Source organism: Abyssibacter sp., from assembly GCF_964229365.1.
Classification (GTDB): Bacteria; Pseudomonadota; Gammaproteobacteria; order Nevskiales; family OUC007; genus Abyssibacter.
The window spans coordinates 1-57,671 of the sequence record NZ_CAXRDQ010000005.1 but is presented as its reverse complement, the minus strand read 5'-3'; the positions used below and the strand labels follow the sequence as shown (position 1 = coordinate 57,671).

Sequence of the window (57,671 nt, the reverse complement as noted above, 5' to 3'; positions counted from 1 at the left end):
TTTGGGCGTTCGGAAACGGCGCTTCGGTGTTCTCGCCAGTCTAGTTCGCGTCGGGTCGCCGACCAATACGGTAGAAAACGTGGCGGGCCCGCTGTCCGAGAATGGCTGTCGGGATCTACCCTGGTTCCGCGGACGGTTTGAATAGGTTTGAGCACTGCCGATCATGCCTTGCTGCTCGGCCAGCATTTCCATACCTGCCCCCGTCAGGCGACTACACGTCGCGTTAACGAGTCTATTTTTTCTGATGTAGTCAAGCCATTCTAATTTCCGAACGCTGCGCCAGGATTCCCGCGCCACGATCTCTGGCACAGAACTTCTGGCGCGAGAGCGGACACCCGTCAGCCGTCCTCGGCAAGGTCATGTTCAAGTGCAGGCATGCTCCAACTTCGGCTGATAGCTATCGGCTAGCCTGTAGTCGCGGGAATATCCGGCGTAGACCACATCCGATGACTTCCAGAGGACACCCCCCTTGGCAGCACCTGCGCAGTGGTGTGCCATACGCGCACACATGCATTCGCAGCGCTGTTCCGGAACGCCAGCATTCCGGAATGACCGGGGTGACCGATGGCACGACCTCAAACACACGACGATGAGTCCATCGTCCAACGCATTCAGGAAATGTATCTGCGCGACGGCTCGGTACCGACGGTTGATGCTGTCTGTGCCGAACTCGGGGGGAGCCGGTCGCGCAACGGCGTGCAGCTTCGCAGGTTCAAGCGCCAGCTATGCACATTCGAGGAGGCCAAGACCCGAGCGCCGGAGGGTCTCTTTCGAATGGCCGAGTACTTTGCGCTCGGCTTCTACTTGGATTGGGAGCAACAGCACGCGGCCACGGCTGAGGCTTTGGAGGAAAGCGAGCGTCTGAGGCAGGCCGAGCACGGGTTGCAGATTAGCCAACTGGAAGAGGCCGTGGCGCAGGCTCGACTGGATGCCACGGCGTTGACGCAGCAGCTTGAGACAGCCCGCAATGAGCTGGCGGCTGCGGTCCAGGAGCGGCATCGGGCAGAGGCACAGGCTGACGAACTACGACGTCTGCTTGATGGCCGGCTTGGTGGGCCCCGTGCCGCGTGATACGCCCGCCAATCAAGCGTCCAGAACGAGCCGGGCCCGCAACAGAGATGTGGTCAATATTGCTGGCCGGCGATCACCACCAAATCCAGCATGGTCCCAATATGGTCGCAATCTGGTCTCAACCCGGATTTGGGCTCGTTGCGACCGGGTTAGGGCAGTGGTCACCGCTGAACTCCGAGGCGGTCAGCGGCGGCGACTCGGACAACGGCGTTGGCGCCGCTAAGTTATTGATTTGGCGCGCCCGGCAGGATTCGAACCTGCGACCCCTGCCTTCGGAGGGCAGTACTCTATCCATCTGAGCTACGGGCGCGTAGCGTGATTCTGACGTTTTCTCTCTTGCGGCTCCAGAGCGATGACCTCTTCCTTCGGAGGGCAGTACTCTATCCAGCTGAGCTACAGGCGCGTGTCTTCAATCTAGCGACCGCTCCGCGCGCCTGGTCGCGGGACGAGGCGCTGAATGCGATCTCTGCCACGACCCGCTGAATCTGATCAGCGCGCGGAGTGCGAATTGTATCGCAACCGCCTTCGTGAATGTGGACAGATGACGGAGGCTTCACGCCAAGCCTTGCTAGGCTTGCCCCATGTGCAATCCATGGATGTTCATGATGAGACAGCTGATTTTGACGGGCGTCGCGGCGCTCCTCGTTTCCTGCGCCCAGCAGGAGCCCCCTGTGTCTGAACAGGCTAAGGCCTCTTCGGAGGCGCCTACCGCCACGCAAGCGGGTCAACGAGCGTATATCGATCCTGAAACGGGCGAACTGACGGTGCCCCCGGCACAGGAGAGGAAGGCCACGGGTAGTGACCAAGACTCCTCGTCACCGAACTATTCGTTTGAGACTCGGCCCGATGGCGTCGGTGTCATGCGTCCCAAAGACCCGACCCGTCGCAAACTCGAGGCGACAAAGGCTGAGGATGGATCGGTCGACTACGAGGAGGCGACGGATGACGACTAGACTGCTTGCCGCGATTGCACTCGCTACGGCTGGAAGTGCTGTTCAAGCGGCCAACATCACGATTGTGCCGACCGATCCCGTCGGCGAGGGCTTCAATGATCCGACGGCCTTCACGCCGGTCGGCGGAAACAATGCGACGACGCTGGGGGAGGCGCGGCTCAACGTGTTTCGCGCGGCAGCGGAGCAGTGGGGCTCGATACTCGAAAGCGATGTCGAGATCATCGTCGAGGCGAATTTTGCGCCGTTCCCGGATGAAGACTGCGAGTCGAACTCCGGCACCCTGGGCGCGGCCGGGCCAAACGGTTTTTTCCGAGATTTTGCCAACGCGCCGGCGGCCGACACGTTCTATCCGGTTGCGCTCGCCAACGCGCTGGCGGGTAACGATCTTGATCCGGGTCTGGCCGATATATCCGCGCAGTTCAACGGTGCGGTTGATACCGATCCGAACTGCCTGAGTGGTACTCAGTTCTACTACGGCTTCGATCACAACACCGGTGGTCTGATCGATTTCTACAACGTCGTGATGCATGAGTTCGGCCACGGCCTCGGCTTCTTTTCCGGTATTGATGATGGCGGTACGAATCTCGCCGATCCCCGGTTTCTGGCGTTCGACCGATTGGTCTTCGATAACTCGCAGAACCGTTATTGGGATGAAATGACTGAGGCCCAGCGCGGCAATTCGATCATTAACGATCGCAATGTCGGCTTTGACGGCCTGCAGTCGATTTCCGGCGCAACCGCGCAGGGTCTGGCCACCGGGAACGGCGCCGACGGCGCAGGCCGGCCACTGCTGTTCACGCCGGACCCGTTTGATGTCGGCTCCAGCGGCAGTCATTGGGACACCCAGGCAAGCCCGAGCTTGTTGATGGAGCCCTTCGCGACCTCCGGCGTCGCCAGCAATTCCGGCGTTGACATGACATCGTGTCTGTTCGACGACATCGGCTGGACGCTATCTGCGGGTATCGGATGCCCCGATAACCACGCGGTGGATACGCCGCCCGAAATCGGCATGATCTCCGATCAGGTCGTCCAGGCGGGGCAATCCACCGGGCCGGTCAATTTTTCGGTGACGGATAACAACCGCGCCACGCCCGACAGCATGCTTGTTCTGTCGGCCGCTTCGGACAACCCTGCGCTGGTGCCTGACCAGAACGTCGTTTTTGGTGGCAGTGCCGGCTCCCGGACGGTCAACGTTACGCCGCAGGGCGCGGACGCCGGGCGGGCCAATGTGACGGTCGTTGTCTCTGACGGCATTTTCACCGCGCGCACCGTCTTTGAGGTGGAGGTGGTTGCCGCGGGTGGCAACCGTCCCCCCGTGGCGCAGCCTGACGGCTTCGGTGTGCTGTCTACGGCGACACTCAATGAGAATGTGCTCGCTGACAACGGTTCCGGTGCGGACTCCGATGCCGATGGCGATCCGTTGTCGGTGATCGCGCTGGATGGCGAGGCGGGCGATGTCGGCATGGCATTGACGACGCCCGGCGGGGCTACGCTGCAAGTCGATGCCAACGGCGCGCTGAGCTATACGCCGGGGGGTGAAATCGCCAACCTAGGACCATCCCAGCAACAGACCGAATCGTTTCAGTACACGCTGGGCGACGGTCAGGGTGGGACGGATGTCACTGCGATCACCATCATCGTCACTGGGGATCCGGGCACCGATCTCCACGGCAACCGACGTCAGACGGCCACCGGTATCACCCTGACCAGTGCGGCGTCGACGACACCGGGGACGATCAACACCTCGGGTGACCTCGACTATTTCGAATTTTTCCTTTCGGAGCGGTCTGATATCCGGCTCGAAACCACCGGCGATACGGATACCTACGGCACGCTGCTCGACAGCTCCGGCGTGTTGATCACCGAAAACGATGACATCCAACTGGGGGTTCAACGCAACTTCCGCATCGAGACGACCCTGAACCGCGGCACTTACTTTCTGGAGATCCGTGGGTTCGATCAGTCGGTCACCGGGGATTACGTTTTGCAGGTTCAGGCCACACCCAATGCCACGGGTGGCGGAGGCGGGAATGACTCTGGTGGTGGCGGTGGCTCAGGCGCCTGGACGTTGGCATTGCTCCCGCTTATCTTCGGGGTGCGGCGACGACGCAGATGATGCACGACGGGCCGCGACTGGAGACCGTGCGTAGACGGAGGATGGACGCAGCCCATGGCAATCAGCCGATGGTTGGCCGACCGTATTGTCGGTGCCGAAATACACGACACCATTGATCGATTGCCGAAGGTGCTGGGTTCCTTCGGATTCGACCCCTGGGGTTACAACCGGTCGACAGCCAAGCTCTCGCTCGCGGGTGCGGGCTGGCTGTTCGACCATTACTTTCGCGTGCGGGTGGAGGGGCTGGAGCACATTCCACCGACCGGGCGCGTGATGATGGTGCCGAATCACAGCGGGCAGTTGCCGCTGGATGGCGTCATGCTGGGTGTGGCCATGGCCCGCAACCCCGCCGGGCCGCGCGCGCCGCGCGCGATGATCGAGCGGTTCTTCCCGACGGTTCCGTTTCTCGGAAACTTCATGAACGGGCTTGGCGCCGTGGTCGGTGATCCAGTGAACTGCGGTGCGATGCTGGAGCACGAGGAGGCCATCATCGTGTTCCCGGAAGGCATCCGCGGATCGGGCAAGGTTTGGCACAAGCGCTACCAGCTGCAACGCTTTGGCACCGGTTTCATGCACTTGGCGATGCGGCATCGCACGCCGATCGTGCCGGTCGGTATCGTCGGTTGCGAGGAGACGATGCCTTCGTTCTCCGATCTCAAGCCGTTGGCCCGTCCGCTGGGGCTGCCTTATATACCGCTCGGGCCGCTGCTGCCCTTGCCGGCCCGCGTCAGCCTGCACATCGGCGAGCCGCTGCGCTTCGATAACGACTGTGAGCATGAGCACGACATCGCGCCGCGCATCGAGCAGGTCAAGTCGGAGATTCGCAAGCTCATCCGACGTGGCCTGGAACAACGACAGTCGATTTACAGATGAGTGCGTCGCGCATCAAACCGAAGACAATCCTTGTCACCGGCGCCGGTGGCTCACTGGCACGACGCGTCATGGCGCGACTCATGGATCGGCATCAGGTGATCGCCGTCGACTTCCGACGCAAGGTGCAGACGGATGCACAAATCCCGAGCTACCAGGTCGACCTGAGCAAGCGTCGTTTCGAGGATATTTTTCGCGATCACCCGATCGACGGCGTCATTCATCTCGGGCGCATTCTCACCAACGAGTACAGCCGCTTTCGCCGCTATAACGACAACGTGCTGGGCACACGGCGATTGTTCGACCTTGCGGAGAAATACAACGTCGGCAAGGTCGTCGTGCACTCCACGCATTTCGTGTACGGCGCCGATGCCTACAATCCCGCGCCGCTGTATGAAACGGCGCCGCTGAAGGCCAGCGAACTGACCATGGATCTGGTCGATGCGGTCGAGTTGGAGAACCTCGCGCAGATCTATCTGTGGCGAAACCCCAAGCTGCACATCACGATTCTGCGCCCCTGCAATATCGTCGGCCCCGGGGTGCGCAATTCCATGTCGCGCCTGCTGTCACGCCGGCTTGCGCCAGCGCTGCTGGGGTTCTCGCCGATCATGCAGTTCCTGCATGTGGAGGATATGGCCGATGCCGTGGTCGCCGCGTTTGAGCGTCGCGGCAAGGGTATTTTTAACGTCGCGCCTAACGACTGGGTGGCATACCAGGACTTTCTGCGTGCCTGCGATTGCCGGGTTTTGCCCCTGCCCTCGTTGCCACCGGCCTTACCCCGGCGGATTGCCGAGCGAATGGGGTGGAGCTCCTTCCCCCCGTACCTGATCAATTTCTTCAAGTATCCGGTGGTGCTGGACGGCAACAGTTTCGCCAAGGCCTACCGGTGGACGCCCCAATACTCCTTGTCTGACATCAGCGCGTATTACCGCTCCAAGAAACACCGTACGGCGGACGCATAAGCGTGTTGTTGCGATCGAGTTCTGAAATCCGAATGCGAATGGTTGTCCTCGGGCTCACTGCCCTGGCCCTCACCGGCTGTGTCGAAGATTGGCTGGGGCATCCCGGGCGCGGTTCGCAAACGCCAGAGGCTGCACGATGGGCCTTGAGCGAATCCGCACAGCAGCTGCTTGAGGAGAGCTTCGCCGGGCTGCCCGAAACGGTTGTGGATCAAGGCGCCTATCTGACGCGGCCGGCCATCAGCAGCGGCTGGTGGGCCGGCTTGCGTCAAGCAATCTGGGCCGACGCCACCGGCGTCAACGGTCGCGGCGGCGACGCTTGGCGCGCGCCCTACCTGGCCCGCTTCCGAGCGTTAACCGATCTGCCCACACGGCCGATCGAGGTCGTGGTGTTGACGGAGCAGCCGGATGACAGCACCTGGCCTGCGCATTGGCGCGCGGTGGCGCAGGCGCCGGGCGGCGAGGACCGCTGGGTGTCCGGCCTGACCCTGGCCGGTGGCGAGCCACAACCCAGCCGCGTGTGGGTCGATCTCACGCCGCTGAATGATCCCGACCCAGCGTTACGGCTTGCAGCGTCGCATGCGGCTGCCGGCCGCCAGGTTTTCCTGCTGGGCTGCATGCGGTCTGATCTCGATCGGTGGCAAGCCTGCTTGCGGACACTTCGCGAGAGCGACCAAGACGAACGTCTCTACGTGCTGGTCGATGGGCTAGGGCGGCTGAAGACGGCCTCCGGCGTGCTCAACAGCGTCTTGCAGCAGGTCGATTTGTTCGGTCGCTACCGCTACGCCAGCGCCTACCCCTATGCTGCGATCAACACCAACATCTGGCTGGATGAACTGGTGTGGGCCGGCTTTATCGAGCGGGAGGACGTGGCGCCGCTGCGCGAGTTATACGCCTACAACCCGTGGTTGTTTGACCTGGCGCTCAAGCGTCAGCTGCGCCTGCCGGGTACCGACATCGCGTTGACTCCGGACGTGTTTGGCCCAGTCGCGCAGCCGTAACGGCTAGCCACAGCCCGGCCGCTTGCCGGCGCGCTTGGCCTGTTCGTAGAGCGGCATCGCGGTCTGCAGGCGCTTGGACAGGTCGCCGATGCGCGTCGTATGCGATGGATGGGTCGAGAGAAACTCGGGCGGCTTGCCGCCGCCGGCCTGGCTCATGTTCTCCCACAGCGGAATGCTCGCACGCGGATCGAAACCGGCTTTTGCCATCAGATCCAGCCCGAGCAGATCGGCCTCGGACTCCTGGGTGCGGGAAAACGGAAGTAACACGCCGACTTGAGCACCCAGCCCCAACAGCCCGAACAGCTGTTGTTTGGCGGCCGTGGGCTCCCCGGCAGCGACCTGTGCCAGTTGGAGTCCCGTGCTGGCAACATAGCTGGTGGAGACACGCTCATTGGCGTGACTGGCGAGCACATGCGCCACTTCGTGGCCGATCACCGTGGCGAGCTGGTCCTGGTTTTCTGCGATGTCCAGCAAGCCGGTGTGCACGCCGATCTTGCCGCCAGGCAACGCGAAGGCATTAGCCGAATCGTCCTTGAAGACCTGAACCTCCCAGGTGCGTTGTTCGGGTAGCTCCGCAATGATCGCCCGCGCAACGCAGCTGACATAACCATTGGTCTGGCTGGAGGTCTCCAGCGGCTGTTGCTGTTTCATGTCCTGAAACGCGGCAACGCCCATTTCGGCCATTTGCGACTCGGGAAACAGCTGCAATTGCGAACGACCGAGGGGCGAGGTGGCGCAGGCGACCAAGGCGGTGGTCGTGGCGATCAGGGTCAGGATAAGCAGGCGCTGCATCGGACATGACTCCAGAAGTTGAATCGGCATTATCGCTCAGACCACACCGGGAGGCCTCTGATCCCTTCGGCGCACTCATTGAGCGCCGCCGCACACGCTGTCACTCTGGTCGGCTCTTGAATCACCGAGAGATAACAATGCAGGTCAGTGTTGAAATTTGTCTCGTGCCGATCGGCGTCGGCGTATCGGTGTCGCCTTATGTGGCTACCTGTCAGCGCGTGCTGGAGCAGGCCGGGCTGACCGGGCAGTTGCATGCCTACGGCACTAATGTGGAAGGTGACTGGGATGTGGTCATGCGTGCGGTAAAGGCCTGTCATGAGGCCGTGCACGCGCAGGGCGCCCCTCGCATCTTTACGACGCTCAAGGTAGGGACGCGGACCGATCGCAAGCAGGCTCTCGCCGACAAGATCCGTAGTGTCGAAGATCGGCTTGCGTCCGCGCCTGACGCATAGGATCATACCGATCGGTATGTAGCGGGGTCCGGGATGCGTTCAATCATCGCAGTGGTCGTCATGGCAACGTCAGCATGGGGAGTGGCGGTTGCGGCTGACGGCGACGTTTACACCACGCTGGAACTGGAACACCGGGAGTTCCCGCAGGAATCCAAGGTGCCAGACCGGCCTGACCGGCAAAGCGCCGCAGCGCTCACGGTCGAGTTCTTTCGGGAGTGGAATCGCGGCGACCAATTGCTGTCGGGCGTGTTCTTCGGGCGCGTCGATTCCGATGACGATGAACGAACCCACGCTGATATCCGCGAGCTGAGTTTCGTCCACGCCGCCCGCGACTATGAAGTCAGGCTGGGGGTTCGCAAGGTGTTCTGGGGCGTCACCGAGTCACGCCATCTGGTGGACGTCATCAACCAGACCGACTTCGTCGAAGACATCGATAACGAGGACAAGCTGGGCCAGCCGATGATCAACCTGGCCTGGATTTCGGACTTCGGCACCTGGGACGCGTTCTGGCTCCCATACTTCCGGGAGCGCACTTTCCCGGGCGAAGACGGCCGGCCGGCGTTTCCATTCGAGATCACTGAAGACGCCGCCCGCTACGAATCGCACCAGGAGCAGTCGCACCAGGATTTCGCATTACGGTGGCGGCATACCGTGGGCGCGCTGGATGTCGGGGTGAGCTGGTTCAAGGGCACCGCGCGGGAGCCGCGATTACTGCCCTGCGTGCGTCAGGGCAGCGGCTTCGAAGGCACGGCCACCCAGGCGAACTGCGACCTGGATTCCGCGGTGACCGATCCGGCGCTCAGCGGGTTCGAACCGCTGGACCGGATTCTGATCGCGCTGGCCCAGCAGGCCGGACTCGCGCCGACCGATGCCGAAGTTCAGGCGGCTTTTTTTGATGCAGTTCAGATCATCCCGCATTACGACCAGATCGAGCAGTACTCGATCGACGCGCAGTGGATCATCGGCGCCACCGCGCTGAAGCTGGAAGCCCTGCGCCGGGAGCGCGGCGAGCGCTGGGCCAATGCGCTGGTCACGGGCTTTGAACACACCCTCTACGGGGTGTTCGACTCAGCGATCGACGTCGGCTTGCTGTCCGAGTTCATTTACGATCGGCGCGAAGCTGAAGGCCAGGACTTGTTTGATCGCGAGGTATTCGCGGGCACCCGACTCAGCTTCAATGATGTGGCCGGCACCGCGCTGCTGGCAGGCGGGGTGCGCAGCCTGGATGAGACGACGATCAGTTATCTGGTTGAGGCCGAGCGCCGGTTCGGCGCCTCGGTGAAGGTGTCGCTACAGGCCCGACTGGTCAGCAACGTGCCGGACGATGCGCCGGCGCAGGCAAGCAGTGCCTTGCTGGACTACGAGGATACGATCAGCGCAATCGTGCAGTTGTATTTCTAAGCCGGTGTGTTGAACGCCTGGGCGCGCTACGCCGACTTCATGCCATCCCGGTTCGGGGTGACCAGAATGCGCTGGGTGTCCTTGACCGACTTGGCCGAAGTGACCTTGCGATTGCGTTCCGCCAGCTGACGGAACCAGAGCCGGATGGTTTCATTCGGAATATCGACCGTGTCCGCGCCGCGGTCCGGGTCATTCCAGAGCAGGTCCCAGGGTCCGCCCTGTTCGCGGGTGACCAGCGACAAGTCGTAACCGGAGAGCTTGCCGTAGGCCTTCCACGTGATCGCGAGGACGCGGCGGGTGCCTTCGTCTGCCGCCTGCGGGTGTGGCGTCAACTCGATCATCTTGCCCGACTGCGGGTCGCTGCGGCGCACCACCAACGGTTCCAGTACGCGCTTGGTGCCGCTTAGATGGTCCTGCAAAGCGGCAATGCGCGGGCCGTTCACCGTGGCCACAATGCCGCCATCAAACAACGAGGTGCCGAGCATGGCCAGGTGCCAGCCCTGAGCGCAATACGTCAATTCATGCAGCTTTGGTGGGTTCAGGTCGCGCAATCGCTCGCTCGCCGCCTGGGCGATGAAGTGATTGGCAACCGCGACGGCCTCTAGCATTCCGCGCAACTCGGTTAGCGAGAACAATTGCGCAGTGAACGCGATGCCGCAGGCTTTTGCAAGAACATTGAACGTGTTCGGCCGGCGCGGCGCGGTGGGTATACTGCCAGCACTGGCGGCGCCTTAGGCCAAGGTCGATGCCTCCGCCCGAACCCAATCTGATGCGAGGAGCAGGATGCCCATGCTCGAGACTGCGACGACCCATCTGGCGGCGCGACACGCGCGGCCAGGCCGCGCTCTGACAGCCGTGATGATTACCCTGCTATGGGCGCTGGGCCTCGGCGCCTGTGCGACCCCCGCCACTGAAAGCGAATCGCCATCCCGGCTGACCGCGACGCCCTGGATGCTCGTATCCCTGGCCGGCACCACCGTCGATACGCTTGCCAAGCCGGCCACGCTGGTGCTGGAGCCCGCCACCGATCAACTCTATGGCCACGCCGGCTGCAATCGTCTGTCCGGCAGCTATGTGCTGGACGGCGACCAGCTAAGCTTCTCGCGCCTGATCACCACGAAGATGGCTTGCGCCCAGGGGATGGACCAGGAGCAAGCGTTTCTGGCGGCACTGGCGGCGACCACCACATTCCGGCTGGAGCAAGGCCGCCTGAGCTTGATCGGCGATGACGGGGCCGTGCTGGCCGTGCTGATGGCCGAGCCCAACGTCGGCTGACGACGCGCGCCCGGTCTTCAAGGCCTGGCGCGATTCAGCGAGCCCGGGTCAGACGGCGCATCGCATCTTCCAAACCCCGAATGGTCAGGGGGAACATGCGGTCGTCGAAAATAGTCCGGGTCATCGCCAACGATGGCGCGTATTCCCAGTGTGATTCGGGCTCCGGGTTAAGCCATGCGGCCTTGGGAAAATGATCGAGCAGCCGGCGCGCCCAGGTCTCACCAGACTCCTCGTTCCAGTGCTCCACGCTGCCGCCGGGATAGGCAATCTCATAGGGGCTCATCGTGGCATCGCCGACGAAGATGATCTTGTAGTCGGGTCCGTAGGTGCGGATGAGTTCACGGGTGGACGTCTTTTCCGAGCGCCGCCGCAGGTTGTCCTTCCACACCGATTCGTACAGGAAATTGTGGAAGTAGAAGTACTCCATGTGCTTGAACTCGGTGCGAGCTGCCGAGAACAACTCCTCGCACAGCGTTACGTGCGGATCCATCGAACCGCCCACATCGAAGAACAGCAGCACCTTCACCGCGTTATGACGTTCGGGCACCATGCGGATGTCCAGCATGCCGCCGTTTCTCGCCGTTGAACTGATGGTGTCGTTCAAATCCAGCTGATCGGCGGCCCCTTCGCGGGCAAAGCGACGGAGGCGGCGCAGCGCCATCTTGATGTTGCGGGTTCCGAGTTCGCGGCTATCGTCCAGGTTGGCGAATTCGCGCTTGTCCCAGACCTTGACCGCAGAACGGTTGCGGCTGCCGGCCTGACCGATACGAACGCCCTCCGGATTGAAGCCGTAGGCGCCGAACGGAGAGGTGCCGGCGGTACCGATCCACTTGTTGCCGCCCTGGTGGCGTTTTTCCTGTTCGTCGAGGCGCTTGCGTAACTCCTCCATGAGCTTCTCGAAGCCGCCCATGGCCTCGATCTTCGCCTTGTCCTCGTCGGATAGCTGCAGCTCCGCCTGCTTGCGCAGCCACTCTTCCGGAATGTCGGTGAACAGATCTTCGGTGACCGACTCGACCCCGTGCCAATACGCCGCAAAGATCTGATCGAACCGATCGTACTTGGTCTCGTCCTTGACCAGACTGGTGCGCGCCAACACGTAGAAATCATCGATGCTGTAAATCACCACGTGACGCTTGAGCGCGTCCAGCAGGGTTAGAAACTCGGTGACCGTCGGCTTGAGGCCGCCTTCGCGCAGCGCATAGAAGAACGAGAGCAACATCAGAGCGGACGGATCTCGAAGTCGTGGGTGATCTCGACACTGGCCTGCAGCATCAGCGAGGCGGAGCAATACTTTTCCGCGGAGAGCTGAACCGCCCGCGCCACATGGCGTTCGGCCAACTCCCGCCCTTCGATGATGAAATGCAGATGGATGGCCGTGAACACCTGCGGGATGGTTTCGGCGCGCGTGCCCTGGATCTCCACGCAACAATCGCTTACGTCCTGCCGCGCCTTGCGTAGAATGAGCATCACATCCATGGCGCTGCAGCTACCCACGCCGAGGAGTATCAGTTCCATGGGCCGCATCCCGAGGTTGCGGCCACCAATCTCGGGCGAGCCATCGATAACTATGGCGTGTCCGCTGCCGGACTCGCCGACCCAGGTCACACCCTCCGAAAGTTTGAGGCGTGCTGACATCGTGTTAACCGTCATGGCGGGTATGATACTAGTGACAAGAAAACGGGGAGCAGCGGAATGACCGCTGAACGCGAATGACCAGCTTGCATCAGCTGGACGAAGGGAGCGAGGCCGCCATTCAGGCGTTCCACATGGCGGCGCATCGTCGGCACTACCCGAAGAATCATACGATTCTTCACGAAGGGGACGCGCCGGATTCCTTGTACCTGATTCTGGAAGGCTCGGTCAGCATCATCTTCGAGGACGAAGATGGTCGCGAAATGGTGCTGGCGTATCTCAACCCGGGCGACTTTTTCGGCGAGATGAGCCTGTTCCCGGAAATGGAGTCGCGCAGCGCCATCGCGCGCACACGCAAACCCACGGTGGTGTCCGAACTCGGCTTTCAGCCGTTCCGCGAACTCGCACACAAATACCCTGACCTCATGTTCGTGCTCGGCCATCAGCTTGCCAAGCGCCTGCGTGACACCACCCGCCGTGCGGCCGATCTGGCCTTCGTCGACGTGGCCGGGCGCATCGCCCGAACGCTGCTGACGCTCACGGACGACCCCGGCCACGAAGTTGTGGAAGGTGGTCGAGTGGTCCGCATCAGCCGGCAGGAGCTGGCACGAATTGTCGGCTGCTCCCGCGAAATGGCGGGCCGCGTGCTCAAGTCGTTGGAAGAAGACGGCATCGTGCAGGTGAAGGGGCGTGCGATCCTGGTGCCGGAAGACACCCGGCAGTCGCTGGGTACCGAGGGCTAACCCGCCTGAATCGGCGCTCCGATCAGCTCGGCCAGCGCCACCCCAGGGTCGGTCGCGCGCATCAAGGATTCGCCGACCAGGAAGCCATGCACATCGGCCGCCTGCATCCTCTGGATGTCGTCACGGCTATGAATGCCGCTTTCGGTAATCAGCACGCGATCATCAGGCACCGCCGAACGCAGGTTCAGGGTGGTGTCTAGACTGACGTCGAAGCTACGCAAATTGCGATTGTTAATGCCTAGTAGCGGACACAGTTCCGCTGGCAGGCGCAGCGCGCGCTCCAGTTCCTCGGCGTCGTGAACCTCAACCAATGTATCCATGCCCAGCTCCACCGCGGCCTCGGCCAAGGTGCGCAAGCTGGCGTCATCCAGCGCGGCGACAATCAGCAGCACGCAGTCAGCGCCCCAGGCACGAGCTTCGAGCACCTGATACGGGTCGATCAGGAAGTCCTTGCGTATCACCGGTAGTCCGGCGCCGCGGGCCTGAACCAAGAAATCCGGCGCGCCCTGAAAATAGGTGACGTCCGTCAGCACCGACAGACAGGCGGCCCCGCCAGCGGCGTAGCGATGCGCCAGCCACGTCGGATCGAAATCCGGCCGGATCAGGCCCTTGCTGGGGGAGGCCTTTTTCAGTTCGGCGATCACCGCGGGCTGGCGCGTCTGCACCCGCGCCCGCAATGCGTCGGCAAAACCGCGTGGTGGTTCTGCCTGTGCAGAACGTTGGCGCAGGGTTTCGTGTGAGGTCCGTGACTGGGCCGCGGCCACTTCGTCCTGCTTGGTGGCGAGAATTCGGTTGAGGATGTCGCTCATGGATAATGGTCCGCGGCCGTCGCGCTCAGAGTTGCTGCGACAACGCGGCTAGACCGTTTAGCGTCTTCAGTGCCGTTCCGGAGGCCAGCACCTCCCGTGCCTGATTGACGCCATCGGCCAGCGTGCTGGTCAGACCCGCGACGTAGATGCCGGCGCCGGCGTTGAGCGCGATCATGTCGGCAACCGAGCCCGCACGACCGCCCAGCGCCTGCCGGATCATCGTGTAGCTTTCGTCGGCCGATGCCGCGCGTAACGGCTGCAGGCTGTGTGCGGTCACGCCGAAGGTTGCAGGCTCGATCGTGTAGTTGCGGACTTCACCCATCCGCAGTTCGGCCACATGGGTCGGCTCGACCGGACTGATCTCGTCCAGGCCGTCCTGGCCATGAACCACCATGACGTGTTCGCTACCCAGCCGCTGCATCACCTCGGCGATGGGCGCGCACCAGGCACTGGAGAACACCCCAATCACCTGGCAGGGCGCATTGGCCGGGTTGGTCAGGGGGCCGAGCAGATTGAACAGGGTGCGTACCCCCAACTCGCGGCGTGGTCCGATCGCATGCTTCATCGCCGAGTGATAGCCCGGCGCGAACATGAAACCGACGCCCAGCTCTTCCACACAGCGGGCGACGCCGGCCGGGCCTAGATCGACCTTGACGCCGGCCGCCTCCAGTACATCGGCGCTGCCAAACTGACTGGAAACCGAGCGGTTGCCGTGCTTGGCGACATGGCCGCCGGCAGCGGCCACCACCATCGCCGAGGCAGTGGAGACATTGAAGATGCCGCTGGCATCGCCGCCCGTGCCGCAGGTATCCACCAGGTGCTTGCGGGCGGACGCCGGGATTTCGACCGGCGTGGCCAACTCCCGCATGACCGCAGCCGCGGCGGCGATCTCGCCGACCGTCTCGCCTTTGCAGCGCAAGGCAATCAGGAACCCCGCCACCTGCGCCGGCGTGTACTCGCCTTGCATGATGCCGCGCATGGTTTGCGTCATGACCTCGGGCGCGAGATCACGGCCATCCAGCAATGGTTCCAGAACTGCTTTCATGGGCAGGGGCACGCGCATCCCGACGCCAGGCGCGGGATGCGCTGACAGCCTATCGACCGGTGATGTCGGAGTACGGACGTTCCGTTGCGCCGGTATAAATCTGGCGCGGACGACCGATGCGCAGACCCGGATCGGAAATCATCTCGAGGTAGTGCGCGACCCAGCCCACGGTGCGGCCGATGGCGAACATCGGCGTGAACATATTGGTGGGGATGCCGATGGCCTTGTAGATGATGCCGCTGTAGAAATCGACGTTCGGGTAGAGCTTGCGCTCGACGAAGTACTCATCCTTCAGTGCGATCTCTTCCAGCTTCATCGCCAGTTCGAGCATGCCGTCGGTGTCACCGCCGTAGGCCTTGAGGACCTTGTGGCAATGCTCGCGGATGACGGTCGCGCGTGGATCGAAGTTCTTGTACACGCGATGGCCGAAGCCCATCAGACGGAACGGGTCGTTCTTGTCCTTGGCCTTGGCAATGTACTTGTCGACATTGTCGGCGCTGCCGATCGCCGAAAGCTGCTTGAGCACCGCCTCGTTGGCGCCGCCGTGCGCAGGCCCCCAAAGAGCCGCGATACCGGAGGAGATGGCCGCGTAGGGGTTACAGCCGGTGGAACCCGCCAGGCGCACGGTGGAGGTGGATGCGTTCTGCTCGTGATCGGCATGCAGAATCAACAACACATCCAGCGCCTCGGCGGCGACGGGATCGACCTCGTAGTCCTCCGCCGGCACGGCAAACATCATGTGCAGGAAGTTGGAGCTGTAATCCAGGTCGTTCTTCGGATAAACCATCGGCTGGCCGATGGAATACTTGTACGCGGCCGCGGCGATGGTCGGGATCTTCGCAATCATGCGGCGCGCAAAGATCTTGCGATGCTCCGGATCCGCCGTGTTCGTGGTGTCGTGATAGAACGCCGACAGCCCACTGACGATGGACGACAGCATGGCCATCGGATGCGCGTCGTAGTGGAAGCCGGTGAAGAAGCGCTTCAGCGACTCGTTCAGCATGGTGTGCATGCGGATCGCGTCGTTGAACTCCTCGTATTCGCTCTGGGTGGGCAGCTCGCCATTGAGCAGCAGATAGCAGACTTCCATGTAGTTGGACTTCTGCGCCAGCTCGTCCGCGCGATAGCCGCGGTAAAGCAGCTGGCCCTTCTCGCCATCAATGAAGGTGATGCCTGACTCGCAGGAGCAGGTCGAGGTAAAGCCGGGGTCGAAGGTGAAACCGCCGGTGTTCGCATACAGCTTGCGGACATCGACCGCGGGCGGGCCCATCGTGCCTTGTACTTGCGGCAGATCGACGGAGCTTCCGTCGGGTCCGGTGACTGTATACGAATCGCTGCTCATGCTTTTGTTACTCCCGGTCGGTCGCGAAAGCCGTGCCCGTCATCCCCCAAGGATTCGTGGCGGTGACGATGTCATCTTCCCTGTCCAAGCAGACGATGAAGAAGTCGCTGGCGTCCCGTGACGTGAGTTGAATTGAAAAAATTCGGGCGGATGACGCTGGGTGCGTAGACGATCGATCGTTTAGCGGTTCGACGATCAATCGCGGCAACGAGCGGGACCGCGCCCGTGGGAAATCGTTAGCGCCCATTAGTTTCCCCGCTCGTGCTGGACCTTTGCAAGCGCAGTGCACAAATCGGCACCGGACGCGGGAAGCCTTTGAGCGGTTCGGCGTCCCGATCCTCGGCCACCCAGCGGCTGGTTTCCTGGGCTTCGTCCCGCGTTCGGGCATCGGCCAGAATCTCGCCATCACTGGCGCGACCGCATAGCCGGGAGGCCAGCACCACGGGGTTGCCGACAGCACCGTACTCCAAGCGGCCAGCCCCACGCAGGGCGCCCACCGTCACGTGGCCGGTAGCGATGCCGATGCCCAGGCCCACCGCCGGAGCATGGCCGTTCTGCGACAGCATCTGGCACACGGCCTGCTGCAGCGACAAGGCCAGTTCGATACCGCTCCGCGCGGGTTGCTGCACCTTGAATGGCGCGCCGACGATGATGACGACCCCGTCGCCCGCGTGGTCCTTGACCGTGCCGGCATGCGCTCGCGTCGCGTCGCCCACAGCCTTGTAAAAGGCTTCGAGCAAGCCGAAGGTTTCCTCCGAGGTGCGCAGCCGCGCGTAGGACGAGAACCCGCGCAGGTCGGCGACGACCACTGTTACCACGGTGCGTCGGCGTTCCAATAGGTGGTCGAGCCCATGTGCCCTCACTTCCTGCGCGACCTGCGGCGACAGGAACTGCCCCATGAAGGCGCCGCGCCGGCCGAGGATCGCCAGATAGCGCACCGACGACGCTGACAGAATCACCAGCCCGATCACAATGAAATACGGCTCCAGCCCGCGTGTGACCACCAGCGCGCCAATCAAGAATGGAGTTGCCATGTAAAGCATCCGCAGGCGCAGGGCATCGGTGGAATCGAGCCGCGTGGTCAACAGCAGGATGATCGCAATTGCCGCCAGCAGCATGGCTGTTCCCAGCACCGGAGCGAAGATCGCGAACTCCAGCCCGCGCAGCTTGACCAGCCCGCTGGCGTCGGACGTTGCCTGTTCTGGCGCGATCAATACGTAGCCAAGCGACAGCCCGAGCAGGACGATGATGAGTAGCTGCGCCACCCGGAAAAGCCAGTGTGCCGCCACGCCACGCCGGCCACGGGCGGAGCGGCCGATACGCCGTCCCCATTCCACGCCGGCGATGATCGCGGCCGACTCCAGCGTCTCGGTGACCGCAGTCCAGAACACCAGGCCGCTGCCGCTGGCGGGTTCCAGCGCCTGCTCCATGCCGATGAGCACCACGCAGAGGGCCAGCGACCGGTTGATGTGGTCGCGCGGATCGGTGAGCCAACCCGACAGGCCCATGCCGATCGCCATCATCGCGACGACCAGATGCGCCGCGTCTGCCAACGGCATGCGGGTATCGACCTAGCGTTTGGGGTAGTGCGCGGGGTAGCCGGTGCGTGCGGCGCCGGAGTCCACGGCGGCTGCCGCCACGGCAGGCGAGACGAAATCCGACAGCCGCGGGTCCAGCGGTGTGGGCAGGATGTAGTTGGGGCCGAAGCTGATGTCCTGCATGTCGTAGGCGTCCTTGACGACTTCCGGGACCGGCTGCCGGGCCAAGTCGGCAATGGCGTGAACCGCGGCTATCTGCATCTCGTGGTTGATCGAGCGCGAACGCACGTCCAGCGCACCCCGGAACAGGAACGGGAAGCACAGCACGTTGTTGACCTGATTCGGGTAATCGCTGCGGCCGGTTGCCATGATCACATCGTCGCGCACCGCATGGGCCTCCTCGGGAAGAATTTCCGGCGTCGGATTTGCCAGCGCAAACACGACCGGGTTCGGCGCCATCGAACGCACCATGTCCTGGCTGACAAGGCCGGGGCCGGACACGCCGATGAACACGTCGGCACCGGCCATGGCATCCGACAGCGTGCGCAAATCGGTGTCGATCGCGAACTCTTGCTTCTGCGGGTTGAGGTCGTTGCGGCCGGTGTGAACCACGCCCTTGCTATCGCACATGACGATGTTGTCCGGCGCCGCGCCTAGTGATTGCAGCAGCTTCATCGACGCGATGCCGGCCGCGCCGGCACCGACGCAGACGATGCGCACCGCGTCCAGAGCCTTGTTCTGGTACGCCAGGGCATTGAGCAGCCCGGCGCAGATGATGATGGCGGTGCCATGCTGGTCATCGTGAAACACCGGGATATCCAGTGTCTCGCTCAGCGTCTTCTCGATGTGAAAGCAGTCTGGCGCGGCGATATCTTCGAGGTTGATGCCACCGAAGGTCGGCGAGATTCGCTGCACGGTTTCGATGAAATCCTGTGCATCCGGCGCGTCGACCTCGATGTCGAACACATCGACATTGGCAAACTTCTTGAACAGCACGGCCTTGCCTTCCATCACCGGCTTGGATGCCAGCGGGCCGGTGCGGCCCAGCCCCAGCACAGCCGTGCCGTTGGTGATCACCGCGACCAGGTTGCCCTTGGACGTGTATTTGAATGCATCGTCCGGGTTCTTCTCGATCTCCAGCACCGGCTCGGCCACACCGGGCGAATACGCCAGCGACAGCTCGCTGGGCGTGGTGAACGGTTTGGTGATCGCGATTCCGAGTTTTCCCGGCCTTGGTTTGGCGTGGTAGTCCAACGCCGCTTGGCGCTTGTCAGCCTTATTCATAACCAGATCACTAGCCGGAAAAACGGGGTGGCGATTATGAGGTGCACGCCCGGCTGGCGCCAATATGGCGCCGCGCCGGGGATCTGCGCCCTGCCTCGATCAGCGCAGCTGCGACAGGTCGATCTTCTCGTGGTCGACAACCCGCTTGAGCGCCGCTTCCATCGTCGAGCGCGCATGCGCCGTGGCACCACGGAGCATGGCGTGCAGGGCCGCGTCTTCAGTGGAGCGGTCCTCGCAGAGCTGGGAGTAGCGCTCGAAGGCGCTGAGCGAGATCAGCAACTCGGCGAGATGCCGCGGACATTCGCAGCTCACGCTGGTCTGGACCAGCGCCAGCGAGACCAATTCCTTCTTGTTGAACAGCTGTGGCGGGATTGCCGCGGACAGGTAATCCCCTGGCTGCTCGTCCGGCGCCAGCCAGTATTTGCGCGTCAGCAGCACATGGCGAAGCATCTCCGCATCAATCGGCTCGCGCAGCACCAGCAGGCCAAGGTCGCGAATGGCGTTCAGGTCGGACTTGCGCGCGTAGCTATAGACGACGATCACGGCGGTCAGGCTGGCATCGTCACGCCAGGCAGCCAGGTCTTGCGCCAGCGACCGCGTGACCTGTTCGGTTTCCACGACGGCGATAGCATTCGAATGGGTCGGTAGCGACGCCTTGCGGGCATCTGCCGGTGTCGCGTAGCTGGCGTGAATCGTATAACCCGGCAGGTCGATGTCGCCGAGTCGCTCGGCTAGCGTCGGCCCGATCAGCAGCAGCGGCGCCAGGCCGGTGCGGCGGCGTCGTGCATTGCCCCGGTTGGGCATGGAGGCGAGCGATTCGATGCGTGCCGGCAACTGTCCCTTGTCCAGCGATGCGATGTAACCGATGGAATCACCGGCATCGATCAGCGTGCGCACGTGGCTCAGGTATTCGACATCTTGTTGTGAATACAGCCGCGTGCCAGTTTCATCTCTGGCTGGTTTGACGAGGCCGTAGCGACGCTCCCAGACACGGATGGTGTTGGCGGGGATCCCCGTGGCACGTTCGACCGCGCCAATCCGGAAAGCCTGACAATCTTCGACGACTTCAGCGGTGTCGTTCATGGTCCGAGCGCTCCTTGTGCGTCAGCATCCTGCAGCGATCCGAGCGCGTGTTGCGAACTCGGATCGACAGCGATGGTTAGACAATGCATGTACAAGGAGTTCGACAGTGCCCCCGCCGATGGATGCACAGCGTTTGCATTTTTTGCAGGAGCGTCTGGAACGGCGCTAGACCGCTGTCGGGTCAGTCGTTCTCGACATCCACCTGCAGCGTGTACCCGTCGTCGGCCTCTTCAAGGCGGACGACGATGGGCTGGCAGCAGACAAAGCAGTCTTCGACGTATTCCTGCGAGCCGCCGGTGTGGTCGACCAGCAGGGTGATGCGCTCGCCACAGTATGGGCAGTGCGTGCGATGTTCGGTGAGGGCTTCCATCGGTCAGAAGTCCGCCAGCACGGCATCCAGATGGCGTCGGCCCAGCTCGGTGGGGCGAATGGTCTGGCCAGCCTGTTCCAGCGTGCCGGTTGCCAGCGCCGAACTCAGCGCCGGATGCATTGCGTCAATGCCCAGGCCGGTGGCCGCTTCGAACTGCGGGATGGTGAAGCCGTCGTTGAGTCGCAGAGCGTTCATCAGAAACTCCAGCGTACGATCCTGAGGCTCAATGTAACGCGTTTGCGCCAGCGCGTCGGCCGTGCCCGCGGTGGCGATGAACGCGCCGGGGCGGCGCTGGCGTTCGCGTCGCTGCCAGCCGACCATGCCGTGGGCGCCGGCACCCACCCCGATGTATTCCGCGCAATGCCAGTAGGTCTGGTTGTGCCGGCATTGCCGGCCCGGCCGGGCGTAGGCCGATACCTCGTATTGCGCGAAGCCGGCTTCCGCGAGCCGGGTTTGGCCGGTTTCCCAGATGGCCACGGCGGTATCTTCGGTTGGCAGCGGCGGCGGCCGGCGGGCGAAAGCGGTGCCGGGCTCCAGCGTCAGCTGGTACCAGGACAGGTGCTCCGAACCCAGCGCGAGGCCTTGATCCAAATCGTCCATGGCTTGGTCGAAGGTCTGCTCGGGCAGTGCGAACATCAGATCGATATTCACGTTGTCGAAGCCGGCGGCTCGCGCCTGGCCGAAGGTGTCGATGGCCGTCTGCGCCGAGTGAATCCGCCCCAATCGGCGCAGCTGCGTGTCGTCGAAGCTCTGCACGCCGATCGACAGGCGATTGACTCCCGCCGCGCGATAGCCGGCGAAGCGCTCGGCGTCGCTGGCGCCGGGGTTGGCCTCTAGCGTGATCTCGACATTCGGATCAAAGCCGAACAATGCCTCTGCCGTTTCCAGCACGCGGGCGATGGCCGGGGGCGAAAACAGGCTGGGCGTCCCGCCGCCGAAAAACACGCTGGTGATTGGCCGTGCGGTGTCGATGTTCGCGCGTTCAAAGCTCAGGTCCCGGAGCAGGGCGTCGGTGTACCCGGCTTCGTCCACGCGGCGGCCGTTCAGGCCGTGGGAGTTGAAGTCGCAGTAAGGGCATTTCGCCACGCACCAGGGCAGGTGCACATAAAGGCCCAGCGGATGGTTGGTTCCCACGGTGTCAGCTGCTCTGCAACGGCTCGATCCGTAGTTGGGTCACCAGGGCCTGAACGGCCTGTCCGCGATGGCTGCGGCGGTTCTTCTCTTCCGGGCTCAGCTCCGCCGCAGAGCAGTTCAAGCCCGCCGGCTGGAACAACGGGTCATAGCCGAAGCCATCCAAGCCCTGCAGCTCGGTCATGATTCGTCCCGGCCAGACGCCTTGGGCGATCAGCGGGGCGGGATCGGCCGCATGACGCAGGCACACGCATACGCAGCGAAACCGGGCCTGTCGGCGCCGCTGACCCTCAAGCGCTTTCAGCAGCGCGGCATTGTTGGCGGCATCGTTGCCGTGTTCGCCGGAATACCGCGCCGATCGCACGCCTGGGGCGCCGCCCAGGGCCGCGACCTCCAGGCCGCTGTCATCGGCAATCGCCGGCAGCCCCGTCGCCGCGGCAGCCGCGCGCGCCTTGATGATCGCGTTTTCGATGAAGGTATCGCCGGTTTCAGGCGGTTGCTCAAACTCGAACTCCGACTGCGGGCGCACGCGGTAACCCAGCGGCGCAAGCAAGGCTTGCATCTCCTTGACCTTGCCGGGATTGCCGGTGGCGAGCACCACGGATACCGCGCTCATGTCGCGTTCTCGTCCCAATGCATGGCCTCGATCTTGTGGCCATCCAGATCCCGCACGAAGGCACCGTAGTAGCCGGCGCCGTACTCGGTTCGTGGTCCCGGTGGTCCCTCTGGCGCGGCCCCTTGGTCCAGGGCTGCGGCATACCAGGCGTCTACCTGGTCCGGGCTGTCGGCAAGAAACGCGACGTGGATGCCGTTCGCTGCGCTGGCCGGTTGTCCATTAATGGGGGTTTGAACCCAGAATTCCGGAAAATCGCGGCCGTAGGCAACCGCGCCAGGATGTTCCATCACGCGGCCGATGCCGAGCGCGCGCAGGGTGGCATCGTAGAACGCCACGGCACGCTCGAACGCATTCGTGCCGATCGAGACGTGGGAGAGGATGCTTGATCCCACGGACTCAGCTCGCCAGCGCGGCCTGCTGCGCGGCCACGAGTTGTTTGACACCAGCGCCAGCGAGGTCCAGCAACGCATCCAGTTCGCTGCGCTGGAAGGCATGGCCTTCGGCCGTACCCTGAACCTCAATAAAGCCGCCGGCGTCGTTCATCACGACATTCATGTCGGTTTCGGCGGTCGAATCTTCGGCGTAGTCGAGGTCCAGCACCGGCGTGCCGCCGCAAATGCCGACCGAAATCGCCGCCACGTGACCGTGAATCGGGTCGCGCTTGAGCAGCTTGCGGGCGAGCAGGCCGTTGACCGCATCAACCAGGGCGACATAGGCGCCCGTGATCGCGGCCGTGCGGGTGCCGCCATCGGCCTGAATGACATCGCAGTCCAGCGTGATCTGGCGCTGGCCCAACGCTTCGAGATCGACCACGGCGCGCAGGCTGCGGCCGATCAGCCGCTGGATTTCCTGGGTTCGGCCGGATTGCTTGCCACGGGCCGCCTCGCGGCCCATTCGGTCGTGCGTAGAGCGCGGCAGCATGCCGTATTCGGCCGTGACCCAGCCGCGATTCTCGTTGCGCAGCCAGGGCGGCACACGTTCATCAATCGAGGCCGTGCAGAGCACGCGGGTATCGCCAAAGCTAACCAGCACCGAGCCTTCGGCGTGTTTGGTGAAATGGCGGGTGAGGGTGACCTCACGCAGCTGGTCGGCTGCGCGGCCACTGGGGCGTTGAAAGGAGTCAGTCATGGGCGCGGAGTATACCGGGCTGCCCCGCCTGAATTTGCGATACTGCGCCGCATGATCAAGAGCATGACCGGATTCGCCCGCCATCAGGCTACGGGCACGTGGGGCCAACTCGTCTGGGAGTTGCGCACCGTCAATCACCGTTACCTGGATGTCAGTTTCCGCCTGCCCGAACCGATGCGGGCACTGGAATCGGAGTTTCGAACCCGCATCGGCCGCCGAGTTGCCCGCGGCAAGTGCGAGGCCTCGCTCAAGCTCGACCTTTCGGCCGGCGAGCAGGGCAGCCTGGACATCGACTCTGCCCGCCTGCAGTCGCTGGCCAGCGGCATCCGTCAGGTTTCGGAGGCGATGGATGTTCAGCCACCCGACCCGCTCCGTGTGCTTGCCTGGCCCGGTGTGGTCCAGCAAGCCGAGCTGGATCAGGAGGCCTTGAACACCGCGGCGCTGGAATCGCTGGATGCCGGCCTCGACGCGCTGGCCGAGGCCCGGCAGCGCGAAGGCGACAAGATCGACACCATGCTGTGCGAGCGCGCCGACGGCATCGAGTCCCTGGTCGTGCAGGTCACCGACCGCCTGCCGGCCTTGCGAACCGAATGGGAAGCCCGCCTGCGTGAGCGGCTGGCCGATTTCAAGACCGAGCTGGACGAAAGCCGGATCGAGCAGGAATTCCTGTTATTGCTCAACCGAACCGACGCGGCAGAAGAACTGGACCGACTCAACGCGCATACCCAGGAAATCCGCGCCATCCTCAAACGGCGTGAACCCGTCGGCCGGCGGCTGGATTTCCTGATCCAGGAACTCAACCGCGAAGCCAACACCCTGGGGTCCAAGTCACAGGACACCGAAGTCACCCGCGCCGCCGTCGACCTCAAGGTGCTGATCGAACAGATGCGCGAGCAGGTGCAGAACGTCGAGTAATGTCTCGCACCGTTTCACTGAGTACCGGACAAGCGCAGCGACAGAACTTCGAACAGGCAGAGTTCCAGAATCTCGTAATACGTCAGCAGGGTCCCACTTGCCGACGTTGTGAAGGCATCCGGCCTGTTCATTTGAAGGCAGGCACGTTGTTGTCCTCCCCGGTCAGCAACGCCAGTAGTCGGTGGTTGAGAAAAAGTACCTCGCGGCCAACTTTCTGTTCATGCAACACGCCGATCTCGACCAACTCCTTGAGATATCGAGACGCCGCCTGACGCCCTACGATGTCTGCGTCGACCAAGTTTCGGATCCGACTGTAAGGCTGAGCGAAGATCGCTTCCACCAGTTCATGGCTGTAGATCTTTGGCCGCTGCTCACGCACGTATTGCGCGGTCGCATCAAATAGCTGCCGCATGGCTTGGAGCTTTGCCAACGTCCATAGAGCGGTCTCTTCAATGCCTTTGAGCAGGTAGAGAATCCACTCCTCCCAGGCTCCATCTGCTGTGACGCCCAGCAACAGCCGGTAGTAGTCAGCTTTATGCTGGATGATGAACCGGCTGAGATACAGGATCGGACTTCGTAGCAGGCCGGTTTCGATCAGGAAAAGATTGTTGAGCACGCGACCGGTCCGGCCGTTACCGTCGGTGAATGGATGGATCGCTTCGAACTGGTAGTGACCGACCGCCAGGCGGATGAGCGGATCCAGATACTCCTCCTCATGAAGGAACCTCTCCCAGTTCGCAAGAAGATCGCGTAGTTGCTCTTCTCCCTCGGGCGGGGTGTAGATCGCCTCACCTGCGCCATTTTCTAGCCGGGTTCCGGGAACGCGGCGTACGCGCATGTCGACGCCTTTAATGCGCGTGCAGATCGCTTCGGCGGTCGCCGTGACCAGCGGGCGGCCTTTCAGGCTACTAAAGCCTTCAAGTAATGCATGCCGATAGCGCAGCGCCTCCTTGGTGGCAGGATCGTCGTGGTCGTCCGACTCCTGGTAGCGGAACAGCTCGTCGTTGGTGGTTACGATGTTCTCAATTTCGGTGCTGGCCCTAGCCTCGAGAACGGGTAGCGTGTTGATCAGGATCGCCGGATTTGGGATCAGATCCGTTGCCTGATCGAGCCGAGCCAGTGCGGCGCGCGCACGGATGCACCGAAGCAGCACAGGCTTACTATCGAGTTCCACGCCGGAAGGCGGCAGCTTTGGCAAATCGTTGTAGGGACGATCCGACAGCCACGACATGGCATCATTTTTCGCTTTTGTCGACATGTCTTCAGGATATGTTGCAACGAACGACACATCAATAGAACGTGTCGCTAATATCAATTTTAAGCGACATGTTGTCGCGGCGTGCCTATCTTGCCGCCACGTTTGGAAACACAGTGAATCAGGCGCTGCGATGTCTGCTGCAACGCATTGCACGGACTGCGGACTCATTTCATGCGGCGTTGTTCCGTGAAGGACTGACGTCAACCCGACACTACAGATCACCGATGTGGCGATGTTGCTCGGATACTCGGAGCACAGCGCGTTTACCCGGGCGTTTCGGAAGCAGAACGGAATGTCGCCACAGCAAATGCGCGACCAAGTGTCGCGTGAGGTGCCTCGGTCCTGATGGGTCTGTTGTTTCCCTAAGGATCTCCCACCATGCGGAGAATGGCGTCTGCAATCTCCGGCCCTTTGGCTTCTTCGATGAAGTGCCCGCACTCCGAAAAGACGTGAGTGGCTGATTTCATCAGCGGAAGAGCCTGATGCCATTGGGCGATGACTTCGTTCTTGCCGCATGGGTCCCATTGACCGAAAAAACCGCCGACAGGGATGTTGCGACCCGCTGGTCCCCAGTGTTTCGACAGATTCGTCTGGATGCTCTCGTAGAAATCATGATTGTCCTGCTCGCCGTGCCTGGGGTCGTGGTACCGGTATCCGTGCCCCCAGACCGGCGTTTGCAGAACGTTGCGCTTCGAGCTTTTGGCGTTCTGCCGGCTGCGCAGCGGTTCAGACCAGACATGCTCGGCGGTGCCGGGCGGAATCTGATGCAACGCGTGTTTCATGAGATACCGGCCTGTATTCGCGAGGAAGGCCGGCGTGCTCTGCGGTTCTGCGTGGGAGACGACATAGGCGGCCACGCCACCCCATAGCGCATCGGGTATGAGTTTCGGCGTGCTCGCCCAGGGGAACCAAGAGACCGGGTAGTTGGAATAGGTCATGCCGGCGGCCGGCATGGGGAACACCGTGGTGTTCAAGATCGTTAGTTTCGCGACGCGCCAATGCTCTTCGAGCAGCGCGCCGATTCCGATCGGGCCGCCCCAGTCATGGACGACGAGGCTGAGATCGGTGAGATCCAAGTGCCGCACCAGCTGGATCAGATTGGCGGCGTGGTGCATGTCGACCATTTCGTAGTCGGCCTGATCGGACAGGCCGAACCCGATGTGATCCAGGGCGATGATTCGCAGTGTGTGGTCGGATGACTGCAGACGATCCCGAATGTGTCGGTAGGTATATGAACATTCGGGGTTGCCATGGACCAGGAGGACGGTCTCGACCGGGTCGCCAGGGCCGGTCACATGGTCGTAGTAGAAAAGAGTTTTTCCCTTGTCGTAACCGTTCTTGACGGTGAACCACCGCACCGCTGCAGCCGGGCAGTAGTCCGGTGGCGGGTTACGAAGCGGGGAGTTCGATCTTATTTGCACGACGAGATTCCTCCCAGGGCGATTCGCCGCTTGGGGGTTGCGGCGAATCCTGACCGGTCAATCTGGCTGAGTGCCGTATGGTGACACTCAGCCATCCTGATTGCCGCCAGTCCGTCACAGGATTGCGGACTGGCGTGGTGATTTAGCGATCGTTCAAGGGATAGACGAAGGATGCTGACCGCGTTCCGAGGTCCGAGCGTGCCGGCGCCTCGGGCAAGGGTTCGCCACCGACGATCATCCGGCCGGATTCATCGAAATAGCGCAGCCAGGCCACGGTGCTCTGTTTGGCCTTGCCGGGCGCACGGTAATCGCAAACCCCATCGGGGAAGACGGCCTGAAGCTGCTCCCACTGCGCGTCGGTGAACGGGATCAGGCCATAGTCGTCATTGCGATCCATGGGCTTGAGCTGGCAATCGAAGTTGTCTGCGGTTTCTGTGTCACCGGCCACCGTGCGAGGCGTGCCGTAGGCATAGAGCGGCCGGAGCAGGTCGATGCAGACCTCGCCCAGAATCGGCTCCCCACCAATCAAGGAACATTGATCCTGCACATCGCCAGGCCGGTTGCGGGAAATCTTGTCGGCCAGCGGAAGATCGTCATCGTCTGCTTCGACGCGGGACAGCCAGTTGTCCATCGCATCCAGGCCCTTGTAGACATATTCCAGATCGCCGAGCAAGGGGATCGGGCCGCCCCACATCACGTGATTGCGGGCGCTGCCGTGTTCACGTTCGATGCGCCAGCGAATCCACCAGGCGTGGAGTGCGTCATGCGCGATGCCTGGATCTGGCCCCACAAAGGTCAGGATCGGCACGGTGTCCAGGTTGTTGGTCATGTTGATCATGCCGCTGCGGTAGGCATTGCCAACGGCGGGGTGATCGGCCTGGGTGCGTGCAGCCTGGGGCTGGATATCGACATCGAGCCCCCCGATCTTGACGTTCAGGTCCACGAACATCGCGGGTGTGATCAGGCCCGCACGCAGGGCGTTGAGGCCGTACTGGACGCCGGTGTTGCCTAGCGGAATGCCGGTGAACCCGTAACCGACCTGCTGCTCGACGGGGGACCAGACGTCCGGCGAGCGTTGCCCCAGGATGTGCGGGATCCACTCAATAATCCCGCAGCGTTGGCCGGTGGGATTGGTCTGCGGATCATACGTGTTGTCCCCGAAACAACTGCCGGTGGTCTGCGTGGCGCCCTTGAACAGGCCCTCGTCGGCAACCACCGCATTGATGTGTGTCAGGTGGCCTTCGACCGGTCCCCACAGGGCTGGATTCCAGATCACCCCGGGTGCCCAGCGGCTGGGGTCTTCGAAGTACTTGCGCATCAGGTGCAGGTCGGAGAACTGCAGTCCGGCGGACAGTGAATCCGGATATGCACACATCGTCAGCAGGCCTTGGTACAGGCCGGGATAGGCGTTGGCGATGGTCAGCTGGGCGATGGAACCCCCCGAGCAACCGGTGCCGATGGCGTAGCGCAACGGGCCGTACTGCTCCACGAAGCGCTCCTTGGCCATCATGATGGATTCGGCGGCCAGCGCGACATCGCAGTTGTGGCCCGTGTTGGCCAGCGCCGTCGAGAGCACCGCGTAGCCTTCGCCCAGGGCATAGATGTAACTGGGTTCGATCAGCGGAATGTCGCCGAAGGTGCCTGAATAGTCATCCAGCGGTGCACTGCCGGGCGTGTACCTGGCGCCGCAGTTGCCACCGTGGGTGATCAACATCTTGCCATTCCATTGCGGCTGCGGAGCCCAGGGTTCCCAGGGTTCATCGGGATTGAACAGGGTCAGAATCTTGTACTGGTCACGATCCTGATAACCCAGTTCCTGGCGCACGATGAAGGGCACCGTTTCGCCGGACTGCGTCGTCGTCATCGCCACATCGTCGGGCGGGTTCGCCGGGTCGTAGGGCAGCAGGTCGGTGCCCAGCGAGATCCCCGGCACCGGCTCCAGAATGTCGACTAGCGCCGTGGGTCGGTAAAGAAACCTGTACTCGGCCGGCTGGTTGCAGGCGAGGTCGGTGGCCCCGTCCTGGCATCGTGTCCGCTTAATCTCAGGCCTGGAGAAGATCGGGCCCTCGTTTGGATAATTACGGATGACCGCTCGGCTTTGCGCGTTGCCAAGCCCGACCTCAAGTGTGTTGTCGCCCAGCCGCAAGGTGTCGACGAGTCCCATCACACGACCGTTGGCACGCCGAGCAAAGGCCACGCTGGCGTCGTCGCCGTTCAGACGGATGCTGAGTGCATCCAAAGGCGTATCCGCATCGACGCCGATCTCTACCAGCACGTCGCCGCCGCTGATCATGTCGGCTCGGTTCGACAGGATAAGAATCGGAGGCGCGCTCCCGTCGGCGCCGCCATCCGCCGGCGGTGAACCGGGGCCGCAGCCTAGCAGCGCAAGAACCATCCCCAATAAAGCCGCACGCACGGCGGCCTGCCAGTTGATCTGCATCATTTGTCTCCTCCCAGAACGGCCGATTGAGATCGGCTCGAATTACGACACGGGCACGTTGCCCGGTGGCTGTCATAGAACTGTAGTGTACCGGTCCGCAGTGACGCTGCCTCACCGGAATATGTGCGCAGACTGGTGAAATGATGGGCGATGCGACCCACCGCGGCCGCTGCGGTGCTGGTGGCGGGCGGCGACGGTGTGATCTCGGGCGGGTCTAGCGCCTACCGGGTGGCCTGGCTGCGTGAGAGCTGGGTGTTCGGCATCGTCGCCTTGAAATCGCCCACGTGATAGCGGTGGCATGACGCGCAATCGGTACCGGCCTGATCAGGCTGGTGGCAGTCCAGACACACGGTTTTTTCGAGGGCGGCGAAGTTGCTGGTGAACTGCGATGGGTCGCGGCCATCGAAGCTGTCCGCATACGGCGCTTCGTTGTCGATCTGGTGGCAGGTTCCGCAACCGGCATCGCCCAGCAGGCTGAAGTGCGTGCTGTGGTCGAACTCGGTGAAGTGATGTTCCGTTGCCGGAATGCGCTTGGCCAACCATTGCACGCTGGTTACGCCAGACGCATCGGATTCCAGGCTGTGGCACTGGGTGCAGGCGCCGGGATTGTCGGGGGCCAGCCAGTCTTCGGCAGCGGGCTGCCGGGTGGCGAGCTCCGTCCAGGTGCGGACGACCGGGTCGGCATGGCCGGCAGGGCGGTAGCGCAGCGTGAACTCGTCCAGATACCAGCCGCCCAGGGCCATGCGCTCTTCGTGATTGATCGTCGCGACTTCGGGTTCTGGGCTGGCGTCCTCTTGCGGATCGGCGAAGGGATCACCCACGTCGCCGCCGCCGAACAGGTCACCACCAAACAGGTCTCCGGATTCGTCGCCCGTATCGTCGGCGAAGAGGTCGCCGAAGCCTTCGTCGCTGTCTTCCGAGAACAGCGCATCGAACTCGTCGTCGGCGACAGCAGCGTCGTTGTCGTCATCAGCTTCCGGCTCGTCGGCCATCGGCCTGACGGCCTCGGTGGCCGGCGCGTTGCCTGCACGATGATTGTTCAGTTCGTCAGTCAAGGACGGGAACCACTGCGCCTGCGCGGTATCCACCAGCGAGGCTGGCAGCAGGCCGGTGAGGCGTCGCTGTTCATCGGTTGTGAGCGGGTGTCCCAGGGCTGCTTCGAGCCGCTGCACCACTGCTTGGCTGCCTTTGGACTGGATGGCGTCGACCAGGGCCTTGAACTGCCAGGCCAGCGTCGTGGCCGCGCCGCGCTGCTCGGGCGTCGCAGAATCCAGATCCAGCAAATCCACATCGGCCAGGGTATCCCGGACCGAGGCGTACTCCGGGTCGCCCATCAACAGCAGTTCGGTCATCGGGGTCAGGTCGCCATCGGCGAACTCGGGCCATTGGCCAATGTTTTCGACCAGCGTCAGGTCCAGCCCCGGCACCGCGAGGCCGGCGACTCCCTTGGGGCCCGCCAAGGCATTGCCTGCGATGTCGCCAGCATGGCAGGCGCCGCAGCTGTCGTCGAAGCCGCGGACCTCCATGGTGCGCCCGTCGGTCGCGGTGACATGGCAACCCGAGCAGCTTTGCGGTGCCTGCTCCGGTTCATCCGCAAAGTGTTTTCCCAAATGGCTGGCGTGATCGAAGATGATTCGCGTTCTTCGGTCGTACGGATAGTCCGAGAACTCAGGATGGCCGCTGACAAAACTGCCGAATCGTTGGTCATGGCAGACCTGGCACTGGCTGTCAGGTACCGCGCGAAGATCCGCCGAGGCGCCTTCGTGTTCCTGGTGGCAGGTTCCGCAGGCGATGGGGGTTTCCGGGTCGGGAAACACCATGCGGTTCAACTCGACGGTCCACGGCCCGAGCGTGCTGCCCTGGGCGGGGCCGGCTGTTGGCAGCGTGGCGAGGCTATGCGGGGCCAGCGGCGCCTCGCCGACATCGTGGCACGTCAGGCAGGCATGCTGGGTGTCGACCGGAAGATTCGGGTGCTGACCAAAGGCGGCGGCCAGCCAGGCCGATGCGCTGCGGCCGGTCGTGGCGTGGCAGGACTCGCAGTCGTCGATGGTGGAATGGGCGGCGGCCAGATGGCCGGGCTCGACCATGCTGCCGGCCCAGGTCCCTGCCAAAGCCAGCACGATCAACCCCAGCGTCGCCGTCAGCGTGCTGCGCACCGCCAGCTTACGGCGGTATTTCCAGCTGCGCTTGGGGCGGCATGGCGGCGTCAGACAGGCGCAGATTCCGTCTGCCTGTGGCCCGTTGTTGCAGGGCCCGCCGTGCAGCGGGCCACGGGTGCAGCGCCAGCGGTCGCCATCCCGTACCGGTTTGCATTGCGGGCCTGCGCCGCAGTGCCCCTTGGGGTCTGGGCCGATGGTGCAGCAGTCGCCGCTGCCCAGGCGGCCGCAAACCCACTTCTGGTTCGGTCGGTGGTAGGGGCTGGACTGGTAGTCAAACCCTTGCAGTCGTTCGCTCACGTTCAGGCGCCCCCGAATGCGTGAGCGGCGACCAGGTGCAGCACCGCGAGCAGCAGCATCGCTGCCGTCAGTGGAACGTGGACGAACAACCATGCCTTGAGCAGGCCCTGCACGGTGAAATGCATGTCCAGGTCGGATTTCTGCCGGCAAAGGCCGGCGAGCTCCCGGGCGAACGGTTTTTCGTCGTCGGCCAGGTAGCGTTCCAACGCAATCAGTCGGTCGTGCTGTCGGGTCACGTAATGCGTCGGCCCGAGATGGCGCCAACGCCACTGCGGCGCCATAAACAGCTCGGCCAGATGCGTCCGGTAATGTTCGCCAAGCAGCGGAGAATCAGTTTGTGCTGCCGCGTCGACGACGAGTTGCTCGGCGCGTTGCCGCAGGCGCGCGGCGAACAGCGGAATGCGTTCGAAAATGAGCTCTTCGTCAGCATTGGCCAGCCGTGGTGGCAGCGTGCGCGACCAGTACAGACCAGCCAGGCCACTGCCGGCGGTTCCGACAAAGCTCAGCCACAGCAGCCACTCCAGTGGTGCATCGGGTAGCGACAGTCCGGTGTGTGCCACGAAGACGACGATGGCGAATGCACCGGTATAGGCATGGAGTTGCAGCCAGACGGCCGCGCGACCGATCGGCAACATCGACAGGCGTTTGCGCTGTGAGTAGAGACTGAGGAGCACCACGGCGGCCATCAGCAGCCAGCCGGTCCAGAAGGATGCTCGCGTCAGGCCTGCCGACACTGCGGCGAACAGCACGCCAGCGATGAGCACGACAATCGCCCAGGTCGTCAGATTGGCCTGCCGCCGCTTGGCGAACCGCATCATCGGTGCAGCCAGTCCAGCAGGTTGGGCAGATCACGCATGTCCACGCGTTCCAGCGCATCATGCGGGCAGGCACGCTGACAGGCTGGCCCGCCAGGCTGGTCGATGCACAGATCGCATTTGGTCGCCTTCATCACCGGGGCGCCCGTGGCACTGTTCTGGACGAAATCCCCGCGTTCGTTTCGGACCTCGACCATCCGAATGTTGTCGTAGGGACAACTATTGGCGCAGGTGGCGCAGCCGATGCAGGTGTCGTCGTTGATGACAACCTGGCCTTGCTCGGACGAGCGGTGAATGGCGCCGGTGGGGCAGCCAATCATGCAGACCGGATCGGCGCAATGCATGCAGGCATTGGCGATCATCAGCGAGTCGTGCCGGTGTCCATGGCGATTGAACCGCGGATTGTTCTGGTGGCCAACGGCGCAGGCGTCGGTGCAGGCATCGCAGCGCACGCAGCGATCGAGATTGATCAGCATCGCAGCCCGGCCGTTGATCAGGTGGCGGTCGACCAGCGTCTCGACCAGGGCGTCGTCGTCGCCGGTGGTCCGCACCTCTAGGGGTTCAACGGATGCCGCTTCGCCGCGAGGCTGATGGGTTGCCAGTGAATCCTTCAGCGTTTCGGCCTGCATCCGGCGGATATGCTTGAGTTGCGCGTCTGTGAGATTCGGCAGGACGTGGGTTTCGATCACGCTGGTCGGTACGCGCAGCACGTCGGCGTACCCGACCGCTCGTAGCGAGTGGCGATAGGTCGACTGGCCGGAGCCGTTCCAGCCGGCGAGCAGTTCATCAAGGCCGAACACCGCTCCTCGACCGATATAGTTAACGGTTTGCTGGCCCTTGTGCAGCGGGCGTGTCACGCGTGCAAAACCCGAGCGGACCAGCAGCAGTCCGTCCGGATAGTCGCCCGCCCGCACGATTTCCGGCTCGATCTTCAGGCGCTGCGCTTCGGGCTGGTCGGCGAGGCGCTGGTAGCTGGTGTGCCAGTCAAACTCGCCGAAACTCTCGAACAATGTCTGCTGGCCGATCTCGTCAATGACATCGTCGGAGAGATGGCTGAACAGCGGCGTCGCCCGCAAATGGGTGATCAGGCTGTTGGCCCGATAAAGGTCTTCGACGTGTTTGCGAAATGCATTGTCGCGTTTGCGCAGATCGCGCAGCCCCTGCCAGCGGATCTCCAGCAAAATGGAATCATCTTCGGCGAAGACGGTGGCGGTGCGTTGCGTGCGGCCCAGCGCGGCGATCTCGCCGAATACGGTGCCGGTTTGCAGGACCGCCGATTGCGTGTGGTCGAGTACCGCCGGGATGTCCTGCACGAAGGTGTGGCTGGTATCGGCACCGACATGCGTCAGGTTCTCGACGACGGTGTTGCTCCATTGTTCGTCGATGGTCTCCGGGTTGAGAATCCGGGTGCTCAGCATCGAGGTCTGGTCCAGATCACCCTCGCCGACGAACCGGATGCGACTGCGTCCGATCTTGATGTCATCGCCGCCACCCAGCACATGGCGTTCGACGCGGTCGCCGCCGACAAAGGTGCCGTTGGAGCTGCCGAGATCGACGATTTCCCAGCCCAGTTCCGTGGCGTGGATCCGGGCATGTGATGAGGATGCCGTCGAATCGTCCAGAATCAGGTCGTTGTCGGCGCCGCGTCCGATGCGAACCTCATCGTCTCCGCCGGCCGGTAGCAGATGCTCGTTGAGCGGACGCCCCTGCGCATCCTGCACGATGAGCCGCGCCGGTGAGGGCGCCTTGGTTTCCGGCTCGGAGACATACCGCGATGCATCACGTGCCTCCGGATGCGGCGGGTTCTTCCATAGCTGTGCGACGGCTTGCAGCCAGTTCTTCTGTTTGGGGCGTGCCCGCCCCAGTGATTCCTCCGGGAGGCCGGGAGGCAGGATCACGCGTACGCGCCCCTGCACGATTAGAAATGCCGAATTTCCGTAATCACCGGCGCGCACGATGATCTCGCCCCGGGCCACCCGCCGCAGACGCGTGTCGTTGCGCACAATGCCTTCCAGCGTGATCGGCGCCCGGAAACGCGCCGGATCCATGCTGACAAAGGGCTCCATCGTTAGCACCCGCTGCACATCCCGCTCGCCCATTCCCTCACCGAAGGGCTGGGACCAACGCTGGGGCGGGGGGATGGACGACACGGGTGCGGGCCCGCTGGCCCGCAGATCCTTGGTGAGAATCGACTCGGCCACGGTTACGGCGCGTAGACCGTGCCCTTGTAAGCATCCGCTGACGGCAATAGACCGTCGAGAGCGGCGAGCTCGCTGCCGTCGTAGTTGCTGGCGATGGCCTTCGCCTGGACAGCGACCTTGTCGGCAGCGGCGGTGAGTGCGGCCTCGTTGTTCAGGGAGACCTTGGCCGAACCGGCGATCTTCAGCAGTTCACCGACCTCGGGGATGCTCACTCCAGCGTCCGAGATGGCCTTGATGCGCAGCGCGGAGCGCTTGGCTCGCTTGGCCATCTGCACGGCGTACTGCGCCTTCTGGGTGGCCTTGGCAACGCCGCGCAGGGCGTATTCCAGATCCAGTGCCTGGCCCACCAGGAACATCACCCGCTTGCGGTTCTGAGAAGCCTCGGCGTTGCCAGCGCCATCGTTGTACCAGACGTTATGCCGCACCTCGCCCTGGCTCCAGGCCACCAGTTCGAAGTTGCTCCCCGCCGGGTGACCGCCCGTGTTGACGAGATTTTCCTTCGGGACCGTGTGGCACTGGTAGCAATTCTCGGCGAGCTTGTAGAGGTCGCCAGGGCGGATCATGCCGGCAGCCTCGGATTTGGCCCAGCGCTGCGTGCGATGCGCTTCGGACTCGTTCTCGGCCGTTGCGTCCTTGCCACCAAAGTCGCTATGAATCTCGATCCAGTCCTTGCCCGCCCCGTGACAGGACTCACAGGTGATGCCGCCGATGGTGTCGACGTCGCCGTCCTCCATCTTCGAGGTGAAATGGCAGGAGACGCACTCGCCCTCGGCCTTGATGCGTTTGATGTCCAGCTTGTCGGCGATATCGCGGGCCTCGGCGGTGCGCGGCATGTCCTTGAACGTGGAAAAGTGGTGTGTATCGCGCCAGGCGGCGATCGAGGCTTCGTGGCAATCGCCGCAGGCCGTAGGTCCCATGACCTTGTCCGGGTCCAGGCGAAGTTCCTGGGCGTGCACGGCAGACGGGCCTGCCCAAGCGCTGGCAGCCAGGATGGTGATGGCGAGCAATAGACGAGTCATCGGTCGAGTCTCCGGGGGACGGGCGAGGTCAGGGTGTTCTGTCGCAGGTTAGGCATCCAGCACCACATTCGATGTCGGACGTGCAATACAGGGCAGGCAGGAGCCGGCGTCCGGCGCCGCGGATGGCGGGGAGGGATAGTCGACCGAGCCTGATCGGACGGCGGTCACGCAGGTGCCGCAGTTGCCGGCGCGGCAACCGGAATCGATGACAATGTCATGCGCTTCGGCCAATTCCAGCAGGCTATCTGCGCCAGACCAGTTCACTGTTTTCCCGCTATGGGCGAACTCCACCGCTAAGGTCGGTGCATCGGCGGCGGGCGGCGGGGCCGCTTCGGTCTTCTTGATGGACGCTGGACCAAAAGCTTCCATGCGGATATCGGCTTTGGGGACACCCCACTCGGCCAGGTCAGCGGTGACGCCGGCCATCATCGGCGGCGGCCCGCAGATGTAGAACACGTAGTTGTTGGACGGCAGCAGTTTCTGGAACAACTCGACGCCGACATACCCCTGGTGATGGAAGTGCTCGCCGACCTGCTCGTCGTCCGTCGGGTTGCTGTAGCAGAGACAGACGCGGACGTTTTCGTGTTCGGCTTCCAGCGCGCGCAGATCATCCTTGTAGATCTGCTCGGCGCCGAAGCGCGCGCCGCTAAAAAACCAGATTTCCTGATCGTAACCAGCTGCGCAGGCTGCCTTGAGCATGCTGAACACCGGAGTGATGCCGACGCCGCCGCCAATCAGCACAACCGGGCGACGTTCCTCCAGATCAAGGAAAAAATCGCCCGCAGGCGCTTTCACATCCAGAATTTCGCCTTCCTGCACCTGCAGGTGCAGGAAGTTGGACGACAGACCCGGGGGTGCCTCGGGGTTCTTCGGCGGCGGATCGAGCCGCTTGACCGAGATCCGGTAGTGGTCGGGTTCACTGGGGCTGTCGGATAGCGAATAGCAACGGACTAGCGGCTTCGCCCGGTCCGGTAGCTTGAGCTGGAAGGTCAGGAACTGCCCCGGCTTGAATGCTGGTAACGCCTTGCCATCGTGAGGCACCAGGTAAAAGGAGGTGACCGTGTCGCTTTCCGGTACCTTGCGGGCGACGCGGAACTTGCGAGAGCCGGACCACCCACCCTCGGCGTCGCGAACGGCAAGCTGGCGCTTGGCCGCGGCGCCGGCCAGCTGCTGGTCCAGCAGCCGCAGCCGCTGATCGTGGACCGTCCGGGCACGGGCAGCATCGCGCCGGGCCTGGAGCAGGGCCGAGGCCAGATGCAGCATGGCGCCGATGACGAGCAAGGCGCCGATCAGTTGTGCGGTCACGGGTGCGAGCAGCCAGTCCATCAGAGTTTCACCACCAGTTCGGCGCGGATGCCCTGCTGATCCTGTCCGGTATCGGCCGCTGAGGCGAAGCCGCCGAACTGCAAGATCACGCGACGACCGATCGCTTGCTGCAACCGGAACGACAGGGCCGAGGTGTCGCTGTCCGAGATCTCATGATTGCCACGGCGCCCCGTCTCGACGATGAGCTGGGTGCGATTGGCATTCCAGAACATCTGGTAACCCAATGCCACGCCCCAGGCGTTGTCGGTGCGATTGCCCAAAGGCGCCGGAAACGAGCCAATACCGCGCGCAGCGAAGGTGATTCCGGTGCGCCCCAGCGGGCCACCGGCCAGGGGGTCACGCGCGGCGGACGAGAAGTTGTCCTCGCCCCAGAACGCATTGGCGTACAGCAGGTTGTGGGTGTGGTGCGGTGTGAGCGACCACTCTGTGAAGTAGAGCTGACCGTTATCTGAGGAGGGCAGGTCGAGACCGTCCTTGCCGAAGTCGTCCGAGTGCAGGATGCGGATGGTCGAATTGATCAGGCCGAATCGCTGCACCGCACTAATGCCCCCGACGAACAGATCACCGCGACCTTCCGTGCCGTCGACCACTGCGATATCGAGATCGAAGGTGCTGGAAAACCGGTTCCCGAACACCGTGTCCCACTGGGTGAACAGGGCATACAACCGGGCGCCGTCATCGTCGGCATTGTCATCGCGATCGATTTCATCCCAGGCGTACAGAAAGGTCACCCGCAGATTGTTCAGCCAGCCGAGACTGGGGAACCGCAGGTTGTTACGGGTCAGCCCGACGGCATCCAGGCGATCGTCGATCAGGAACCCGTCCTGGAAGGTGATCTGCTGACGGCCAATGGAGAATCCGATGTCGAGGTCCAGCCGATCGCTGGGGTCCAGCCCCGGAAAGACCTCGCCGAAATCGCCCTCGAAGAACAGGGTGGTGATGTCGGCGTTGGTGTGGTCCTCGAATGCGTCGGTTCGGTCCGGGTCGTACTGCCAGCCGGTGAAGTTTGCCCCGTCATTGAGCGGGCGGATGCCCACCAGAATGCGTTCACTGCCGGACAGTTGCAGGTTGCCAAACAGATCTAGTCGGTTGACCAGTTCGCTGCGCCCGGTGCCGGCCTCGTTGTCGAAGCTCTGCAACGCGGACCGGAAGGTCCCGTAGACCCAGAACTGCGGTTGCCAGACGGCGCCGCCGGGTAGTTGGAAGCCATGCGGAATATTGCCCGGCCCCAGGAACTTGCCGCCCAGTTCGACGATCGGCGGTGTCAGCTTGGGCAGTTCCTCATCCCCGAGATACTCGCCGGGATCGTCCGAGAAGCGGCTGCTACCACCTGCAGCCCAAGTGGTCCCGCAAACCGCCAGCAGGCCCAGCGCCCCTGCGATGATGGTCGGTGCCGCCGCGTTCATCACGTTGCTCATTCCCCTGATCATCGCTCCTGCCCCCGGCTACTCGTGGCCCGCCTGGGCGACAGTCGCACCCCCGACTTCGAGCTTGCGCTCCCAGATCACCATGTGGCCGGCGACCACGCCGTCGGCTACATCACGCGGGCTCATGCCGTAGTCGAACCCCACGTGTTGGATTTCGGCCACCAGATTCACGGGCACCATCGCGGCTTTGAGTTCTGCGGTCACGGTGTATGGACCATTGCCATTGAGTTCGCTGCGATACGTCGCGGTGCGCTTGGCCCCGGGTGACAGCACGTGGCGGTGCTTGCGTGCCCCGGCTGGCTGCCCGGTGAGAATCGTCGATGAGGTGCTGGGCCGAATGAACGGCAGCGGGTCCACGGAGTAGTTCACGGTGAGCACCTGTTCGCGTTCGCCTCCGCGGACATTCCGCGTGATGAACTTCGACTGCATGTTGAACAGCTGCGTGTCCAGCGGCAGCTCGCCGTTGTGGACATAGATCGAATGCGAGTCGCGGACATCGCCATTCGGGTCGAGGTCACCCGACTCCATGAGGATCTTGCCGTCTGCGTCCTTCACGGCCACGTATAGCCAGATCACACGCTCGGCATCAAAACCCGTCGGCACGCTGTGGCCGTTCATGATGTTCTTCACGTCCAGCTCGAACTTGAGCTGGCGATCCGTCTGACGGGTGACCGACACCTCGCTCAGGCCGAAACCATTGCGCAACACTTCCAGTCGCTTGGTCCGTGCCCATTCCAGGCGCTCGAACTGCTCGTCGATGATCGCGCGGGCGTCGTAGCGGTCATCGATGGCGCGCCAGCGCTCGGGGAACTCGTAGTCGTCCGGAGCGCTGTCCTCGAACGCGTCAGTACCCCAGCCGGCTTCATGGTCGAACTTCAGCCAGTCGCGCGGCGTGGCGAGCTTGGTCGCTTCGATATTGTGCGGAAAAATGCCCGGATGGACGATGGAATAGTCAGGCCCGGCGAAGAAGTGATTCGTGAGCTTGCGGTCCGGCGTCGGCTTGCTGCCGATCATCGCCGCAGGGCCATAGGCGTAGTCGCTGACCTTCCCCTGTACCGTGCCCATGTGACAGTCCTGACAGCTCGTGCCTTCTGCGGCGGCGGGGGATTGCTTGTAGTCCGAGAAAGCCTCTTCCAGGCGGAAGCCGTTGAACAGGTTCACGTCATGGCAGACACCGCAGAAGCCGGATTCGCCAATGTATTCGAAGGTGCGCACCCCGCCGTGAATCTTGCGGCCGGACTTGTCGGGGTCGGGCGTCAAGGTGCCGCCTGACCCATCGATGGTCGCCTGCAACACCTGCCCGTCGGTCGGGCCGTAGACAGGTGCGGTCAGGTCGCCCGTTTCCAGTGCCACGCGTCCGCTGACCTTGCCGTAAGGCTGGCTGAGCCGATGGCAGACCACGCAGGTGATGCCTTCGCTGGAAGCGGGGTGACGATCCAGGTTGGAGATGAACGGGGATTCGCCCTTGTTCATGCCGATCTGGGTGTGACAACGAATGCAGAAGTCGCCGTTGGTGCTGCTGGTCTGCGCGTTGATCGTGCGTTGCATCGCCATGTAGACGGGGGAAATCTGCGCATAGGCGTGCTGAGACACTGCCCATTGCTCGAACTGCACCGGGTGGCAGGTGCCGCAGGTGTTGGCCGAAGGGTATTCCTCTTCCTCGAACAGCAGCCGGTGGATCTGGTCAGGCGTTAGCTCGTCGCTTTCCGGTTCGGTCTTGGCAACGTCGGTCGTGTCGGCTTCGGCCGCGGCCGGCGGTTCGCCGCTCAGCAGGTCCGAGTCGCCATCAAGCAGGCCGCCGGAGTCACCCAGTAAATCATCGCTGCCGCCGAGCAGGTCGTCGCCTTCGAGCAGGCTGTCGTCGCCGAGCAGCGCGTCATCATCTTGTTCGGACGATGCTTCGAGCAGATCACCTTCCAGCAATCCGCCGTCGAGCAGATCATCCTGTGCCCAGACAACGCTGCACGTCAGCATCGCGACGGCGGCGATCAGTCCCTTCTGGATCATCGCAAGCTCCCTGTGCGCAACTATCGACTCGGGTCGAGAATCCCCATTGCGGACCCGAGTATTGCGCGAAGTTGGTGAACTTATCTTGAAACGGTTCACATTTCATGGGGCCGTGTTGGGAATACGTGATGCGTGTCGGAATCCGGCCACCGGGGGATTCCCCGATCGTGTCCCAGCGTTTGTTAAGGCATTGGTCGCTATGGAGTTAGTCGGCCTCGCGCGGCGTTTGGGACACTTATCCCTAAACTCGCAGATGGGCCGGCAATGGGCTGACTTCCGGTTGTGACGCACGGAATTCTTGCGCTATCGACGTCGAAACTTGATTTGATAATAAGAATCGTTCTCTTTTGAAAGAATTGGGCAGAGGCCGCGCGTGCGCCGGCAAAGCCCTGGCGCCTTCGATAAGCTTCCGGCCAAGCCCGTGCCGGATTTGAGAGAACTACTTTGAAGGGTTCACTGATTGTCGTCTCAGCGCCCTCGGGCGCCGGAAAAACCAGCCTGACGCATGCCGCCATCGACCAGTTGGCGGGGGATGGCCATGTCGTGTCGTTTTCCGTGTCCTACACCACGCGGCTGCCGCGCGCGGGTGAGCGCAATGGGCAGGACTACCACTTTGTCGACGACTCGGCCTTTCTGGAGATGGCCGAAGCGAACGCGTTTCTGGAGCACGCCCAGGTGTTTGATCGCCGCTATGGGACAGGCCGCGCGCGCACCCTGCAGGCTCTGGATGCTGGCGAAGACATCGTGCTCGACATCGACTGGCAGGGCGCGCGGCAGGTCAAGGCTGCCTATCCAGACGCCGTGTTGATCTATGTGTTGCCGCCGTCGACGGATGCGCTCCGCGCGCGCTTGTCCAGCCGCGGCCAGGACAGCGACGACGTCATCGAGCGGAGAATGCGTGACGCCGTTGCGGAGATGTCGCACTGGCAGGAATACGACTATGTGATCGTCAACGACGACTTCGATGTGGCTGCGCGGGCGTTGGTTGCTGTCTTCCGCGCGGCGCGGTTGCGTCGTGTCCAGGCGGAGTCCGGCCCGGTCGGTGAATTGGCGCGGTCGCTGGTCAATCCCGCCGGATCTGCGTAGAATCCCGCCTCTTTTCCAGCGCAGCCGCAGACAGTCCATGGCACGTGTAACCGTAGAAGATTGCCTCGAACAGATTCCCAACCAGTTTCAATTGACGCTGGTCGCCTCGAAGCGCGCCCGCCAGCTCGCGCGCGGCGCCGAGCCGAGCATTCCGTGGGGCACCGACAAATCCACCGTGGTGGCGCTGCGCGAGATTGGTGAAGGCCGTGTGGGTGAAAGCGTACTTCACGAAGACGACCTGCCGCTGATTCCTCGGGTGAAGATGGAGCTCGCCAACCTGGATCCGGGTCCGGAGTCCTGAGTCGTCAGACCCTCTGCTGAATGATCGAGAAACGCCCGCGACCTGCGGGCGTTTTCGTATGCGTGACCGACCTGAGTCGTCAGCCACCCCAACCGCTCGTCGGTCTTATATAGTTCCCTGATGCTCGGTCGTCTCAACAATGCCATCCGCAATCAGCGGATCTCCCGTGAATTCGGGATCGAGGCGTTGCGCGAGGTGCTGGAAACCTACCTGCCGCAGGAGCAGGTGGACGAGGTGCAGTACGCCTACCAGTTCGGTGCGGAGCGGCACGAAGGGCAGTACCGCAAGTCCGGCGAGGCGTACATCTATCACCCGCTGGCCGTGGCGCGAATCCTGGCCGAAATGCATCTGGATCACACGACCCTGATGGCGGCGATCCTGCACGACGTGGTCGAGGACACGGACGTTACGTTGGAGGAGGTGTCCGGGCACTTCGGTCGTGATGTCGCGGCGCTGGTCGACGGCGTATCCAAGCTCGATCGCGCACAGTTCCAGACCAAGGCAGAGGTCCAGGCCGAGAGTTTCCGCAAGCTGTTGCTTGCGATGACGCAGGATATCCGCGTCATCCTCGTCAAGCTGGCGGACCGACTGCACAACATGCGGACCCTAGGGTCCATGCCGCATCCGAAACGCCGGAAGATCGCGCGGGAAACGCTGGATATCTACGCGCCCATTGCACAGCGTCTGGGTATTCACACCATGCGGGTGGAGTTGGAGGACCTTGGGTTCGCCAATCTCTACCCCAATCGCTATAGCGTGCTGGACCGCGCCGTCGCCGAAGTGTCCGGCAATCGCCGGAATCTGGTCCGTGAAGTCGAGCAGACGCTTTCAAAAGCGTTGCGTGATGAAGGTATCGGCGCCTCGGTGGTTGGCCGTCAGAAAAACCTCTACAGCATCTATCTCAAGATGCGACGCAAGCATCTGCGTTTTCTCGACGTCATGGACCTCTACGGCTTCCGGATAATCGTCAAGCGAATCGACGACTGCTACCGGGCGCTGGGTGTGGTCCATCACGTGTACAAGCCCATCGGCGAGCTATTCAATGATTTCGTTGCCACGCCGAAGGTCAACGGTTACCAGTCGCTGCACACGACGCTGGTCGGACCCGGTGGAATCAAGATCGAGGTGCAGATTCGCACCCGGGACATGCACCATATTTCCGAGTCAGGCATCGCCGCGCACTGGCAGTACAAGCTGGGCGGCGGCGGAGCCAAGGCGCCTCAGGTGCGTGCCCGTGAGTGGCTGACCGGGCTGCTCGAAATGGATCACGCGCCCGGCAACTCCCTGGAGTTTCTCGAGAACGTCAAGATCGATCTGTTCCCGGACGAGGTCTACGTGTTCACGCCCAAGGGTCAGATCCGCAGGTTGCCGCGCGGCGCGACGCCGGTCGATTTCGCTTACTCCGTGCACACCGAGCTCGGCAATCATTGCGTGGCGGGACGGGTTAACCATCATCTGGCGCCGTTGTCGGTGCAGCTACGCAATGGCGATACGGTCGAGATCATCGGCGCCAAGCATGCGCGTCCGAATGCGGCCTGGCTGAACTTCGTCAAGACCGCCAAGGCGCGGACATCGATTCGCAGCTATCTCAAGAATCTGCGGGACGACGAGGCCGTCCGCCTCGGTCGGCGCTTACTGGAGCGCTCGCTGGATGAGCTGGGCGTTGCACCGCGTGTGCTCAAGGGCGATGACGCCGAGCAGGTGTTGGCCAAGCTCGAACTGGACGACATGGAAGATCTTTACGCCAGCATCGGCCTGGGTCGGCGCCTGTCGCCGCTGGTGGCCCGCCTGTTCCTGGAACCTGCTCAGCAGAACAGCGCCATTGCACTGGTCGCCCCGTTGGCGATTCAGGGCACGGAGGGCCTGATCGTCGAGTACGGCGGCTGCTGCCATCCAATCCCCGGCGATCCGATCCGCGGCCATGTCTCGATGGGGCGCGGCATCGTGATTCATCGGGTCGATTGCAAATCCGGCATTCAGAACCGCAAGGGTGGGCCGCATGACTGGGTTTCGTTGTCCTGGTCCGATGATGTCGAGGGTGACTTCATCGTCGAACTGCGGATTCAAGGGCCCAATCAGCGCGGATTCCTGGCCACCGTTGCCACCGAGATCGCCGATGCCGGTTCCAGCATCGAGAACGTGAACATGTCGGACCGGTCCAGCGGGATGGCGGATATGCGCATCAACATCACCATCCGTGACCGCATTCACCTCGCGCAGGTCATGCGCGGTCTGCGACGCCTCGATATCGTCGAGCGCGTGCAACGCAGCTAAGGAAACACTGATCTATTCTCACCACCGAGACGGAGTGAGCGCGGTTTGATCATTCCAAATGAGCGAACGACCACGCAGGCTTGCGGGAAAATCGGCAACTTGGCGGCGTGATTAGATCAGTGTTTCCCTAACGTCCCCCATTTATCTGGAGCAACCATGCGCCGCATCATCAGCACAGATCAGGCCCCGGCGGCCATCGGAACTTACTCGCAGGCCGTGCAGGCCGGCAACACGGTCTACATTTCCGGCCAGATCCCGCTGGACCCGGTGACCGGCGCCATGGTCGAAGGCGATTTCGAAGCCCAGGCGCGGCAGGTCTTCAGCAACCTCTCGGCGGTGGCCGAGGCCGCCGGCGCCACGCTGCAGGCGGCGGTCAAGCTGACCATCTTCCTGACCGACCTGGGTGAGTTCGCTGCGGTGAATCGGGTGATGTCCGAATTCTTTTCCGAACCGTACCCGGCGCGGGCGGCCGTCGAGGTGTCTGCCTTGCCCAAGGGTGCGCAGGTCGAGGCCGACGCAATTCTCGTCCTCGAGGACTGAGCGCACTCGAACGACGATGGCGACTCGGGGGCGCATTGCCGCGGCACGCACCACGCCGTTGACTCCGGACTCACCGCTGACGGCGTTTCCCGGCGTCGGCGACGCAATGGCCGCACGGTTGGCGCAGTTGGGCCTGCAGGTGGCCGAAGATCTGCTGTTCCACTTGCCCAATCGCTACGAGGATCGCACTCGCCTGTGGACCATCGGCAGCCTGACGCCGGGTATCCGCGCACAGCTGGTCGGACGGGTCGAGCGGGCCGACCTCAAGTTTGGACGGCGGCGATCGCTACTGGTGTCGCTCACCGACGGCACCGGCCGGCTCGGCATGCGCCTGTTCCATTTTTCGCGCGCGCAGCAGCGCCAGTTCGTCTCGGGACAGTGGGTGCGTGTGTTTGGCGATGTGCGTCCCGGCCCCACCGGACTGGAAATGGCGCATCCGGAGTACAAACTGGTGCCCGGCCCGGAGGACGAGTCCGTCACCGAAGACGCGCTCACGCCGCTGTATCCGCTGACCCAGGGCGTCACGCAGGGGCGCTTGCGAGCGATGATTGCCCGGGCGATGGACCACCTGCTGACCCAGGTGGATGATCCCTTGCTCGGCGAGTCGTTCGCGGGCCTGCCCCTACCTGCGCTGCATGAGGCGATCACCGTCTTGCACCGGCCGCCGGTCGGCAGTGATGTCAATCTGCTCGCCAGCGGTTACCACCCGGCCCAGCGGCGCCTGGCGCTGGAGGAATTGCTTGCGCATCGGCTGAGCCTTAGTGATCTCAAGCGGCGCGCGCGGGAGCAACTGCGGGCCACGCCGCTGCGTCTCGATCGCGCGGTGCTCCAGCCGCTGCTGGACGGGCTCGGGTTTACGCTCACCGGCGCCCAGCAACGCGTGGTTGGCGAGATCGCTGATGATCTGGCGCGGGAGGGCCCGATGATGCGCCTGGTTCAGGGCGACGTTGGTGCGGGCAAGACGGTGATTGCCGCGGCCGCACTGCTGGCTGCGGTCCGCGCCGGACATCAGGCCGCATTGATGGCACCTACCGAATTGCTCGCCGAGCAACATGCGGTGACCTTGCAGGGTTGGCTGGCGCCCCTCGGGGTGGAGGTGCTGCTGCTGTCCGGAGCACGCAAGGCACAGGAGCGTCGTCAAATCGAAGCGCGCCTGGAATCCGGAGACGCATTACTCGCCGTCGGAACCCATGCACTGTTCCAGCGCAGCGTTCAGCTGCCGAAGCTGGCGCTGGTCGTGGTGGATGAACAGCACCGCTTCGGCGTGCATCAACGGCTTGCGCTGCTCGACAAGGGCGCAGACCGCTATCCCCATCAACTGGTCATGACCGCCACGCCGATCCCCCGGACACTGGCGATGCGGGCCTACGCCGACCTCGACACCTCGGTGCTCGACGAACTGCCGCCGGGCCGGACTCCGGTCGCGACCATTGTGCTGGACCAGCAGCGTCGCGATGCTGTCATCGAACGCGTGGCCGCCGCCTGTCAGCGCGGCCGGCAGGCGTATTGGGTCTGCACGCTGGTGGAAATCTCGGACCAACTGGATGCCGAGGCGGCCGAAGCGGCGGCGGAGCGGTTGCGTGCAGACTGCCCCCAGCTGCGTATCGGCCTGGTCCATGGCCGCATGAAACCGGCCGACAAGCAGCGCGTGATGGCGGACTTCAAGGCGGGCGGCATTGATCTGCTGGTCGCCACCACGGTCATTGAGGTCGGGGTAGACGTGCCGAACGCATCGCTGATGATCATCGAAAATGCCGAACGTCTGGGGCTGGCTCAGTTGCACCAGCTGCGGGGGCGCGTGGGCCGTGGCAGCGAATCCAGCCATTGCGTGCTGATGTATCAGGGGCCGCTGTCACAACTCGCGAAATCAAGGCTGGCGGTGATGCGAGAAACCACCGACGGCTTCCGGATCGCTGAGCGGGACCTGGAATTGCGCGGACCGGGCGAGGTGATGGGAACACGGCAAACCGGCGAGGTCGGCCTGCGCATTGCCGACATGGTCCGCGACGCCGATTTGCTGGATGCGGCCGAGGCCATCGCGGTGGGTCTTGGCGAGCGCAGCGATGATGTCCGCCGAGTGCTGTCGCAACGCTGGGTCGCCGGAGCCGAGCGCTTCGCACGCGCCTGACCATGCTCGACTGCGTTGGCTGCGGGTGTGAACGCCAGCGTCGCAACGCGGTCTCGTGCACTGTACCGCCCATTCCTCACGAACCAGGAGTTACTTCATGTCCGATGATCAGGGTTACACGCCGCCGACAGTCTGGACCTGGGATGCCGAAAGCGGAGGGCGCTTCGCCAGCATCAACCGCCCGGTGGCCGGTCCGACCCACGACAAGAGCCTGCCAGTGGGCGAGCACCCCTTGCAGCTCTATTCGTTGGCGACGCCGAATGGCGTCAAGGTCACCGTCATGCTGGAAGAGTTGCTGGAGCTCGGTCATGCCGGAGCCGACTACGATGCCTGGCTGATCAACATCACGGAGGGCGATCAGTTTTCGTCCGGCTATGTCGACATCAACCCGAACTCGAAGATTCCGGTGATGGTAGATCGCAGTACCGACACGCCTACCCGGGTGTTCGAATCCGGTTCGATTCTGCTGTATCTGGCCAACAAATTCGGCGCGCTGTTGCCGCTGGAGCACCACGCGCACACCGAGGCCATGAACTGGCTGTTCTGGCAGATGGGCAGCGCCCCCTTTCTGGGAGGCGGGTTCGGCCACTTCTACGCCTACGCGCCAATCAAGATCGAGTACGCGATCAATCGCTACGCGATGGAAACCAAGCGCCAGCTCGATGTGCTCAACCGACATCTAGCCGAGCATGAATACCTGGCCGGGGACGACTACAGCATCGCCGATATCGCCAACTGGCCGTGGTACGGCGCGCTGGTCAAGGGCTTGCTGTACGAGGCGGGGGAATTCCTGCAGGTGCAGGACTACAGCCATGTCATTCGCTGGGCGGATGCCATTGCCGCGCGGCCGGCGGCGCAGCGGGGGCGCAAGGTCAACCGGGTTTGGGGCGAGCCGTCCGACCAGCTCTTCGAGCGGCACGACGCCAGCGATTTCGATCAGCGCACCCTGGACAAGCTCAATCCGTCGGCCAAGGCCACGACGCTATAAGGCTGCGACGCTTCGGCAGGTTCCCGCGTCTCGCTGGGGAGGGCACCCCGCCCGGCAACAAGGCATGCCGACCGCGCCACTGGCCGGGCGGCTTCGCAGGGAGACGCGACCATGACCAATCGAAGATCCACGCAAGGGCGGCCATGGCTGGCCGTCGGGCTAGTCCTGGGCCTGCTCGCGGCGCCCGGCGGGGCCGCTGCTGGCGCGGTGCCGCGCACGGCCGACCCCGATAGCGCCCGTCATTGGCTGGTGCTGAACTTCGATACGCAACCTGTTGGTCGGCAAATCGCCCAGCAGGGCAACGCAGCGCTGCAGAGGATTCGTGCGGGCATCCGGGTCACCGCCCCAGCGCTGCCGCGGCCCCAGCGCGACGAACTGGCGAGTCGTCAGGCTCAGCTCGACGGCTAGCGTCGCCGCGGCGACTGATTTGCCTGGCAATCGCCGGCACGACATGGCCTGAGAGAATCAGGCGGCTGGGCTGACCTCCCAGGGAGCCGGCTCCTGTACCCAGGTGACGCCAGCCATGGCGCTGGAAAGTATCGCTTCCTGCAGTGCGGCGATGGCCTGCCGGCGAGGGAAGTTCTTGCGCCAGGCTATGGCGATGCGGCGCTGCGGTGCCGGTGACTGAAACGGCCGCGTGATCAGCATGGTGGTTTCATCCGGCCGGTTGACGATTGAGCTCTGAGGCAGGACGGTGATACCCAGCCCGCTGGCGACCATGTGTCGGATCGTCTCCAGACTGGAGCCGGTTAGCGGTCTCGGCTGACCCTGCACCTGATCGACACAATTCGGGCAGGCCTCGACGACCTGATCCCGGAAGCAGTGACCTGGTCCCAGCAGCAGCAGGTGCTCGCCGGCCAGCTCTTCGGACGGAATGTCCTCGGCCGCCGCCCAGGGGTGGTCGGCGGGCAGGACCACCGAAAAGCTCTCGTCGTACACCGGCCACGGCTGCAGGCCGGCCTGATCAATCGGCAACGCGATGAGGATTGCATCCAGTTCGTTCTGCTTGAGCTGCTCAATCAGATTGACCGTGAAGTTTTCCTCGATGATTAGCGGCATGCTGGGCGCTGCCTTCCGCAGGGCCGGGACGAGGTAGGGCAACAGATAAGGCCCGACCGTGTAAATCGCCCCCAGGCGCAGTGGGCCAGCCAGTTCGTTCTGTCCAGCGCGGGCCAGCTGCTCGATCTGTGCCGCTTCGGACAGCACCACCCGGGCCTGGGCGATGATGCGTTCGCCGATGGGGGTGGGTCGCGCTTCGCCGCGGTGCCGTTCGAACAGCGTCACGCCGAGTTCATCTTCCAGTTTGCGCAGCGCCACCGACAACGTCGGCTGGCTAACAAAGGAGCGGTCGGCCGCGCGGCCGAAGTGGCGTTCGCTGTCCAGGGCGACCAGATACTTGAGTTCGGTCAGTGTCATGACGGGAGTCTGTCCCGGCCGGTATGGCTGCGCAACATAGACCGGGCGCGACCGCTACGCCCAGGCTCGCGGTACGAGGAAATGTTCCGTCAGCGCAGCCTCTGGCGAGCCGGGTTCTGGCACGTGCCGATACCGCCAGCCGGAGGCAGGTGGCATGGACATCAGAATGGATTCGGTGCGCCCGCCCGACTGCAGCCCGAACAGCGTGCCGCGGTCGTGCACCAGGTTGAACTCCACATAGCGCCCGCGGCGGTATAGCTGGAACGCCCGCTCGCGTTCGCCGTACGTCATGTCGCAGCGGCGCTGCAGTATCGGCAGCAGCGCATCGACATAGCCCCGACCGACCGACTGCTGGAACGCGAAACAGCGCTCGAAACCCCCATCGTTGAGGTCGTCGAAGAACAACCCACCAATGCCGCGGGGCTCCTGGCGGTGCGGCAGATAGAAGTAGTCGTCGCAGGCCTGCTTGTAGCGCGGGTACACCTCGGCGCCGAAGGGTGCGCAAAGCGCTTTCGCTGTCGCATGCCAGTGGCGGCAGTCTTCGTCGAAACCATAGATCGGCGTGAGATCGAAGCCGCCACCGAACCACCAGATCGGCGGGCTATCGGCCGATTCCGCGACCAGAAAGCGCACGTTCATATGTGACGTGGGCGCATAGGGGTTGCGGGGATGGACGACCACGGAAACGCCCATGGCGCGAAACCCCCGGCCGGCCAGCTCGGGATTGCGGGCACTAGCCGCGGGCGGCAGCCGCTTGCCCTGGATGACCGACAGCGCCACGCCGGCGCGTTCCAGTGCGGCGCCATCTTCCAGCACCCGGGTGTTGCCGCCACCGCCTTCGGCGCGCTGCCAGACATCGTGTGCGAAGCGTGCGGTGGGCTCCAGCGACTCCAGCGCCGAGCAGATGTCGCTTTGCAGTTGACGCAGAAATGCCTCAACCGCCGCAGGCTGGATGGTCGCGGAATCAGCCACGTGGCATGCCGCCTCGTGCGTAGTCACCGCTGCCGGCAACGCGGATGGGGGTTGCGCCGCGTAGCGGGCCGGTTCGCCCGCCCAGTTTCAGGTCGACCGCCTGACGGATCTGCGGGTCGATCTGGGAGGCCCGTCGCGGTGCCGGCCGGCCCCCAGGGTTGGCGCTGGTCGACACGATGGCACCGCCGAAGTGGGCACAAAGCCCGGCGGCAACGGGATGGGTGGTGATACGCACGGCGAGCGTCGGTCGTCCCCCCGTCAGCCACCAGGGGCAGGCGACGTGAGCCGGCAGAATCCAGGTCGTCGGTTGATCGCCGGGCGCCGGTAGATCGCTCAGGTCCACGACATAGGGGGCGAGCCGCTCCGCGCGGTCGGCGATGAGGATCAGCCCCTTGGACACGGGGCGGGCCTTCAGCGCCAGCAGGGCGAATACCGCGTCCGGGTCCAGCGGATTGCAACCCAGCCCCCAGACACCTTCGGTGGGGTAGAGCGCCAGCCCGCCGGCGCGCAGCCTACCGGCGGCCTGACGAAGCTGAAACGCCGTCGTCACCCGCTCTTCTTGGCCTTAGGCGCGGCCTTGCGCGTACCGCGTTTCTTGCGTTCAGGCGCCGCTGCAATCAGTTCCTGGCACTGCTCCAGTGTCAGCGACTTGGGCTCGGTGTCCTTGGGAATCTTGGCGTTCTTCTTGCCGTCGGTGATGTACGGGCCGTAACGGCCGTTCAGCACCTTGATGCCCTCGTCTTCCCAGACGTGGATCTCGCGTTCCGCATCCAGCTTTTTCTTCGCCGCGACCAGTTCCAGGCAGCGGTCTCGACTGACCGTGTAGGGGTCGTCTTCCTTGCCGAGCGACGCGAATTTCTTGCCGAAGCGCACGTAGGGCCCGAAGCGCCCGACGTTGACCTGCATCTCTTCGCCCTGAGGCGTTTCGCCCATGTCACGCGGTAGCTGGAACAGGGCCAGGGCCTCGTCCAGGGTGATCTTGTCCAGGCGTTGCCCGGGCCGCAGGCTGGCGAACTTCGGCTTGTCTTCGTCGTCCTTGGAGCCGATCTGCGCGAAAGGCCCATAGCGGCCGATCCGAACGATCACCGGTTTGCCTGACTTGGGGTCGGTGCCCAGTTCCCGGGCCTGCGCCACCTCGGCGCGGGAGATGTCCTGCTTGGATTCCACGGTCTCGTGGAAGGGTTCCCAAAAGCCTTCGAGCAGCGGCTTCCAGTCCTTTTCACCACGTGAAACGGCGTCCAGTTCATCTTCCAGCCGGGCCGTGAAGTCGTAATCCACGTACTGGGTGAAGTGTTCGGTCAGGAACCGGGTGACGATGCGGCCGATGTCGGTGGGGTAGAACCGCTTGGATTCCAGTTCCACATACTCGCGCGACAGCAACGTGGAGATGATGCTGGCATAGGTCGACGGCCGGCCGATGTCGTATTCCTCCAGCGTCTTCACTAGGCTGGCTTCGGTGTAGCGAGGCGGCGGCTCGGTGAAGTGCTGGTCGGCGGCGATGTCCAGCAGTTCCAGTACATCGCCCTGCTCGACCGGCGGCAGGGTCTTGTCGTCGTCGTCGGCCTTCGAATCGTCGCGGCCTTCCTGATAGACGGCGATGAAGCCCGGCTCGACCAGGGTCGATCCGGTGGCGCGGAAGCTGTGTCCGTCGCCGGCGGCCAGCGTCAGTGACACCGTGTCGTAGAGCGCCGGCTGCATCTGGCTGGCCATCGCACGCTTCCAGATCAGCTCATACAGCTTGCTCTGGTCGCTGTTGAGGTATTTTTTCATGTCGGCCGGGTGACGAGCTGCCGATGTGGCGCGCACGGCTTCGTGCGCTTCCTGGGCATTCTTGGACTTGGTCTTGAAGTGGCGCGGCTTGTCGGGCAATGCCTTGTTGCCGTAGCGCTCGGCAATCACCTCACGCATTTCCACCAGCGCATCGTTGGCCAGCGACACCGAGTCGGTCCGCATGTAGGTGATCAGGCCGATCGAGGAGCCGTCGATCTCGATGCCCTCATACAGCTGCTGCGCCGTGCGCATGGTCCGCGTCGTCGTGAAGCCGAGCTTGCGCGAGGCTTCCTGCTGCAGGGTCGATGTCGTGAACGGCGGTGCGGGATTGCGGCGACGTTGTTTTTTCTCGACCGTCTCTGCGGTGAGCGAGCCGCCGGCTGCGGCCAGCAGCTTTTCGCGGGCGCCGGTGGCGCCGGCCTCGTCGGTGAAGGTGAACTGCTCCACCTTGTCGCCGCCGAAGGTCCACAAGCGGCCGGCAAAGGACTGGCCATCCTTCTGCACCTGGGCGTCGATGGACCAGTATTCCTGTGCGACGAACTTGTCGATCTCGTCTTCGCGTTCAACGATCAGCCGCAACGCCGGACTTTGCACGCGCCCCGCTGACAGTCCGCGCTGTACCTTGCGCCACAGCAGGGGGGAGAGATTGAAACCGACGAGATAGTCGAGGGCGCGCCGCGCCTGCTGTGCATCGACCAGGTGATCGGACACGGCGCGCGGATGGCTCAGGGCCTCCTGGATCGCGCGCTCGGTGATTTCGTGGAACACCACGCGCTGCACCAGCTTGTCGCCCAGCAGCTTGCGCTCCTTGAGGATCTCCAGCAGATGCCAGGCGATGGCCTCCCCTTCGCGATCAGGGTCAGTCGCCAGCAGCAGGGAGTCGGATTTCTTCAGCGCCTCGACAATGTTCTTGACGTGCTTTTCGTTGCGGTCGATGACCTGATAGCGCATCGCGAAATCTGCGCTGGGATCAACAGCCCCTTCCTTGGGAACCAGGTCTCGCACATGGCCGTAGGACGCCAGTACTCGGTAATCCTTACCGAGATATTTCTCGATGGTCTTGGCCTTGGCAGGCGATTCGACGATGACCAGATTCTGCGCCATGGGGGGCGGAAACCCTTTTGTTGGATTGGGGATTTGGGGGCGCGAGCATGGCCGTGGCTTGGAAGACTTGCAAGTCGGGCCGTCTGCAAACGGCCACGGGCCAAGTCTTGGCGCAAGCCCGCTCAGGCTCTGGTGCCGCAGTCTGGCCGGGCGCTGCGGCTGCTCTTGTCCGGCCGGTGATCAACGGTCTCCGGCGCCCGGGGCGACGCCGAAGACCGTCGGCGCTTAGTGCAGTGCTTCCGCGTAGTCCTGAAACACCAGGTCTTCCATCCGGGCGTAGGCCTCTTCGTGCTCGGGCTGGTTGAACAGCACCATCAGCACCACCCACTTGACGTGGTCTTCCTCGACGGCATCGTCGTCCAGGGCCATGAGGCGCTCGATGACCAGTTCGCGGCCGTCCGGGTGGAGGATGCCCAGATTCTCCAGGTGCATCAGCAGACCCCGGCAGCCGGTCGACAGCCGCGCCATCTCCTCTGCGGCATAGACCCGTGAGGCGGTACTGACAGTGACGGTTTCGATCGAGCGCTTGCGCGATTCCAGGCCTTCCAGCCAATCGAAGGCGTGGCTGATCGCTTCCATTGGGAAGCCAGCGGCTTCGAGTTCTTCGCGGAGAGGGCTGCCGTCGTAACGGGCCTCGATTTCTTCTTCCAGGTAGTTCTCAAACAGGTAAAGGAGGACGTCGAGCACGTTTTCCTTCATGTCGTTTGCCCTTGAGTTGGGCCTGTCTGCGCAGGCGTGGTACCGGTTTCGATTGACGTGAAACCAAGGCATCAGCCACCCATGCCGTGGTTCCACAGCGCGGTTATTCACGATTCAGTGTGCAGATGACAATCGCATGAAAAGTCCGCTAGAGGCGGAGGCAACAACACCATCCAACTCTAGGACCAGCAGCATGGAAGAAACCGCCTCGACGGTCAATTCGGTCCGATCGACGAGCGTGTTGAGACTGACCGGCGCGTCGCCCATTGCCTTCAACAAGCGTTGGTAGTCCGCGTCATAGCGCGGTGTGGTCGCAGGGTCAGGGAATGCATCGGAGGCCTGGGCGCCGGCGCCGGGCGTCCAGTCGAGCCGGCCTGCCAAGGGTTCCAGTAAGTCTTCAGCCGTTTCCACCAGGGTGGCGCCATCGCGGATCAGCCGGTGGCAGCCACGCGCCAATACGTTGTGGATGGAGCCGGGAATCGCGAAGACTTCGCGGTTTTGCTCCATGGCATCGCGCGCGGTGATTAATGAGCCGGACTCGATGGCGGCTTCGACGACCAGCACGCCCAATGCCAGCCCGCTGATGATGCGATTGCGGCGCGGGAAATGCTCGGCCTTGGGAGGCGTGCCCGGTGGCCACTCCGATACCAGCGCACCTTCCGCCGCGATCTGATGCGCCAGATCGCGATGGGTGGCCGGGTACACGCGGTCCAGCCCGGTACCGCAAACCGCCACCGTAAGCCCGCCCGCGGCGAGGGCGCCTCGATGCGCCTGTCCATCAACGCCGAGGGCCAGGCCGCTGGTGATGGTGAGTCCGCGTGCGGCAAGGGAATAGGCGAAGGCCTGTGCATTCTCCGCGCCCTGCGGGGTCGGGTTGCGACTGCCAACGATGGCGAGCTGCGGCAATCGCAGCACATCCGGGTCGCCCAGAACGAATAGTGCCGCTGGCGGCGCGGCGATTTGCCGGAGTGCATCAGGAAACACCGCATCGTCTCGTGTGATCAGCGCTCGGTTCGGCTCGGCGTCCAGCCAGCGCAGATCGTCGTCGATGCCCACCGGTTCGATGTCCAGTGCGGCCGCCACCGCGGCAGGCAGGCCCGCTCGCTCACGCTCGGTTCTCGGCGCCGCCAGGGCCTGATCGGGATGGCCGAACGCATCGAGCAGACGCTGCGTGCGAACCGGACCCAGGCCGGGGGTGCGCAGCAGGCGCAGCCAGACCCGGCGCGGGTCAGTCAATCCGCGACCTCAGCGTCCGGGTTGAGGGTTCTTGACCTTGTCCAGCACATGCACCGGCCGGAAAGCCTCCATGACCAGGCCATAGGAGAACCGCTCGTACGTCTTGAAGACCAGTAGCGTACCGGCGAGCTGGTCCGGTAGCTGGACCTTGCCGTAGCCGCTCTTGTACGGATCGGAGACCTTGCGGCCGGCCTGATAAACGCTCAGCACATGGCCGGGCGCAAGACCGTGGGTCTGGCCGCGGTTCAGCGCCACGATGGCGTACTGACCAATCTGCGAAACGCCTTCGTAGACGCTGACGATGCGGCCTTCGACGTCGTTGGCGGGCGAATGCGGGAAAAAGTTCGCGCTGAAGATTTCCTCTTCCGACGGCAGCATGTGATCGCCGATCAGAATCTCGCGCTGTGAATCGAGTACCCGGGCCACGGCGGGTGAGCCGTAGTCCAGCACCTCGATCTCGCCAATCGGAATGGCCTCGACACCGAGTATCTTGTTGTTGTCCGGATCGCGGTAGGTCTCGCCGCGGCGCACGATCTGATAGGCCGTGACATCGTTTTCCGGCAGGCGCATGACATAAACCGACATGCCCTCGGCGCCGATCAGATGCTCGCCGACGAATTCAAGCACATAGGGCGCGTCGTCCAGCGTGTCGGTTTCGATCAGACGCGGTCCGCGCAGGAAATTGCGGATGGCGTCGATCGGAATCGTCGGAATGGCGGCGTCCAGCGGCAGATTGCGCACGCGCGGCGACAGGCGCTCGACGCCCAGGCCGGAACGGCGAATCTGAGGGCGCCCGTCGACCCAGACCAGCAGCAACTCGTCGCCGGGGAAGATCAGATGCGGGTTGTTGACCTGCGGATTGACGTACCAGACCTCGGGCCAAAGCCATGGATCGCGCAGAAAGTAGCTGGCGATGTCCCACAGCGTGTCGCCTTTCTTCACCACGTATTTCAGGGGCGCGTTGTCGGCAACCTCGACCACCGGTGGCGGTAAGCCCGGTTCGGCCCTGGGTGGCGGCGGCTCGAACGAGGGTGAGGGCGCAGGCGCCGGATCGCTGGCACAGGCCATCAGCAGGCAGGCGCCGGCAATCGAAGACAGCAAAGGTTTATACTTCGTCATTCGCGTCCCCACTCCCAACATCGCGGCTGACAGGACCAGCGACATCGAGGAACGGTGACTGTTGCACAGTGAATTCCTTGAGCCGCATCAAGTTGTTGCGAGCAATTTAGCATGGCAATCCTGAAAATTCTTCACCATCCTGATCCTCGTCTACGCAATGCCGGCAAACCGGTGAAGCAGTTCGATGATGAACTGCAAGCGCTGATCGACGACATGTTCGAAACGATGTACGACGCCCCCGGCGTCGGACTGGCGGCCACCCAGGTCGGTATCGCCTTGCGGTTGGCGGTCATGGACTGCTCGGAGAAGAAAGATTCTCCGATCGTGATGATCAATCCCGAGATCATCGGGGCCGAGGAGCCGGAGCTTGTCGAAGAGGGCTGTCTGTCGGTGCCGGGGCACTACGACCGCATCGAACGTCATGGACGGACGACCGTGCGTGCGCTGGATCGCCATGGCGAGTCCTTCGAGCTGACCGGCGAAGGCCTGCTCGCCCAGTGCATCCAGCATGAGATCGACCATCTCGACGGCAAGCTCTATATCGACTACCTGTCGCAGCTGAAGCGAAACCGTATCCGCCGCAAGCTGGAGAAGCAGCAGCGGCAGGAATCGGATTGAGCCCCGTCCGGATCGCGCCATGAGGGTTGCCTTCGCCGGCACGCCGGAATTCGCGGTGCCGCCGTTGCAGGCGCTGGTGAACGCCGGGTTTGACGTCTGCGGCGTCTACACCCAGCCAGATCGTCCCGCCGGACGTGGCCGCAAGCCCCGGCCGAGTCCGGTCAAGGCATTGGCAGAGTCGCTGGACCTGCCAATCTTTCAGCCGGCATCGCTACGTGATCCTGCGGCCCAGAACGAGCTGTCGGCGCTGAGGCCTGACGTCATGGTGGTTGTGGCCTATGGGCTGATTCTACCGGCCACCGTGCTGGCGATACCGCGTATGGGCTGTGTCAACATTCACGCCTCGCTGCTGCCGCGCTGGCGGGGTGCTGCGCCGATCCAGCGTGCAATCCTCGCCGGTGATACAGAGACCGGCATTACCATCATGCAGATGGATGCCGGCCTTGATACCGGTGCGATCCGTCTTGCCGGCACACTGCCCATCACCGCCACCGATACGGCACAGACCCTGCATGACCGGCTGG

At 63.4% G+C, this 57,671-nt stretch carries 53 protein-coding genes and 1 tRNA gene; 21 read left to right on the top strand and 33 right to left on the bottom strand.

Annotation, left to right across the window (positions count from 1 at the left end; translation table 11 throughout):
* The first annotated feature begins 564 nt into the window (after positions 1–564).
* Complete coding sequence (locus tag ACE1EY_RS00800) at positions 565–1,071, top strand: DNA-binding protein (RefSeq protein WP_370299207.1); 507 nt, start codon at positions 565–567, stop codon at positions 1,069–1,071.
* Positions 1,072–1,304: 233 nt separating this feature from the next.
* Here the strand turns inward: ACE1EY_RS00800 and ACE1EY_RS00795 are convergent.
* Positions 1,305–1,381 (bottom strand) — tRNA-Arg (locus tag ACE1EY_RS00795).
* 361 nt (positions 1,382–1,742) lie between these two features.
* On the opposite strand from ACE1EY_RS00795, the gene ACE1EY_RS00790 reads away from it, so the two are divergent.
* The 5 genes from ACE1EY_RS00790 (at position 1,743) to ACE1EY_RS00770 (ending at position 6,970) form a co-directional block, all read left to right on the top strand.
* On the top strand, positions 1,743–2,024 hold the full coding sequence (locus tag ACE1EY_RS00790; RefSeq protein WP_291514361.1) for a post-PEP-CTERM-1 domain-containing protein: 282 nt from the start codon (positions 1,743–1,745) through the stop codon (positions 2,022–2,024).
* Positions 2,014–4,140: an Ig-like domain-containing protein gene (locus ACE1EY_RS00785; protein WP_291514360.1), complete on the top strand. Its 2,127-nt coding sequence runs from the start codon at positions 2,014–2,016 to the stop codon at positions 4,138–4,140. Before ACE1EY_RS00790 ends, ACE1EY_RS00785 begins: the two co-directional genes overlap by 11 nt.
* Before the next feature lie 54 nt (positions 4,141–4,194).
* Positions 4,195–5,013, top strand: coding sequence for a lysophospholipid acyltransferase family protein (locus ACE1EY_RS00780; RefSeq protein WP_291514359.1), 819 nt, complete (start codon positions 4,195–4,197; stop codon positions 5,011–5,013).
* Positions 5,010–5,972, top strand: a complete 963-nt coding sequence (locus ACE1EY_RS00775) for an NAD-dependent epimerase/dehydratase family protein (protein WP_291514358.1) — start codon at positions 5,010–5,012, stop codon at positions 5,970–5,972. The genes ACE1EY_RS00780 and ACE1EY_RS00775 overlap by 4 nt, the downstream gene beginning before the upstream one ends.
* 143 nt (positions 5,973–6,115) lie before the next feature.
* Entirely contained in the window at positions 6,116–6,970 is an 855-nt protein-coding gene (locus tag ACE1EY_RS00770; RefSeq protein WP_370299205.1) for a hypothetical protein, read from the top strand.
* Between the two features lie 3 nt (positions 6,971–6,973).
* Here the strand turns inward: ACE1EY_RS00770 and ACE1EY_RS00765 are convergent, their stop codons facing one another.
* On the bottom strand, positions 6,974–7,762 hold the full coding sequence (locus ACE1EY_RS00765) for a M48 family metallopeptidase (RefSeq protein ID WP_370299203.1): 789 nt from the start codon (positions 7,760–7,762) through the stop codon (positions 6,974–6,976).
* Positions 7,763–7,899: 137 nt separating this feature from the next.
* Between ACE1EY_RS00765 and ACE1EY_RS00760 the strand changes: the two genes are divergently transcribed.
* Entirely contained in the window at positions 7,900–8,214 is a 315-nt protein-coding gene (locus ACE1EY_RS00760; RefSeq protein ID WP_291514355.1) for an MTH1187 family thiamine-binding protein, read from the top strand.
* Positions 8,215–8,274: 60 nt separating this feature from the next.
* A complete protein-coding gene (locus ACE1EY_RS00755; RefSeq protein ID WP_291514354.1) occupies positions 8,275–9,615 on the top strand; it encodes a hypothetical protein in 1,341 nt (446 codons plus the stop codon).
* A gap of 26 nt (positions 9,616–9,641) precedes the next feature.
* Here ACE1EY_RS00755 and ACE1EY_RS00750 read toward each other — a convergent pair whose 3' ends face one another.
* Complete coding sequence (locus ACE1EY_RS00750) at positions 9,642–10,223, bottom strand: type II toxin-antitoxin system antitoxin SocA domain-containing protein (RefSeq protein WP_291514353.1); 582 nt, start codon at positions 10,221–10,223, stop codon at positions 9,642–9,644.
* Positions 10,224–10,404: 181 nt separating this feature from the next.
* Here ACE1EY_RS00750 and ACE1EY_RS00745 point away from each other — a divergent pair, with 181 nt between their 5' ends.
* Positions 10,405–10,890 carry an META domain-containing protein gene (locus ACE1EY_RS00745; RefSeq protein WP_370299202.1) on the top strand — a complete coding sequence of 162 codons (486 nt, stop codon included), beginning with the start codon at positions 10,405–10,407 and terminating at the stop codon, positions 10,888–10,890.
* Between the two features lie 34 nt (positions 10,891–10,924).
* Here the strand turns inward: ACE1EY_RS00745 and ACE1EY_RS00740 are convergent, their stop codons facing one another.
* Together ACE1EY_RS00740 and ACE1EY_RS00735 are read right to left on the bottom strand one after the other, a co-directional pair.
* On the bottom strand, positions 10,925–12,109 hold the full coding sequence (locus tag ACE1EY_RS00740) for a VWA domain-containing protein (protein WP_291514351.1): 1,185 nt from the start codon (positions 12,107–12,109) through the stop codon (positions 10,925–10,927).
* Positions 12,109–12,525 (bottom strand): OsmC family protein, encoded by a 417-nt coding sequence (locus tag ACE1EY_RS00735; RefSeq protein ID WP_291514350.1) that lies wholly within the window; start codon positions 12,523–12,525, stop codon positions 12,109–12,111. Before ACE1EY_RS00735 ends, ACE1EY_RS00740 begins: the two co-directional genes overlap by 1 nt.
* Positions 12,526–12,599: 74 nt before the next feature.
* Here ACE1EY_RS00735 and ACE1EY_RS00730 point away from each other — a divergent pair, with 74 nt between their 5' ends.
* Positions 12,600–13,265, top strand: coding sequence for a cyclic nucleotide-binding domain-containing protein (locus ACE1EY_RS00730; RefSeq protein ID WP_291514349.1), 666 nt, complete (start codon positions 12,600–12,602; stop codon positions 13,263–13,265).
* Here the strand turns inward: ACE1EY_RS00730 and trpC are convergent.
* The 11 genes from trpC to rph form a co-directional block, all read right to left on the bottom strand.
* On the bottom strand, positions 13,262–14,074 hold the full coding sequence (gene trpC / locus ACE1EY_RS00725; protein ID WP_291514348.1) for an indole-3-glycerol phosphate synthase TrpC: 813 nt from the start codon (positions 14,072–14,074) through the stop codon (positions 13,262–13,264). The genes ACE1EY_RS00730 and trpC overlap by 4 nt on opposite strands.
* Before the next feature lie 25 nt (positions 14,075–14,099).
* Entirely contained in the window at positions 14,100–15,125 is a 1,026-nt protein-coding gene (gene trpD / locus ACE1EY_RS00720) for an anthranilate phosphoribosyltransferase (RefSeq protein WP_370299219.1), read from the bottom strand.
* A gap of 43 nt (positions 15,126–15,168) precedes the next feature.
* The gene (locus ACE1EY_RS00715; RefSeq protein ID WP_370299200.1) at positions 15,169–16,461 is read right to left on the bottom strand and encodes a citrate synthase; all 1,293 of its coding nucleotides are present in this window, start codon (positions 16,459–16,461) and stop codon (positions 15,169–15,171) included.
* A gap of 236 nt (positions 16,462–16,697) precedes the next feature.
* On the bottom strand, positions 16,698–18,020 hold the full coding sequence (locus ACE1EY_RS00710) for an adenylate/guanylate cyclase domain-containing protein (RefSeq protein WP_291514345.1): 1,323 nt from the start codon (positions 18,018–18,020) through the stop codon (positions 16,698–16,700).
* Positions 18,021–18,032: 12 nt separating this feature from the next.
* Positions 18,033–19,283 (bottom strand): malic enzyme-like NAD(P)-binding protein, encoded by a 1,251-nt coding sequence (locus ACE1EY_RS00705; protein ID WP_291514344.1) that lies wholly within the window; start codon positions 19,281–19,283, stop codon positions 18,033–18,035.
* 99 nt (positions 19,284–19,382) lie between these two features.
* Positions 19,383–20,366, bottom strand: a complete 984-nt coding sequence (locus ACE1EY_RS00700) for a MerR family transcriptional regulator (RefSeq protein ID WP_291514343.1) — start codon at positions 20,364–20,366, stop codon at positions 19,383–19,385.
* A gap of 181 nt (positions 20,367–20,547) precedes the next feature.
* Positions 20,548–20,736, bottom strand: a complete 189-nt coding sequence (locus tag ACE1EY_RS00695; RefSeq protein WP_291514342.1) for a CPXCG motif-containing cysteine-rich protein — start codon at positions 20,734–20,736, stop codon at positions 20,548–20,550.
* 3 nt (positions 20,737–20,739) lie between these two features.
* Positions 20,740–21,870, bottom strand: a complete 1,131-nt coding sequence (gene hemW, locus ACE1EY_RS00690) for a radical SAM family heme chaperone HemW (RefSeq protein ID WP_291514341.1) — start codon at positions 21,868–21,870, stop codon at positions 20,740–20,742.
* Between the two features lie 4 nt (positions 21,871–21,874).
* Complete coding sequence (gene rdgB, locus ACE1EY_RS00685) at positions 21,875–22,483, bottom strand: RdgB/HAM1 family non-canonical purine NTP pyrophosphatase (RefSeq protein WP_291514340.1); 609 nt, start codon at positions 22,481–22,483, stop codon at positions 21,875–21,877.
* Positions 22,480–22,875: a VOC family protein gene (locus ACE1EY_RS00680; RefSeq protein WP_291514339.1), complete on the bottom strand. Its 396-nt coding sequence runs from the start codon at positions 22,873–22,875 to the stop codon at positions 22,480–22,482. The genes rdgB and ACE1EY_RS00680 overlap by 4 nt, the downstream gene beginning before the upstream one ends.
* A 4-nt stretch (positions 22,876–22,879) precedes the next feature.
* Positions 22,880–23,611, bottom strand: a complete 732-nt coding sequence (rph, locus tag ACE1EY_RS00675) for a ribonuclease PH (RefSeq protein WP_291514338.1) — start codon at positions 23,609–23,611, stop codon at positions 22,880–22,882.
* A 63-nt stretch (positions 23,612–23,674) separates the two neighbouring features.
* Between rph and ACE1EY_RS00670 the strand changes: the two genes are divergently transcribed.
* On the top strand, positions 23,675–24,526 hold the full coding sequence (locus tag ACE1EY_RS00670; protein WP_291514337.1) for a YicC/YloC family endoribonuclease: 852 nt from the start codon (positions 23,675–23,677) through the stop codon (positions 24,524–24,526).
* A 127-nt stretch (positions 24,527–24,653) separates the two neighbouring features.
* Here the strand turns inward: ACE1EY_RS00670 and fic are convergent, their stop codons facing one another.
* Positions 24,654–25,784: a protein adenylyltransferase Fic gene (fic, locus tag ACE1EY_RS00665; protein ID WP_291514336.1), complete on the bottom strand. Its 1,131-nt coding sequence runs from the start codon at positions 25,782–25,784 to the stop codon at positions 24,654–24,656.
* A 217-nt stretch (positions 25,785–26,001) separates the two neighbouring features.
* Between fic and ACE1EY_RS00660 the strand changes: the two genes are divergently transcribed.
* On the top strand, positions 26,002–26,130 hold the full coding sequence (locus tag ACE1EY_RS00660; RefSeq protein WP_370299218.1) for a helix-turn-helix domain-containing protein: 129 nt from the start codon (positions 26,002–26,004) through the stop codon (positions 26,128–26,130).
* Between the two features lie 16 nt (positions 26,131–26,146).
* Here the strand turns inward: ACE1EY_RS00660 and ACE1EY_RS00655 are convergent, their stop codons facing one another.
* The 9 genes from ACE1EY_RS00655 to ACE1EY_RS00615 form a co-directional block, all read right to left on the bottom strand.
* Positions 26,147–27,205, bottom strand: coding sequence for an alpha/beta fold hydrolase (locus tag ACE1EY_RS00655; protein WP_370299198.1), 1,059 nt, complete (start codon positions 27,203–27,205; stop codon positions 26,147–26,149).
* A 142-nt stretch (positions 27,206–27,347) separates the two neighbouring features.
* A complete protein-coding gene (locus ACE1EY_RS00650) occupies positions 27,348–29,648 on the bottom strand; it encodes a DUF6351 family protein (RefSeq protein ID WP_370299197.1) in 2,301 nt (766 codons plus the stop codon).
* A 218-nt stretch (positions 29,649–29,866) separates the two neighbouring features.
* Positions 29,867–32,101, bottom strand: a complete 2,235-nt coding sequence (locus ACE1EY_RS00645) for a hypothetical protein (RefSeq protein ID WP_291514332.1) — start codon at positions 32,099–32,101, stop codon at positions 29,867–29,869.
* A gap of 2 nt (positions 32,102–32,103) precedes the next feature.
* A complete protein-coding gene (locus tag ACE1EY_RS00640) occupies positions 32,104–32,919 on the bottom strand; it encodes a hypothetical protein (RefSeq protein ID WP_291514331.1) in 816 nt (271 codons plus the stop codon).
* Positions 32,916–35,117 (bottom strand): cyclic nucleotide-binding domain-containing protein, encoded by a 2,202-nt coding sequence (locus ACE1EY_RS00635; RefSeq protein WP_291514330.1) that lies wholly within the window; start codon positions 35,115–35,117, stop codon positions 32,916–32,918. Before ACE1EY_RS00635 ends, ACE1EY_RS00640 begins: the two co-directional genes overlap by 4 nt.
* Positions 35,118–35,119: 2 nt before the next feature.
* Positions 35,120–36,136: a multiheme c-type cytochrome gene (locus ACE1EY_RS00630; protein ID WP_291514329.1), complete on the bottom strand. Its 1,017-nt coding sequence runs from the start codon at positions 36,134–36,136 to the stop codon at positions 35,120–35,122.
* Positions 36,137–36,184: 48 nt separating this feature from the next.
* Positions 36,185–37,462 carry a 2Fe-2S iron-sulfur cluster-binding protein gene (locus tag ACE1EY_RS00625; protein WP_291514328.1) on the bottom strand — a complete coding sequence of 426 codons (1,278 nt, stop codon included), beginning with the start codon at positions 37,460–37,462 and terminating at the stop codon, positions 36,185–36,187.
* Positions 37,462–38,880: a hypothetical protein gene (locus ACE1EY_RS00620; RefSeq protein WP_291514327.1), complete on the bottom strand. Its 1,419-nt coding sequence runs from the start codon at positions 38,878–38,880 to the stop codon at positions 37,462–37,464. Before ACE1EY_RS00620 ends, ACE1EY_RS00625 begins: the two co-directional genes overlap by 1 nt.
* A 27-nt stretch (positions 38,881–38,907) precedes the next feature.
* Positions 38,908–40,896 (bottom strand): multiheme c-type cytochrome, encoded by a 1,989-nt coding sequence (locus ACE1EY_RS00615; RefSeq protein WP_291514326.1) that lies wholly within the window; start codon positions 40,894–40,896, stop codon positions 38,908–38,910.
* Between the two features lie 444 nt (positions 40,897–41,340).
* Here ACE1EY_RS00615 and gmk point away from each other — a divergent pair, with 444 nt between their 5' ends.
* From gmk to ACE1EY_RS00580, 7 genes are all read left to right on the top strand, one after another.
* On the top strand, positions 41,341–41,982 hold the full coding sequence (gene gmk, locus ACE1EY_RS00610; RefSeq protein WP_291514325.1) for a guanylate kinase: 642 nt from the start codon (positions 41,341–41,343) through the stop codon (positions 41,980–41,982).
* Positions 41,983–42,019: 37 nt separating this feature from the next.
* A complete protein-coding gene (rpoZ, locus tag ACE1EY_RS00605; protein ID WP_291514324.1) occupies positions 42,020–42,283 on the top strand; it encodes a DNA-directed RNA polymerase subunit omega in 264 nt (87 codons plus the stop codon).
* Positions 42,284–42,403: 120 nt separating this feature from the next.
* Positions 42,404–44,557: a bifunctional (p)ppGpp synthetase/guanosine-3',5'-bis(diphosphate) 3'-pyrophosphohydrolase gene (locus tag ACE1EY_RS00600; protein ID WP_370299196.1), complete on the top strand. Its 2,154-nt coding sequence runs from the start codon at positions 42,404–42,406 to the stop codon at positions 44,555–44,557.
* Positions 44,558–44,713: 156 nt separating this feature from the next.
* Positions 44,714–45,097 carry a RidA family protein gene (locus ACE1EY_RS00595; protein WP_291514548.1) on the top strand — a complete coding sequence of 128 codons (384 nt, stop codon included), beginning with the start codon at positions 44,714–44,716 and terminating at the stop codon, positions 45,095–45,097.
* A 16-nt stretch (positions 45,098–45,113) separates the two neighbouring features.
* Entirely contained in the window at positions 45,114–47,225 is a 2,112-nt protein-coding gene (gene recG / locus ACE1EY_RS00590) for an ATP-dependent DNA helicase RecG (RefSeq protein ID WP_370299195.1), read from the top strand.
* A 97-nt stretch (positions 47,226–47,322) separates the two neighbouring features.
* Entirely contained in the window at positions 47,323–48,213 is an 891-nt protein-coding gene (gene yghU / locus ACE1EY_RS00585; protein WP_291514550.1) for a glutathione-dependent disulfide-bond oxidoreductase, read from the top strand.
* A gap of 111 nt (positions 48,214–48,324) precedes the next feature.
* The gene (locus ACE1EY_RS00580; RefSeq protein WP_291514551.1) at positions 48,325–48,621 is read left to right on the top strand and encodes a hypothetical protein; all 297 of its coding nucleotides are present in this window, start codon (positions 48,325–48,327) and stop codon (positions 48,619–48,621) included.
* Positions 48,622–48,678: 57 nt separating this feature from the next.
* Here the strand turns inward: ACE1EY_RS00580 and ACE1EY_RS00575 are convergent, their stop codons facing one another.
* The 7 genes from ACE1EY_RS00575 to ACE1EY_RS00545 form a co-directional block, all read right to left on the bottom strand.
* Complete coding sequence (locus ACE1EY_RS00575; RefSeq protein WP_370299194.1) at positions 48,679–49,629, bottom strand: hydrogen peroxide-inducible genes activator; 951 nt, start codon at positions 49,627–49,629, stop codon at positions 48,679–48,681.
* Between the two features lie 54 nt (positions 49,630–49,683).
* Positions 49,684–50,601 (bottom strand): oxygen-dependent coproporphyrinogen oxidase, encoded by a 918-nt coding sequence (gene hemF, locus ACE1EY_RS00570; protein ID WP_291514553.1) that lies wholly within the window; start codon positions 50,599–50,601, stop codon positions 49,684–49,686.
* Positions 50,594–51,151: an L-threonylcarbamoyladenylate synthase gene (locus ACE1EY_RS00565; protein ID WP_291514554.1), complete on the bottom strand. Its 558-nt coding sequence runs from the start codon at positions 51,149–51,151 to the stop codon at positions 50,594–50,596. Before ACE1EY_RS00565 ends, hemF begins: the two co-directional genes overlap by 8 nt.
* Positions 51,148–53,475 carry a DNA topoisomerase I gene (locus tag ACE1EY_RS00560; protein ID WP_291514555.1) on the bottom strand — a complete coding sequence of 776 codons (2,328 nt, stop codon included), beginning with the start codon at positions 53,473–53,475 and terminating at the stop codon, positions 51,148–51,150. The genes ACE1EY_RS00565 and ACE1EY_RS00560 overlap by 4 nt, the downstream gene beginning before the upstream one ends.
* 225 nt (positions 53,476–53,700) lie before the next feature.
* On the bottom strand, positions 53,701–54,174 hold the full coding sequence (locus ACE1EY_RS00555) for a DUF494 family protein (RefSeq protein WP_370299192.1): 474 nt from the start codon (positions 54,172–54,174) through the stop codon (positions 53,701–53,703).
* A 114-nt stretch (positions 54,175–54,288) separates the two neighbouring features.
* Positions 54,289–55,410, bottom strand: coding sequence for a DNA-processing protein DprA (gene dprA, locus ACE1EY_RS00550; RefSeq protein ID WP_291514557.1), 1,122 nt, complete (start codon positions 55,408–55,410; stop codon positions 54,289–54,291).
* A gap of 9 nt (positions 55,411–55,419) precedes the next feature.
* Positions 55,420–56,529, bottom strand: coding sequence for a LysM domain-containing protein (locus ACE1EY_RS00545; RefSeq protein ID WP_291514558.1), 1,110 nt, complete (start codon positions 56,527–56,529; stop codon positions 55,420–55,422).
* A gap of 111 nt (positions 56,530–56,640) precedes the next feature.
* Between ACE1EY_RS00545 and def the strand changes: the two genes are divergently transcribed.
* Both def and fmt read left to right on the top strand, forming a co-directional pair.
* A complete protein-coding gene (gene def, locus ACE1EY_RS00540; protein WP_291514559.1) occupies positions 56,641–57,147 on the top strand; it encodes a peptide deformylase in 507 nt (168 codons plus the stop codon).
* 19 nt (positions 57,148–57,166) lie between these two features.
* The coding region (fmt, locus tag ACE1EY_RS00535; RefSeq protein ID WP_370299190.1) for a methionyl-tRNA formyltransferase at positions 57,167–57,671 on the top strand (505 nt) is incomplete at its 3' end.

Coding starts and splice junctions, on each gene's coding strand:
- ACE1EY_RS00575 (WP_370299194.1), bottom strand. CDS start 49,629: ATGACACTGACCGAACTCAAGTATCTGGTCGCCCTGGACAGCGAACGC.
- ACE1EY_RS00760 (WP_291514355.1), top strand. CDS start 7,900: ATGCAGGTCAGTGTTGAAATTTGTCTCGTGCCGATCGGCGTCGGCGTA.
- ACE1EY_RS00595 (WP_291514548.1), top strand. CDS start 44,714: ATGCGCCGCATCATCAGCACAGATCAGGCCCCGGCGGCCATCGGAACT.
- rdgB (WP_291514340.1), bottom strand. CDS start 22,483: ATGAGCGCGGTATCCGTGGTGCTCGCCACCGGCAATCCCGGCAAGGTC.
- ACE1EY_RS00755 (WP_291514354.1), top strand. CDS start 8,275: ATGGCAACGTCAGCATGGGGAGTGGCGGTTGCGGCTGACGGCGACGTT.
- ACE1EY_RS00650 (WP_370299197.1), bottom strand. CDS start 29,648: ATGATGCAGATCAACTGGCAGGCCGCCGTGCGTGCGGCTTTATTGGGG.
- ACE1EY_RS00730 (WP_291514349.1), top strand. CDS start 12,600: ATGACCAGCTTGCATCAGCTGGACGAAGGGAGCGAGGCCGCCATTCAG.
- ACE1EY_RS00800 (WP_370299207.1), top strand. CDS start 565: ATGGCACGACCTCAAACACACGACGATGAGTCCATCGTCCAACGCATT.
- ACE1EY_RS00765 (WP_370299203.1), bottom strand. CDS start 7,762: ATGCAGCGCCTGCTTATCCTGACCCTGATCGCCACGACCACCGCCTTG.
- ACE1EY_RS00640 (WP_291514331.1), bottom strand. CDS start 32,919: ATGATGCGGTTCGCCAAGCGGCGGCAGGCCAATCTGACGACCTGGGCG.
- rpoZ (WP_291514324.1), top strand. CDS start 42,020: ATGGCACGTGTAACCGTAGAAGATTGCCTCGAACAGATTCCCAACCAG.
- yghU (WP_291514550.1), top strand. CDS start 47,323: ATGTCCGATGATCAGGGTTACACGCCGCCGACAGTCTGGACCTGGGAT.
- ACE1EY_RS00560 (WP_291514555.1), bottom strand. CDS start 53,475: ATGGCGCAGAATCTGGTCATCGTCGAATCGCCTGCCAAGGCCAAGACC.
- ACE1EY_RS00625 (WP_291514328.1), bottom strand. CDS start 37,462: ATGGACTGGCTGCTCGCACCCGTGACCGCACAACTGATCGGCGCCTTG.
- ACE1EY_RS00580 (WP_291514551.1), top strand. CDS start 48,325: ATGACCAATCGAAGATCCACGCAAGGGCGGCCATGGCTGGCCGTCGGG.
- ACE1EY_RS00700 (WP_291514343.1), bottom strand. CDS start 20,366: ATGAACGACACCGCTGAAGTCGTCGAAGATTGTCAGGCTTTCCGGATT.
- ACE1EY_RS00600 (WP_370299196.1), top strand. CDS start 42,404: ATGCTCGGTCGTCTCAACAATGCCATCCGCAATCAGCGGATCTCCCGT.
- ACE1EY_RS00785 (WP_291514360.1), top strand. CDS start 2,014: ATGACGACTAGACTGCTTGCCGCGATTGCACTCGCTACGGCTGGAAGT.
- ACE1EY_RS00710 (WP_291514345.1), bottom strand. CDS start 18,020: ATGCCGTTGGCAGACGCGGCGCATCTGGTCGTCGCGATGATGGCGATC.
- ACE1EY_RS00745 (WP_370299202.1), top strand. CDS start 10,405: ATGCTCGAGACTGCGACGACCCATCTGGCGGCGCGACACGCGCGGCCA.
- fic (WP_291514336.1), bottom strand. CDS start 25,784: ATGTCGACAAAAGCGAAAAATGATGCCATGTCGTGGCTGTCGGATCGT.
- ACE1EY_RS00615 (WP_291514326.1), bottom strand. CDS start 40,896: ATGATCCAGAAGGGACTGATCGCCGCCGTCGCGATGCTGACGTGCAGC.
- recG (WP_370299195.1), top strand. CDS start 45,114: ATGGCGACTCGGGGGCGCATTGCCGCGGCACGCACCACGCCGTTGACT.
- ACE1EY_RS00715 (WP_370299200.1), bottom strand. CDS start 16,461: ATGAGCAGCGATTCGTATACAGTCACCGGACCCGACGGAAGCTCCGTC.
- ACE1EY_RS00620 (WP_291514327.1), bottom strand. CDS start 38,880: ATGAGCAACGTGATGAACGCGGCGGCACCGACCATCATCGCAGGGGCG.
- ACE1EY_RS00555 (WP_370299192.1), bottom strand. CDS start 54,174: ATGAAGGAAAACGTGCTCGACGTCCTCCTTTACCTGTTTGAGAACTAC.
- ACE1EY_RS00630 (WP_291514329.1), bottom strand. CDS start 36,136: ATGACTCGTCTATTGCTCGCCATCACCATCCTGGCTGCCAGCGCTTGG.
- ACE1EY_RS00750 (WP_291514353.1), bottom strand. CDS start 10,223: ATGCTAGAGGCCGTCGCGGTTGCCAATCACTTCATCGCCCAGGCGGCG.
- rph (WP_291514338.1), bottom strand. CDS start 23,611: ATGACTGACTCCTTTCAACGCCCCAGTGGCCGCGCAGCCGACCAGCTG.
- ACE1EY_RS00705 (WP_291514344.1), bottom strand. CDS start 19,283: ATGAATAAGGCTGACAAGCGCCAAGCGGCGTTGGACTACCACGCCAAA.
- ACE1EY_RS00775 (WP_291514358.1), top strand. CDS start 5,010: ATGAGTGCGTCGCGCATCAAACCGAAGACAATCCTTGTCACCGGCGCC.
- ACE1EY_RS00740 (WP_291514351.1), bottom strand. CDS start 12,109: ATGTTGCTCTCGTTCTTCTATGCGCTGCGCGAAGGCGGCCTCAAGCCG.
- trpC (WP_291514348.1), bottom strand. CDS start 14,074: ATGAGCGACATCCTCAACCGAATTCTCGCCACCAAGCAGGACGAAGTG.
- ACE1EY_RS00780 (WP_291514359.1), top strand. CDS start 4,195: ATGGCAATCAGCCGATGGTTGGCCGACCGTATTGTCGGTGCCGAAATA.
- ACE1EY_RS00735 (WP_291514350.1), bottom strand. CDS start 12,525: ATGTCAGCACGCCTCAAACTTTCGGAGGGTGTGACCTGGGTCGGCGAG.
- def (WP_291514559.1), top strand. CDS start 56,641: ATGGCAATCCTGAAAATTCTTCACCATCCTGATCCTCGTCTACGCAAT.
- ACE1EY_RS00545 (WP_291514558.1), bottom strand. CDS start 56,529: ATGACGAAGTATAAACCTTTGCTGTCTTCGATTGCCGGCGCCTGCCTG.
- ACE1EY_RS00670 (WP_291514337.1), top strand. CDS start 23,675: ATGACCGGATTCGCCCGCCATCAGGCTACGGGCACGTGGGGCCAACTC.
- ACE1EY_RS00695 (WP_291514342.1), bottom strand. CDS start 20,736: ATGGAAGCCCTCACCGAACATCGCACGCACTGCCCATACTGTGGCGAG.